The 55,595-nt window shown below is 67.7% G+C and carries 57 protein-coding genes and 1 riboswitch (2 of these 58 running past the window's edge); of the genes, 18 read left to right on the forward strand and 39 right to left on the reverse strand.

Annotated elements, in window-relative coordinates; translation table 11 throughout:
- The 5 genes from OJF58_RS05995 to OJF58_RS06015 all read right to left on the reverse strand — a co-directional run.
- A protein-coding gene (locus OJF58_RS05995; protein WP_300782588.1) for an ABC transporter ATP-binding protein crosses the window boundary here: on the reverse strand, positions 1-356 show its beginning. 379 nt of this gene lie to the left of the window's left edge; only the first 356 of its 735 coding nucleotides appear in the window; the start codon lies at positions 354-356; its stop codon lies off the left edge, out of view.
- 5 nt (positions 357-361) lie between these two features.
- Positions 362-1,429 (reverse strand): branched-chain amino acid ABC transporter permease, encoded by a 1,068-nt coding sequence (locus OJF58_RS06000; protein WP_300782591.1) that lies wholly within the window; start codon positions 1,427-1,429, stop codon positions 362-364.
- Entirely contained in the window at positions 1,423-2,613 is a 1,191-nt protein-coding gene (locus OJF58_RS06005; protein WP_300785191.1) for a substrate-binding protein, read from the reverse strand. The genes OJF58_RS06000 and OJF58_RS06005 overlap by 7 nt, the downstream gene beginning before the upstream one ends.
- 63 nt (positions 2,614-2,676) lie before the next feature.
- Positions 2,677-3,534: a branched-chain amino acid ABC transporter permease gene (locus OJF58_RS06010; RefSeq protein WP_300782593.1), complete on the reverse strand. Its 858-nt coding sequence runs from the start codon at positions 3,532-3,534 to the stop codon at positions 2,677-2,679.
- Between the two features lie 146 nt (positions 3,535-3,680).
- Positions 3,681-4,829 (reverse strand): substrate-binding domain-containing protein, encoded by a 1,149-nt coding sequence (locus OJF58_RS06015; protein ID WP_300782595.1) that lies wholly within the window; start codon positions 4,827-4,829, stop codon positions 3,681-3,683.
- A 207-nt stretch (positions 4,830-5,036) separates the two neighbouring features.
- On the opposite strand from OJF58_RS06015, the gene OJF58_RS06020 reads away from it, so the two are divergent.
- From OJF58_RS06020 to OJF58_RS06030, 3 genes are all read left to right on the forward strand, one after another.
- Positions 5,037-5,480, forward strand: a complete 444-nt coding sequence (locus OJF58_RS06020; RefSeq protein ID WP_300782598.1) for a MarR family transcriptional regulator — start codon at positions 5,037-5,039, stop codon at positions 5,478-5,480.
- 302 nt (positions 5,481-5,782) lie between these two features.
- On the forward strand, positions 5,783-6,742 hold the full coding sequence (locus tag OJF58_RS06025) for a D-2-hydroxyacid dehydrogenase (RefSeq protein ID WP_300782600.1): 960 nt from the start codon (positions 5,783-5,785) through the stop codon (positions 6,740-6,742).
- A gap of 2 nt (positions 6,743-6,744) precedes the next feature.
- A complete protein-coding gene (locus tag OJF58_RS06030; RefSeq protein WP_300782602.1) occupies positions 6,745-7,653 on the forward strand; it encodes a polysaccharide deacetylase family protein in 909 nt (302 codons plus the stop codon).
- Between the two features lie 16 nt (positions 7,654-7,669).
- On the opposite strand, the gene OJF58_RS06035 is transcribed toward OJF58_RS06030, so the two are convergent.
- The 4 genes from OJF58_RS06035 to OJF58_RS06050 form a co-directional block, all read right to left on the reverse strand.
- A complete protein-coding gene (locus OJF58_RS06035) occupies positions 7,670-7,897 on the reverse strand; it encodes a DUF6496 domain-containing protein (RefSeq protein ID WP_300782603.1) in 228 nt (75 codons plus the stop codon).
- Positions 7,898-8,072: 175 nt separating this feature from the next.
- A complete protein-coding gene (locus OJF58_RS06040) occupies positions 8,073-10,172 on the reverse strand; it encodes a hydantoinase/oxoprolinase family protein (RefSeq protein WP_300782606.1) in 2,100 nt (699 codons plus the stop codon).
- A gap of 10 nt (positions 10,173-10,182) precedes the next feature.
- Positions 10,183-11,016 (reverse strand): phytanoyl-CoA dioxygenase family protein, encoded by an 834-nt coding sequence (locus OJF58_RS06045; RefSeq protein WP_300782608.1) that lies wholly within the window; start codon positions 11,014-11,016, stop codon positions 10,183-10,185.
- A gap of 108 nt (positions 11,017-11,124) precedes the next feature.
- Positions 11,125-11,562: a PPC domain-containing DNA-binding protein gene (locus tag OJF58_RS06050; protein ID WP_300782611.1), complete on the reverse strand. Its 438-nt coding sequence runs from the start codon at positions 11,560-11,562 to the stop codon at positions 11,125-11,127.
- Positions 11,563-11,675: 113 nt separating this feature from the next.
- Between OJF58_RS06050 and OJF58_RS06055 the strand changes: the two genes are divergently transcribed.
- Complete coding sequence (locus OJF58_RS06055; protein WP_300782614.1) at positions 11,676-12,248, forward strand: hypothetical protein; 573 nt, start codon at positions 11,676-11,678, stop codon at positions 12,246-12,248.
- 100 nt (positions 12,249-12,348) lie between these two features.
- On the opposite strand, the gene OJF58_RS06060 is transcribed toward OJF58_RS06055, so the two are convergent.
- On the reverse strand, positions 12,349-12,711 hold the full coding sequence (locus tag OJF58_RS06060; protein WP_300782616.1) for a hypothetical protein: 363 nt from the start codon (positions 12,709-12,711) through the stop codon (positions 12,349-12,351).
- Positions 12,712-12,917: 206 nt separating this feature from the next.
- On the opposite strand from OJF58_RS06060, the gene OJF58_RS06065 reads away from it, so the two are divergent.
- Positions 12,918-13,259: a hypothetical protein gene (locus tag OJF58_RS06065; protein ID WP_300782619.1), complete on the forward strand. Its 342-nt coding sequence runs from the start codon at positions 12,918-12,920 to the stop codon at positions 13,257-13,259.
- Positions 13,260-13,292: 33 nt separating this feature from the next.
- Here OJF58_RS06065 and OJF58_RS06070 read toward each other — a convergent pair whose 3' ends face one another.
- Positions 13,293-14,147 (reverse strand): polysaccharide deacetylase, encoded by an 855-nt coding sequence (locus OJF58_RS06070; RefSeq protein ID WP_300782622.1) that lies wholly within the window; start codon positions 14,145-14,147, stop codon positions 13,293-13,295.
- 69 nt (positions 14,148-14,216) lie between these two features.
- Between OJF58_RS06070 and OJF58_RS06075 the strand changes: the two genes are divergently transcribed.
- Positions 14,217-14,945, forward strand: coding sequence for a glutathione S-transferase family protein (locus OJF58_RS06075; protein WP_300782625.1), 729 nt, complete (start codon positions 14,217-14,219; stop codon positions 14,943-14,945).
- Here the strand turns inward: OJF58_RS06075 and OJF58_RS06080 are convergent.
- Positions 14,932-15,798, reverse strand: coding sequence for an isocitrate lyase/PEP mutase family protein (locus tag OJF58_RS06080; protein ID WP_300782627.1), 867 nt, complete (start codon positions 15,796-15,798; stop codon positions 14,932-14,934). The genes OJF58_RS06075 and OJF58_RS06080 overlap by 14 nt on opposite strands.
- 126 nt (positions 15,799-15,924) lie before the next feature.
- Between OJF58_RS06080 and OJF58_RS06085 the strand changes: the two genes are divergently transcribed.
- The 5 genes from OJF58_RS06085 to OJF58_RS06105 all read left to right on the forward strand — a co-directional run bounded on the left by OJF58_RS06085 (position 15,925) and on the right by OJF58_RS06105 (position 22,002).
- On the forward strand, positions 15,925-17,172 hold the full coding sequence (locus OJF58_RS06085) for an acyl-CoA dehydrogenase family protein (protein WP_300782630.1): 1,248 nt from the start codon (positions 15,925-15,927) through the stop codon (positions 17,170-17,172).
- A gap of 64 nt (positions 17,173-17,236) precedes the next feature.
- A complete protein-coding gene (locus OJF58_RS06090; protein ID WP_300782632.1) occupies positions 17,237-18,493 on the forward strand; it encodes an amino acid ABC transporter substrate-binding protein in 1,257 nt (418 codons plus the stop codon).
- A gap of 135 nt (positions 18,494-18,628) precedes the next feature.
- Positions 18,629-19,279 carry a TetR/AcrR family transcriptional regulator gene (locus OJF58_RS06095; protein WP_300782635.1) on the forward strand — a complete coding sequence of 217 codons (651 nt, stop codon included), beginning with the start codon at positions 18,629-18,631 and terminating at the stop codon, positions 19,277-19,279.
- Positions 19,280-19,291: 12 nt separating this feature from the next.
- Positions 19,292-20,401: an HlyD family secretion protein gene (locus OJF58_RS06100; protein ID WP_300782638.1), complete on the forward strand. Its 1,110-nt coding sequence runs from the start codon at positions 19,292-19,294 to the stop codon at positions 20,399-20,401.
- 5 nt (positions 20,402-20,406) lie between these two features.
- Positions 20,407-22,002, forward strand: coding sequence for a DHA2 family efflux MFS transporter permease subunit (locus OJF58_RS06105; protein ID WP_300782640.1), 1,596 nt, complete (start codon positions 20,407-20,409; stop codon positions 22,000-22,002).
- Between the two features lie 13 nt (positions 22,003-22,015).
- Here OJF58_RS06105 and OJF58_RS06110 read toward each other — a convergent pair whose 3' ends face one another.
- The 4 genes from OJF58_RS06110 to OJF58_RS06125 are packed head-to-tail and all read right to left on the reverse strand — an operon-like array spanning position 22,016 to position 25,301.
- On the reverse strand, positions 22,016-22,747 hold the full coding sequence (locus OJF58_RS06110) for an ABC transporter ATP-binding protein (RefSeq protein WP_300782642.1): 732 nt from the start codon (positions 22,745-22,747) through the stop codon (positions 22,016-22,018).
- A complete protein-coding gene (locus OJF58_RS06115) occupies positions 22,737-23,471 on the reverse strand; it encodes an ABC transporter ATP-binding protein (RefSeq protein ID WP_300782645.1) in 735 nt (244 codons plus the stop codon). Before OJF58_RS06115 ends, OJF58_RS06110 begins: the two co-directional genes overlap by 11 nt.
- The gene (locus tag OJF58_RS06120) at positions 23,468-24,394 is read right to left on the reverse strand and encodes a branched-chain amino acid ABC transporter permease (protein ID WP_300782646.1); all 927 of its coding nucleotides are present in this window, start codon (positions 24,392-24,394) and stop codon (positions 23,468-23,470) included. Before OJF58_RS06120 ends, OJF58_RS06115 begins: the two co-directional genes overlap by 4 nt.
- 31 nt (positions 24,395-24,425) lie before the next feature.
- Entirely contained in the window at positions 24,426-25,301 is an 876-nt protein-coding gene (locus OJF58_RS06125) for a branched-chain amino acid ABC transporter permease (protein ID WP_300782648.1), read from the reverse strand.
- Positions 25,302-25,494: 193 nt separating this feature from the next.
- Between OJF58_RS06125 and OJF58_RS06130 the strand changes: the two genes are divergently transcribed.
- From OJF58_RS06130 to OJF58_RS06140, 3 genes are all read left to right on the forward strand, one after another.
- Positions 25,495-26,484, forward strand: a complete 990-nt coding sequence (locus tag OJF58_RS06130; protein ID WP_300782650.1) for an LLM class flavin-dependent oxidoreductase — start codon at positions 25,495-25,497, stop codon at positions 26,482-26,484.
- Positions 26,485-26,515: 31 nt separating this feature from the next.
- The gene (locus OJF58_RS06135; RefSeq protein WP_300782652.1) at positions 26,516-28,156 is read left to right on the forward strand and encodes a GMC family oxidoreductase N-terminal domain-containing protein; all 1,641 of its coding nucleotides are present in this window, start codon (positions 26,516-26,518) and stop codon (positions 28,154-28,156) included.
- Positions 28,157-28,306: 150 nt separating this feature from the next.
- The gene (locus OJF58_RS06140; RefSeq protein WP_300782655.1) at positions 28,307-28,819 is read left to right on the forward strand and encodes a hypothetical protein; all 513 of its coding nucleotides are present in this window, start codon (positions 28,307-28,309) and stop codon (positions 28,817-28,819) included.
- 31 nt (positions 28,820-28,850) lie between these two features.
- Here OJF58_RS06140 and bluB read toward each other — a convergent pair whose 3' ends face one another.
- From bluB to cbiE, 6 genes are read right to left on the reverse strand one after another with little or no spacing between them, the layout of a single operon-like run.
- A complete protein-coding gene (gene bluB, locus OJF58_RS06145; RefSeq protein ID WP_300782656.1) occupies positions 28,851-29,513 on the reverse strand; it encodes a 5,6-dimethylbenzimidazole synthase in 663 nt (220 codons plus the stop codon).
- A complete protein-coding gene (locus OJF58_RS06150; RefSeq protein ID WP_300782658.1) occupies positions 29,510-30,805 on the reverse strand; it encodes a cobyrinate a,c-diamide synthase in 1,296 nt (431 codons plus the stop codon). The genes bluB and OJF58_RS06150 overlap by 4 nt, the downstream gene beginning before the upstream one ends.
- Positions 30,802-31,563 carry a uroporphyrinogen-III C-methyltransferase gene (gene cobA / locus OJF58_RS06155; RefSeq protein WP_300782660.1) on the reverse strand — a complete coding sequence of 254 codons (762 nt, stop codon included), beginning with the start codon at positions 31,561-31,563 and terminating at the stop codon, positions 30,802-30,804. The genes OJF58_RS06150 and cobA overlap by 4 nt, the downstream gene beginning before the upstream one ends.
- A gap of 20 nt (positions 31,564-31,583) precedes the next feature.
- A complete protein-coding gene (gene cobM / locus OJF58_RS06160; RefSeq protein WP_300782661.1) occupies positions 31,584-32,345 on the reverse strand; it encodes a precorrin-4 C(11)-methyltransferase in 762 nt (253 codons plus the stop codon).
- The gene (locus OJF58_RS06165; protein WP_300782664.1) at positions 32,342-32,725 is read right to left on the reverse strand and encodes a cobalamin biosynthesis protein; all 384 of its coding nucleotides are present in this window, start codon (positions 32,723-32,725) and stop codon (positions 32,342-32,344) included. The genes cobM and OJF58_RS06165 overlap by 4 nt, the downstream gene beginning before the upstream one ends.
- Complete coding sequence (cbiE, locus tag OJF58_RS06170; RefSeq protein ID WP_300782667.1) at positions 32,722-33,963, reverse strand: precorrin-6y C5,15-methyltransferase (decarboxylating) subunit CbiE; 1,242 nt, start codon at positions 33,961-33,963, stop codon at positions 32,722-32,724. The genes OJF58_RS06165 and cbiE overlap by 4 nt, the downstream gene beginning before the upstream one ends.
- Between cbiE and OJF58_RS06175 the strand changes: the two genes are divergently transcribed.
- Positions 33,962-34,744, forward strand: coding sequence for a cobalt-precorrin-6A reductase (locus OJF58_RS06175; protein ID WP_300782670.1), 783 nt, complete (start codon positions 33,962-33,964; stop codon positions 34,742-34,744). The two genes, cbiE and OJF58_RS06175, sit on opposite strands and share 2 nt — an antisense overlap.
- On the opposite strand, the gene cobJ is transcribed toward OJF58_RS06175, so the two are convergent.
- The 8 genes from cobJ to OJF58_RS06215 all read right to left on the reverse strand — a co-directional run bounded on the left by cobJ (position 34,708) and on the right by OJF58_RS06215 (position 43,254).
- Positions 34,708-35,457, reverse strand: coding sequence for a precorrin-3B C(17)-methyltransferase (cobJ, locus tag OJF58_RS06180; protein ID WP_300782673.1), 750 nt, complete (start codon positions 35,455-35,457; stop codon positions 34,708-34,710). The genes OJF58_RS06175 and cobJ overlap by 37 nt on opposite strands.
- Positions 35,454-36,212, reverse strand: a complete 759-nt coding sequence (locus OJF58_RS06185; protein ID WP_300782675.1) for a precorrin-2 C(20)-methyltransferase — start codon at positions 36,210-36,212, stop codon at positions 35,454-35,456. The genes cobJ and OJF58_RS06185 overlap by 4 nt, the downstream gene beginning before the upstream one ends.
- A complete protein-coding gene (locus OJF58_RS06190) occupies positions 36,209-36,838 on the reverse strand; it encodes a precorrin-8X methylmutase (RefSeq protein WP_300782676.1) in 630 nt (209 codons plus the stop codon). Before OJF58_RS06190 ends, OJF58_RS06185 begins: the two co-directional genes overlap by 4 nt.
- Entirely contained in the window at positions 36,831-37,937 is a 1,107-nt protein-coding gene (locus tag OJF58_RS06195; RefSeq protein WP_300782678.1) for a precorrin-3B synthase, read from the reverse strand. Before OJF58_RS06195 ends, OJF58_RS06190 begins: the two co-directional genes overlap by 8 nt.
- Positions 37,934-41,233 (reverse strand): cobaltochelatase subunit CobN, encoded by a 3,300-nt coding sequence (gene cobN / locus OJF58_RS06200; protein ID WP_300782681.1) that lies wholly within the window; start codon positions 41,231-41,233, stop codon positions 37,934-37,936. The genes OJF58_RS06195 and cobN overlap by 4 nt, the downstream gene beginning before the upstream one ends.
- 13 nt (positions 41,234-41,246) lie before the next feature.
- Entirely contained in the window at positions 41,247-42,281 is a 1,035-nt protein-coding gene (gene cobW / locus OJF58_RS06205; protein WP_300782683.1) for a cobalamin biosynthesis protein CobW, read from the reverse strand.
- 111 nt (positions 42,282-42,392) lie between these two features.
- Positions 42,393-43,064: a CbtA family protein gene (locus OJF58_RS06210; protein ID WP_300782686.1), complete on the reverse strand. Its 672-nt coding sequence runs from the start codon at positions 43,062-43,064 to the stop codon at positions 42,393-42,395.
- Positions 43,065-43,074: 10 nt separating this feature from the next.
- Entirely contained in the window at positions 43,075-43,254 is a 180-nt protein-coding gene (locus tag OJF58_RS06215; RefSeq protein WP_300782689.1) for a CbtB domain-containing protein, read from the reverse strand.
- A 30-nt stretch (positions 43,255-43,284) separates the two neighbouring features.
- Positions 43,285-43,478: riboswitch (cobalamin riboswitch) on the reverse strand.
- Between the two features lie 46 nt (positions 43,479-43,524).
- Between OJF58_RS06215 and cobO the strand changes: the two genes are divergently transcribed.
- Together cobO and OJF58_RS06225 are read left to right on the forward strand one after the other, a co-directional pair.
- Positions 43,525-44,136, forward strand: a complete 612-nt coding sequence (cobO, locus tag OJF58_RS06220; RefSeq protein WP_300782691.1) for a cob(I)yrinic acid a,c-diamide adenosyltransferase — start codon at positions 43,525-43,527, stop codon at positions 44,134-44,136.
- Positions 44,136-45,608 (forward strand): cobyric acid synthase, encoded by a 1,473-nt coding sequence (locus OJF58_RS06225; RefSeq protein WP_300782693.1) that lies wholly within the window; start codon positions 44,136-44,138, stop codon positions 45,606-45,608. Before cobO ends, OJF58_RS06225 begins: the two co-directional genes overlap by 1 nt.
- Here OJF58_RS06225 and cbiB read toward each other — a convergent pair.
- Positions 45,592-46,569 carry an adenosylcobinamide-phosphate synthase CbiB gene (gene cbiB / locus OJF58_RS06230; RefSeq protein ID WP_300782695.1) on the reverse strand — a complete coding sequence of 326 codons (978 nt, stop codon included), beginning with the start codon at positions 46,567-46,569 and terminating at the stop codon, positions 45,592-45,594. The genes OJF58_RS06225 and cbiB overlap by 17 nt on opposite strands.
- 30 nt (positions 46,570-46,599) lie before the next feature.
- Here cbiB and cobD point away from each other — a divergent pair, with 30 nt between their 5' ends.
- The gene (cobD, locus tag OJF58_RS06235; protein WP_366526820.1) at positions 46,600-47,577 is read left to right on the forward strand and encodes a threonine-phosphate decarboxylase CobD; all 978 of its coding nucleotides are present in this window, start codon (positions 46,600-46,602) and stop codon (positions 47,575-47,577) included.
- 46 nt (positions 47,578-47,623) lie between these two features.
- On the opposite strand, the gene OJF58_RS06240 is transcribed toward cobD, so the two are convergent.
- The 8 genes from OJF58_RS06240 to OJF58_RS06275 all read right to left on the reverse strand — a co-directional run.
- Positions 47,624-48,406, reverse strand: a complete 783-nt coding sequence (locus OJF58_RS06240) for a hypothetical protein (RefSeq protein WP_300782698.1) — start codon at positions 48,404-48,406, stop codon at positions 47,624-47,626.
- A 7-nt stretch (positions 48,407-48,413) separates the two neighbouring features.
- Complete coding sequence (locus OJF58_RS06245) at positions 48,414-49,475, reverse strand: ABC transporter ATP-binding protein (protein WP_300782700.1); 1,062 nt, start codon at positions 49,473-49,475, stop codon at positions 48,414-48,416.
- Complete coding sequence (locus tag OJF58_RS06250) at positions 49,472-51,193, reverse strand: iron ABC transporter permease (protein ID WP_300782702.1); 1,722 nt, start codon at positions 51,191-51,193, stop codon at positions 49,472-49,474. Before OJF58_RS06250 ends, OJF58_RS06245 begins: the two co-directional genes overlap by 4 nt.
- 7 nt (positions 51,194-51,200) lie before the next feature.
- Entirely contained in the window at positions 51,201-52,274 is a 1,074-nt protein-coding gene (locus tag OJF58_RS06255) for an extracellular solute-binding protein (protein ID WP_300782705.1), read from the reverse strand.
- 98 nt (positions 52,275-52,372) lie between these two features.
- The gene (locus tag OJF58_RS06260) at positions 52,373-53,119 is read right to left on the reverse strand and encodes a glycerophosphodiester phosphodiesterase family protein (protein WP_300782708.1); all 747 of its coding nucleotides are present in this window, start codon (positions 53,117-53,119) and stop codon (positions 52,373-52,375) included.
- Positions 53,106-54,008, reverse strand: a complete 903-nt coding sequence (locus OJF58_RS06265; RefSeq protein WP_300782710.1) for an ABC transporter permease subunit — start codon at positions 54,006-54,008, stop codon at positions 53,106-53,108. The genes OJF58_RS06260 and OJF58_RS06265 overlap by 14 nt, the downstream gene beginning before the upstream one ends.
- Position 54,009: 1 nt before the next feature.
- Positions 54,010-54,990, reverse strand: a complete 981-nt coding sequence (locus tag OJF58_RS06270; RefSeq protein ID WP_300782713.1) for an ABC transporter permease subunit — start codon at positions 54,988-54,990, stop codon at positions 54,010-54,012.
- On the reverse strand, positions 54,974-55,595 hold the final stretch of the coding sequence (locus OJF58_RS06275; protein WP_300782716.1) for an extracellular solute-binding protein. 707 nt of this gene lie beyond the right edge of the window; only the last 622 of its 1,329 coding nucleotides appear in the window; its start codon lies off the right edge, out of view; it ends in the stop codon at positions 54,974-54,976. The genes OJF58_RS06270 and OJF58_RS06275 overlap by 17 nt, the downstream gene beginning before the upstream one ends.

Below are 55,595 nucleotides of genomic sequence, written 5' to 3' on the forward strand. Positions count from 1 at the left end.
CGCCGCGACGAGGACCGCAGGAGCCGCGGCAGGCTCTCGCCCGATTGGGTCGCGAGCAGGACATTGTCGTAGACCGACAGCTCCGGCAGCACCGCCGTGATCTGGAACTTGAGGCTGAGGCCGGCCCGGGAGCGCTCATAGGGCGTGGCCCGCGTGATGTCGCGGCCGTCGAAGACGATGGCGCCGGAATCGGCGAAATGCGCGCCCGCGATCGCCTTCAGAAGCGTGCTCTTGCCCGAGCCGTTGGGCCCGATCAGGCCGTGGAAGCGGCCGGCTTCGATATCGATGTCGACGCCCTCCAGCGCCCGGAGCGACCGGAAGCTCTTGCAGACGCCGCGGATCTCCAGGAGCGCCATGGCTCTCAACCCGCCCGCCGGCGCCGGCCGTAGGCGCCGATGCGCTCGCGGTCGGACACGAACAGGCCGACGATGCCCCTCGGCTGGAACATCACCACGAGCAGCAGCACCAGGCCGAGCACGACCGGCCATATGTGCCGGATGGCCGCGATGTCGGACAGCGCGTAGGACAGGCCCTCGACCACCGCCGTGCCGAGGATCGGACCGATCAGCGTGCCCGAGCCGCCCAGCAGGCAGTAGACGACGGCGGTGGTCGAGAGGCCCGGCCCCATGTTGCCCGGGCCGATGAAGCCCTGATGGTAGCTGTAGAGCGCGCCGCCCAGACCGGCGACCATGCCGGCGAAGGAGAACAGGAGGGCCTTGAAGAGCTGCACGCGGTAACCGAGGAAGGCCAGCCGCTCCTCGTTCTGGCGCATGCCGGCCAGCACCAGGCCGAGCTGCGACTGCTTGAAGAAGCGCGCGCCGAGATAGACGAGGAGCAGGAGCCCGAGCGCGAGGAAATAGAAGGCGTCGCCCTCCACGAACTCGTAGGCGCCGAGCTTCAGGAGCTTCACCGAGGAGAGGCCATTGCCGGCGCCGACATATTGCCAGCCCGAGACCAGGCGCTCGGCGGCATAGGAGCCGGTGAGCGTGCCGAAGGCGACGAAGATGATGCTGGGCGTCTTGCGGCCGAGCAGCAGGAAGGCCGCGAACAGCCCCGACAGGGCAAGACCGACCAGCATCGCCAGCGGCAGGGTCGCCCACAGCTCGCTGAAGTCGAGGTCGCGCCCGACCAGCGCGATCACATAGCCCGAGACGCCGAAGAACAGCGCCTGGCCGAAGCTCATGATGCCGGCGAGACCCCAGCAGAGATCGAAGCTGATGGCGAGCATCGACAGGATCAGGATGTTGGTCGCCAGAGTCACGAGGTCCGTGCGATCGCCCAGGGCGAGCGGCAAGATCAGCGCGACCGCGAGCGCGCCGATCTCGAGGTACGGCAGCACACGACGGAACGGCCGCGCCCTGGCCGCCGCTCGCCGTTCCTTCGAGGCTTGCGGGGCAACGGTCAAATCGGAGCCCGCCTCGGTCAGCATTCCTTGGGATCGACCATCTTGGCGCTGCTGATGATCTCGTAGCGCGGCTTGCCGGCGTCGACCTTGCACTGCGCGATGTACATGTTCATCTTGCAGTGCATATGGCCTGGCACCACCTCGGCGCCGCCACCGGGACCCTCGTCGATCTTGGCCTTGTCGTAGGCCGCCGACACCGCCTCGCGCTTCAGATCGCCGTTGGTTGCCTTGACCGCGACCTCGTACAGCTTGATTCCGCGATACATGCCGGTCGCCGCCGATCCCGCGGTGAACAGATACTTCGTGTTGGGGAAGCGTTTGGAATACTCCGCCTGGAGCTCCTTGCTGAACGGATCGTCGACCGCCTGGAAATAGTCGAGGCAGCTATAGAGGCCGTCCATCTCCTCGGCCGGCAGATAGTTCAGGAGGTTCTCGTCGAAGTAGACGCAAGCCAGCGCCCCGCCCCGCTTCTGGAAACCCGACTCGTAGAGCTGCTTCATGAACGGCTGCAGGCCCGGCGGGATGACGGTGTTGAACACGCAGTCGACCTTGCCGTCGCGGATCTTGCCGATCGTCGCCGAATATTCGGCCTGATCGAGCGGGTAGTACTCCTCGAACACGACCTCGGCGCCGTTCTCCTCGATCAGCTTGCGTGCGTACTTGTTGAGGAGCTGCGGCCACACATAGTTGGCCGAGGGCATGGCGAAGCGCTTCTTGCCGAGCGTCTTGATCAGATAGGGGATCAGCTTGTCGCACTGCTGCGCCGGTGTCGGTCCGGTGCAGTAGAGGTACTTGGTGCACTCCTTGCCCTCGTAGAGCTGCGGATAGATGTACAGCGTGCGGCCGCGATTCACGATCGGATCCTTGATCGCCTGGCGCATCGCCGAGGTGATGCCGCCCAGCACGACGTTGACCTTGCGTTCCTGGATGAGCTTGCGCACGTTGCCGACGGCGATCTTCGGATCCGACGCGGTGTCCTCGAGATAGAGCTCGATCTGGCGGCCGAGGATGCCGCCGCCCTTGTTGATCCGCTCGACCGTGAATTGCGCGACCTGCCAGTCGGCATTGCCCGACGGCGCGATCGCGCCGGTGATGTCGGTGGCGATGCCCATCCTGATGGCGTCGGCTGCTCGCGCTCCCTTCGGCGCCAGCAACCAGCCGCCGCCGGCGGCGATCCACCCGGCGGCGCCGAGCGCACTTGCCCCCATGAGACGGCGGCGACCGAGGCCCTGCGGCGATGCCTCCTCGCGAGTCGATTTGTCTGTCATGGCTCAGAGCCTCCCTTGAGTGATGAATCCCTGCGGCCGGAACTTCACGATCGCGAGCGCGATCACGAACACCAGCGGATCGGCCAGCACCGGGATCACGATCCACGGCAGTCCCGCCGCCATGCCGCCGACCGCGGCGGCGCCCAGCACCGGTCCCTCGAAGGTGCCCACGCCGCCCAGCATGACCGACAGGAAGGCCTGCACCAGGAAACGGGTGCCGATGTCGGCGGAGAGCTGGTAGAGCGGCACGATCAGCGCGCCGGCAAGGCCGGCAAGCGCGGCGCCGAAGGCGAAGGTCATGGCATAGAGCTTGCTGGTCGAAATCCCGCAGGCCCGGGCGAGGTTGGGATTCTCGAGCGCCCCGCGGACCTGCAGGCCGAGCGATGTGCGCGCCAGGAAGAGCCATGTGGCGGCGATGATGCAGATCGTCGTGAGCACGATCACGCAGCGCCACACCGAAAAATTGAAGCCGAGCAGCGTGAACACGCCGCTCAACGGTTCGTCGATCGACTGGTACTGGCCGCCCAGCAGGGCGCGCACCGTCTCGCGGATGATGAGGCCGATCGCGTAGGTCCCCAGCATGGCGATGATGGGTGCCGCGTAGAAGCGCCGGATCACCAGCCGTTCGAGCACCAGGCCGACCACGGCCAGCACGACCGGCGCGGCGAGGATGCCGGCCCAGCCGGACCATCCGCTGCTCTGGAAGAGGTAGACCGTATAGGCGCCGAGAAGGACGAACTCGCCGTGGGCGAAATTGAAGATGCCCATCATGCTGGCGATGATGCCGAGCCCGAGCACGATCAGCACCATGACCGAGATGAAGGCTAGCAGGTCGAACGCGAGCTTGACTTCGTCGCCCATGACCACCACGCCGGACCGCGAGTTGCTGCCGCCATCGTGGCGGCAGCTCGGAACCGTTCCGAAGCTAAGTACTTAAAACAGAAATATTTTTGTCTTCAACCAAATTCCTGCCGCAGCGTCGGGCCGGTCGGGCACGGCCACGACGGTCAGAATTTCTCCACCAGCCGGAAGTCGAAACCGTCGGCTTCGGCGAAGTAGATCGGCATCTCGACGCGCTGCCGGCGCATGCCGAGCGCGCCACGGCCGGCGCTGTAGACCGAGCCTTCGGCAGCCGCGGAAAGGCTGCGAAGGTCGAGGACGCCGGCGCGCCGAGCGACCGCTTCGAGAAAGTAGAGGCCCTCGTAGTTGGATTGGGTGGTGGACCCGGGCACCGGCGCGAAGTCGCCGAACGCGCTGTGATATGCTGCACGGAAGGCCTCGCCCTGAGCCGTCGGCACGCTTGCGAAATAGCCCGAAGCGGCGAACAGATTGGCGGTGTTGTCGGCGCCGATCCCGAGCAGCACGGTCTCGTCCACGCAGTTCGCCAGCCGCAGGATCCTTGCGCTCAGGCCGCACTCGCCGAAGGCGCGGTTGAAGACGATGCCATCGAGGCCGATCAGGGAGATGAAGACGACGTCGGGCTGGATGGTCCGAATGCGGTCGAGGTAGCGGCTGTGGTCGTGCTCGCCCACGCTCACGAAATCCTCGCCGACGATGCACCCACCCGTGTCGGCGATGTAGCGCTTGACGGCGCGGTGGGAGAGCCACGGCCAGACATAGTCACTGCCGATCAGGTACCAGCGCCGCGCCCGCTTGTGCTCGGCGAGCCAGGCGATCGCCGGCCGCGCCTGTCGGGGCGGCGTCTCCCCGATCGCAAGCACACCGGGCGTGCGCTCGCCGCCCTCGTAGATCGGCGTATAGACATAGGGAAGATGGCCCTTGAAGGTCCGCCGCAACGACACCCGCGCCGCGCTCATGTGGCAGCCGACGACCACGTCCGCATCGTCGCAGGCGACCAGATCCTCGGCCGCCCTCGTCAGCTCGTCCGGTGGCCGGCCGGCATCGTGAATCACCAACTCGATCTCGCGGCCGAGGATGCCGCCGCGCTTGTTGATCTCGCCGGCGGCGAGGATGGCGCTGTTGACCGAGGGCGGCCCCCAGATACCGGCCGATCCGGTCAGGCTCGTGAAGTGCGCGATGCGCAGCTTTTGCCGGTCCCGGCGGCGAAACTCGCCCGGCAGGCCGGCCCCCACCGCGTGCAGCGGGCCGGGCGCCCGCGCCGACCCCAGGAGGGAAACCGGGCCTTCCCCTAGCATCGGGCCCTGCCACCGGCTGTGTCCACAGGAACGCCTCCCATAGCGACCTCCGCCCGCTCATCCTGCATCCGCTGCCGGACGGACGGAACCACCCTTGCCGCGACACATCTTCCGGGCGGAGAAAGTTGAATTTTCAACCGTTGAAGTACATATAGGCCGCAATATGCGTCATTGCGCGTGCCCCCTCCAGAGTCTCGGGATCTGATCGTGTCCGATTCGCCTTCCGCCGATGCCCCCATCACCGACCACCTCGCCTATCTGCTCGCCCAGGCGAACCGCGAGATCAACCGCCAGCTCGAAGCACGACTGCGTGCCGAAGGCGTGCCCGTCGAGCAATGGCGCATCCTGAAAGTGCTGTCGGACGGCAACGGGCGATCGATGGGCGATCTTGCCGAGGCGGCCCTGCTGAACCATCCCACGCTCACCAAGACGATCGACCGCATGGTGGCCGATTCGCTGGTGTACAGGATCTCCGATCCCGGCGACCGGCGGAAGGTGCTGATCTACTGTTCCGACCGTGGCAAGGCCCTGACCCGGCGACTTGCCCGTCTGGCGGTTGGCCAGGAGGCGTTCATCGCCGAGAATTACGGCGGCAAGGCCATGGCGCAGCTCAAGCGGCTGCTCGAGACCCTGATCGACCGCGCCGGCTGACCGGGCCCCGGAGCGGTCGGGGCTCAACATGGTCACTGGCCGGGGGCGCGGGCTCCACCCATCTTGGGGCGGCTGCCGACTTTTCCCGTGCGCCCTAAAGTCCGGCAGCCGCGCCGGCGATGCTTCTGCTAGTGTCGCCGGCGCATCCTAACTCCTCCCTGGCACAAGCGGCAGAGCATGCCTGCGCATATCTCGCGGCCAAAGCCGACAGGCGATTGCGTCGCCGACGCGGCCTCGCCCTTTTGTGATAGCGTGCCGCCGCCGACGGCTTTCGACCGCCACGCAGACGAGGAGGCGCGATCTTGGCTACCCGCACCGAGGTCCTTCTGTGGACCGATTCTCCCGCCGCCTATGTCGATGCCGTCGCCGCCGCCGGCCTCGCCGACCAGGTGAAGATCGAGACCCTGCCGCGCAAGGAGAAGCCCTCCGCCGACCAATTGGCCCGGACAGAGGCGTTGATCGCCGCCGGGGTGCCGCCTGGCTTGCTGTCGGCAATGCCGAAGTTGCGCTGGGCGCAGTCGATGACGGCAGGCGTCGAGGGCTGGCTCGCCCTGCCCGATCTGCCGGCCGGCCTCACGCTCACCTGCGCCCGCGGCACGCATCGCGAGTCGATGCCGGAGAATATCCTGGGCGCACTGTTCCATGTCGCCAAGCCCTACGCCGCCGCGGTCGAGAACCAGAAGCGCGGCCAATGGGTTCATACCGTGGCGCAACCGCTCACCGGCAAGACCTTGGGCATCCTGGGGCTCGGCGCGATCGGCCAGGAAGTCGCCCGCCTTGCCGACGCGCTCGGCATGCGGGTGATCGGCACGAAGCGCCGGCCGACAACCGTGCCGCACGTCGCCGAAGTGCTGCCGGCAGAGCGGACGCCGGACGTGCTGGCGCAGTCGGATTTCCTGTTGCTGCTGCTGCCCGCCACAACGGAAACCGACAACTTCGTCAACGCCGAGCGGCTGAACCGGATGAAGCCGACCGCGTGGCTGCTGAATTTCGGCCGCGGCCATCTCGTCAAAGACGACGATCTGATCGCTGCCGTGAAGGCCAAGAGGATCGCGGGCGCCGTGCTCGACGTCTTCCGCCAGGAGCCCTTGCCGGCCGATCATCCCTTCTGGAAGACGGAGGGAATCATCGTGCTGCCGCATATCGGCGGACCGCACCCGCAGCGGGATCGCTTCGTCGCCCGGCTGTTCGTCGACAATCTCGGACGTTTCGTGCGCGGCGAGCCGCTGCTGGAAGTCGTCGATCGCCATGCGGGATACTGACGATGCTGCGCCTTCCCTATCACAACCGATACGCCTATTCGCCGATCGTCGACCGGCCCGACTATTCGTGGCCGGGCGGCAAGCGGCTCGCCGTCTATCTCGGGCTGAACATCGAGCACTTCGCCTTCGGCGCCGGCGAGGGCCATCTGCTGACGGTCGCCGGCACGCCGCCCGATCCGCGCACCTTCGCCTGGCGCGACTATGGCAACCGCGTCGGCGTGTGGCGCTGCCTGGAGCTGTTCGACGAATTGAACCTGCCGGCCGCGCATCTCATCAACACCTCGGTGTTCGACTATGCGCCCAGGGTCGTCGACGCGCTCAAGGCACGCGGCGACGAGTTCATCGGCCATGGGCGGACCAATGCCGAGCGCCACGGCCATTTGTGGGAGGCCGACGAACGCCGATTCCTGGAGGAAGTACGCGATGCCATCGAGAAGGCTTCGGGCAAGCGGCCGCGCGGCTGGATGGCGCCGTGGATGGCTTCGACCCATCACACACCGGATCTCCTGAAGGAGACCGGCTTCGACTTCCTGATGGACTGGCCGGCCGACGACCAGCCACTCTGGATGCGGACGCGCTCGGGCCCGTTGATGAGCGTGCCCTATCCGCTCGAGATCAACGACAGCCCGCAGATCCTCGTGCGGCATCATTCGCCGGAGGAGTTCCGCGACTTCGTCATCGGCCAGTTCGAGGAGTTGCTGCGCCAGTCGGCGCGCCAGCCTCTGGTTTGCGGGATCGCGCTGCACACGATGATCGTGGGCCAGCCCTACCGGCTGCGTTGCCTGCGCGAGGCGCTGCAGCACATCGTGAACCATCCGCAGAAGGATCAGGTCTGGTTCACCCGGCCCTCCGACATCTACGACCACTGCGCCTCGCTGCCGAAGGGAACCATGGTTCCGCCGCCTTCGTGAGAGCGAGACAAGCCGTTTAGGACTTCTTCTTGCGGCTGGCGGTCTTCCTCTTCCGGCTCGCCGTCTTGCGCTTGGGGACCTTCTTTCCCTTCTTCCGCGCCTCGGAAAGACCGATGGCAATGGCCTGCTTGCGGCTCTTCACCTTGCCGCCTTTGCCGCCCCTGCCGCGCTTCAGGGTTCCCTTCTTGCGCCGGGTCATCGCGCGTTTCACGTCCTTGCCCGCGCTGCGTGAATATCGAGCCATGTTCAGTCCCCTTTAGCGCCAGAAGATCGCCAGCAGGATGATGACCGGCAACGGAATGCCGAGCAGCCAAAGCAGAATTCCACGACCAAAGCCCATGGCAGCCTCCGGGTTGTCACCGCCATAACGCGAGGACCGGGCGGACGTTGCACGCGGCGCGCACGTCCAATGCGCTGGGTCAGCGCCGCAACGCGCCCATCGCTACCAGGACGACCGTAGCGTCGAGTGCCGAGCCTTCGAGCTCGGTACGCACGATTGCACATGCCTGGTCGAACGATGCGCAACCTGCAAGATCGATGAGATGGCTGCCGGTCAGCAAGACGATCTCCGGCGGCCGTTCGGCCGCTTTCCAAAGCCGCTCCATCGCATCCACGACCAGCTCGACGGTCGATGTCTGCACGCGGGCATCGCTGCGTTGCAGGCGGACCGCGCCTTCGAGATCGACGACACGCACGGGATGTCGATCTGCGAGCGCCGCCTGAATCACCCGCATGCGATCGGTCGATGCAGTGACACAGGTGGCCTCCGGCGGCATGCCCAGCGAGGCCGCCGCGATCGCCCGCGCCTGGTCCTCCGTGACCGCCGAACGCGCAGCCGAGTCCATCTCGACGGCGCCGACCGCCGTGGCGCGCACGTGCCGGGTATGAGGATCGATTTCGATGGTCACCTCGACAGTCTGGGGAGCGGCTCCCATCCGCACCACGGCATCGAAAGCCTCCCGGCGGATGGCCCTCAGGTCGTCCGGCCCGGGATCGGGAATCAGCCGCTCCACCATCTCGCGCACCAGCGCGAGCGCCACGCCGATCGAGGAGATCACCTCGGCATCCCTGGAGATGAGGTATGGCAGGCCCATGCGCTCCGCCAGGAAGGGAACGAGCGCGCCGGCCCCGCCGCCTTCGCCGACGAGCACCGCCTGATCGCGATCGAGGTCGTATTCAGCGACGAGCTGCTCGACGATCGGCGCCGCCTTGTCGGCGGCGCGTCGCAGGATGTGGCGCGCCGTATCCTCGATCGAGGTGCCGAGCATGTCCGCAAGCGGCGCCATTGCGGCACGCGCCGCTTGCGGATCGCCGTACGCATGCATGCCGGGCTTTGCATAGCCCAGGATATTGGCGGCACAGGTCACGGTAAGCGCATGGAGATCGCCGCTGGCGGAGCGGATGGCGACATAGTCGGCAGGATCGTCGCCTTTCGGCCGAATGTGCGCGACGGCCGCGCCGGCAAAGCGATCGGCATCGGCGAAGGCGGCATAGCGCAAGCCGGCAATATGCGCGCTGCGCGGGCCGATCTCGCCGAGCTTCCCGTCCCTCGCCCGCACCATGCTGCCGCCGCCCATCCCGACCACGCGCACGTCGAGTGAGCTGAGATGAGTCTCGTGCCCGCCGATGCGGGCGTACCTGACGGTTGGCCTGCCGTTGCGAATGACGCCGATGTTGGTGCTGGTCCCGCCGACCTCGAAGTAGATCCCGTCCGAGATCCGAAGATGCATCAGGGCGCCGGCGACGCTGGCGGCGGGTCCGGACAGCATGGTCATAGCCGGCCGGCGGCGCATCTCGCGAATGTCCATGACGCCGCCGTCGCCGCGCATGATCATCAGCGGCGCCTCGATGCCGGCCTCGCGCACGCTCGCCTCTGTCATCGCCGCGGTGTCGAGCATCCTGGGCAGGATGCTCGCGTTGACGACGGCGGTGCGGGTGCGCGCCGCGAGCCCGTAGAGCTTCGACATCTCGTGCCCGCACGTCACCGGAAGCCCCTGCGCTGCCGCCGCGCGGCGCACCAGCTCCTCGCCCGCATTGTCGTCCACGGCGAAGGCGCTGGTGGCGACGACGACGCCGGCGCCTTCGCCGCGCAGCGCCGTCACGGCCGCCCGCGCCGTGCGCTCGTCGAGCTTCTCCGCGGCAATGAAGCGATGGCCCGGCTTCAGCACATGGCCGGGCGCGAGCTCGATCGCACCGATCCGGCTCTGCTCGCGCGCCAGCTCGGCGGCAGGGCCGCCGGCCATGCCGATCACCCCCACCGGCGCGACATCGCCCTCCAGCAGCGCATTGGTCGCCTGGGTCGTGCTGTGGGCGATGAAGACCACGTCCTTCGGATCGACCCCGGACCGGTCGAGCACGGCATGGAAAACGTCGACGACGCCCTTCGCCACGCCGCGCTTGTCGCCATGCGTGGTCGGCACGGCGCAGCGGCCGACGATCGCGAGCGTCGCATTGTCGATCAGGACTGCCTTGGTGAAGGTGCCGCCGACATCGATGCCGATTCGATACGCTTTCTTCAACGCACGGCTTCTATGGGCGGAAGTGCGCCTCGCCGGTGCCGCGGTAGAGGATCTGCACCTGCCGGCCGACGATGGCGGCATGGGCCGCCAGCGCTTCCGGCGCGCAGTCGACGCGGGGCCGCGGCTCGGTCTCGAAGTTGTTGTAGAGATCCCGCCCGCGGACCAGCGTGGCGCTGTCCTTCGCGCCCACCGCCTGCTTCACATAGGTCGGAATGTAGCGGATGGCAAAGCCGATGCGCCGGTCGTCCGACTGGTTCGGCGCCGATCCGTGGGCGAGCAGGACGTGGTGCAGCGACGCCTGGCCCGGCTCGAGCGGGACGGCCACGCCCTTCGACTCGTCGACCTCGACCGCGATCTCCTGGCCACGACTCAGGAGGTTGTCCTCGTCGAACGTGTCGCGATGCGCGAGCTGGCCGCGATGGGAGCCGGGCATGAATTTCATGCAGCCGTTGAGGAGATTGGCCGGCGTGAAGGCGACCCACACCGTCATCACGTCGGGCGAGCTCAGCCCCCAGTAGGTCGCGTCCTGGTGCCAGGAGACGAACCCGCGGTCGGACGGCTCCTTGATGAAGAAGCTCGTGCTCCAGCACAGCAGGTCGGGCCCCAGCACGTCCTCGACCACATCCAGGATGCGCGGATGGCGGATCAGGTCGTTCAGCCAGGTGAGATAGAGATGCGCCTTGTGCCGGCGGTCACCCTGGATCGGGCCTCCGGTGCGCGCTTCGTGCTCCTCGAGGCGATCCCGCAGGGCGCGGGTCTCGGACGCCGACAGCACGTCGACCGGGAAGTAGTAGCCGTCGCGCCTGTAGCTCGCGACCGCATCCTCCGACAGAAACTTGGGCATCGATGGTCCGTTCGTTGGCAGGTGGTCGCGATGGTCCGGCGAAGCAGCAGGGCGGTCAAGGCATTGCCGTCACCGCCAAATCACGATGCGATGCCTGCGCCGCCCATTCTACAAGTCGATGAGGGCGATGCCGAGCGCCGGCCTTTTCCGACGCCGCAGATGCGCGGGCGTCTCGACGATGGTCACTTCGAGCGTCGGCCGCACGATGCCCTCGAGGAAATGGCCGCCGCGGACCGAGCCATCCTGCAGGCCGAGCACGGCATGCATGTGCAGGCTCGCCTTGCCGTCGTCGCCGACAGCGATGTCGCCCAGAAGGCTCAAGCCCTCGCACTGCTCGTCGACGACGACCGGCCGATATTCCTTCTTCTGGACGTCGAACCAGCCGACCGTCGCTCGCTCGAAAGCGCCGAGCGCCGTCAGCGATGCGGCCTTCAACGAGGCGCGGGTCGCGAATTCGGCAATCTCGCCGAACGCTTCCGCGCCGCTGTCGAGCACGAGGACGAAGGTCCGTTCGCCGGCGTTTTGCCAGACCAGTTTCGACTTCATGACCCGCTCCCGGCAAAGTTGACCCGATTGGCAACGGCCGGCGGCGCGGTCCCGTTGCCAGGCAGAGGCCTTGAACAAAGTGCAAAGCGCCTGCATGTTCATGGTTGCCATCCATGAGCGCCCGCCAGCCCGCCGCGATCATCATCGCTATCGTTGCCTGCCTCGCCGGCTGCGCCACACCGGGCAGCATCGGGGGCACGGACTACGCGCCGGAGTACGACTACAGCGAGTTCTATGCCGTCGCCAACGGCAAGACTTTCCGCGTCGAGGTCTCGGGCAATCCGTTTCCGGCCCTGTCGCAGGAAGAGGTGGAGCGCCGTCTCCTGCCGGTCATGCAGGCTAACAAGCCGCAGCCCGATCTCACCTTCACCTACGCCAAGCCCGCGGAGGAGCCGCGCCCCGACTATCGGCTGATGATGGTCTTCAATCCCGCCAACGACCTGACTGCCGCGCGCGTCTGCGCCGGCCAGATCCGCCACAAGCCGCGGCCGACACGGCCCTTCGATCTTTTCGCCGTCTATTGCCGCAACGACCTCGCCCTGTCGCAGAGCACCGCCTGGACGCCGGCAACGGGCCCGGAAGATCCGCGCGTGGGCCAGCTCCTCGGCCATCTCTTCAACGTCCTGTTCAACCCGTTCGAGCGCCCGCAGCCGCCGCCTTTCCCCTTCATCATCCTTCGGAAATAGCATGCCAGCGGCATGACGATGGCGCGGCCGAACAGGCCGTAAGCGGACGAGCGAAGCCCGCCGGGCCAGGATGCCCGGCGGGCTCTTTGCGCCGACGCAGCTACCGGACCATCACCTGGCCGGACGGCTCCAGGACAACGGCGACCTCGATACCGTTCTTCACGGCGCGACCTCTCCAGGTCCCGTCGGTATGGTGGCTGAGGCCTTTCACGTTGGTGAAGCCCGCCGCCTCGATCTGGGCGCGGGCGCCGGCCATGCCGGCCGTCGCATTTGGCGAGTCCAGAGCGCCCGGACGGGCCGTGCCCGTGGTCGACGGCGGAAGGGCTCCGCTCCCCGTTCCTGGATAGGATGTACCCGGCGGGGCATTGGTCGCCCCTGGCTCCATCGGAGCATTCTGCGCATGGGCAGCGGCCGAAAGGCCGAGGATCGCGACCGCTGCGATCAGGGTCGATTTCATCGTCATCATTTTCTCCTCTCAGCGATGCATCTCCTTGGAATGACGGTCACGGGGCCCGAGTTGCGGGTCGGCCGAGACGGCTTGTCCCGAAAAATTGGACCGCAGAACGCAACCTTTCGAGGCGGCATCTCGGGGCGCCGTGACCGAAGCATCGATTGCAACCGCGCCGCCGCACGGCACGTTCGCTCTGCATGGTTGTCGGAGGAAAGCAGATGCCGACGAAGAAGCCGCCGCACGACAAGAACGCGTCGGCGGGCCGCTACAGCGGCAGCGATCAGCAGGATGTTCCGGACTATGGCCATGCCGGCCACAAGCAGGGCCGCGCCGGCAAGGCCCATCCGGAACAGGCGCGCAGGCCGTGGCAAGGCCGACCGCAGGACCGCGAGGGACAGTACGGCTATCGCCGCGACCAGGGTGCGCATGGCCGGAAGGTCGACGGCGAATCGGCGACGTCGGAAGCGAAATACGAAGGCCGGTCCGCCGGACCGCAACGGCAGGACGCCGACCGGTGGGCCGACGTGCGCCCGGTATGGAAGGGATGGAAAGGCCGATAAAGCGCGAGGATCGCCGCGACCCGCAGAGCCTCCTCAGTCGGCCGCCTTCGTCGCCTCCTGTCGTGCGAGCCACTCCTTCATGGCTTCCTCCATGGTCATGAAGACGGCGCCGCCCGCCGCCAGCTTCTTGATCAGTCGCTCCAGCATCATCATGCGGTGGCCGCGGCCGATCACATGCGGATGGAAGGTGTAGGTGAGTATGCCGAACTCCGGGTTGACCTCGGTCATGTAGGTGAAGTCGTCGACGAAATTCTCCAGTACGCCACCCGCGTTCATCAGGCCGGCCTGGATGGAGCCGTTGGGATTGCGCATGTACTCGAAGTGTGGATAGTCGTCGAGCGACCAGCTTATCGGCATCTCGACCAGGCGCGTCGCGCGCCCGCGCACGAACGGCTGCTTCAGCTCGACCACGTCGCCCTGGCGCGCGAAATAGCAGTCGTAGTCGTGGCCCATCAACGAGCTGTCGTATTGGATGCCGTGCTTCAACAGAAGCTCGATCGAGTGGGGTGAGAGATCCCAGGCGGGGGAGCGGTAGCCGCGCGCGAACCGGCCGCTGACGCGCCTGATCGACTCGTTGCCGCGCACGATCTCCTCTTCCTCCTCCTCGCGCGACAGCGCCACCGGCAGGCGGTGCGTCCAGCCGTGATGGGCAAGCTCGTGGCCCGCTTCGACATAGGGCATCACCGCATGAGGCGAGCTGTCGATCGTGTGTCCCGGCGTGAAAAAGGTCGCCTTGATGCCGTACTTCGCGAGGAGAGCGACCAGCCGCGGGATGACCACGATGTCGTATTCGCCACGCGATACCGCCGTCGGCGTCGTTTGTCCCCGGGCGATGAACCCCGACAGATGATCGTGGTCGAACGTCAGACAGACGATGTGACGGGCCATGGGACGCTCCCTCGAAGTTGTGCAACCATATCCAACCGACGACGGCCGGTCATCCGGGGAGGTTTGTCGATGTTGGTGCTTCATCATGCCTGGCGTTCGAGCGCATCGCGCCGCGTCCGCCTTTGCCTGGCGGAAAAAGGTCTCGCCTACGAGAGCCACGTCGTCGACATGGAGAAGCTGGAGCACCATTCGCCGGCCTATCTGAAGATCAATCCCAACGGCGTCGTGCCGGCGCTGATCCTGGATGACGGCCGCGCCCTCCACGAAAGCGGCACGATCTGCGAATATCTGGACGAGGTCCATCCGGATCCACCCTTGCGCCCGTCGGATCCTTATCAACGCGCCGTCATGCGCAACTGGATCCGCCATGTCGACGGGCTGATCGGCAACCTCATCGTCTTCAACTGGGTCCATTCGCTGGCCAAGGTGGCCGCTCAATGGTCCGACGAGGAGCTGGCCGAAAGGCTCAAAAAAGTGCCGAGCAAGGAACGCCAGGAAGCCTGGTATCGCGCCGCCCGCAAGCCCTACACCGAGGAGGAGCGCGCCGAGGCGCGGCGCAAGCTCGTGCTGCTGCTCGACAGGATGGAGGAGATGATCGGGCAAGGCCGCTGGCTGGTTGGCGACGCCTACTCGATCGCCGATATCGCCGTGGTCCCCTTCGTGAAGCGCATCGACGAGGAGATCGCGCCTGACGAGATGCAGGCCTCCCGCCACCCTCGCGTGGCGGCATGGTGGGCGGCGGTCCAGGCGCGGCCGGCATTCACCGACGCCCGGATCGGCCCGTTCACGCCGGCTTGAGCAGGAAGGGCTTGGCCTGGGCGTCGTAGTCGGGATAGCCCAGCGTCGTGCGCAGCTCGGCCGGCGGCAGCGCCAGCTTCGTTTCCGATTCTCCCGCCGCGATGGCCGCAAGGCCTGCCTTCATGCCGGCCACGGCCGGCGACAGCATCCCGGTCGGGAAGGTGCCGATCTTGAAGCCGAGCGCCGCCGCCTCCTTCTGCGACGGCGTCGCCCGCGGCGCGCCCGGCGACAGGACGACGAAGGACGGCCTGCCTTTCGCGGCCGCCACGGCGCGCTTGATCTCGCCCTCGTCGGCAGGCGAATCGAGGAACAGGATGTCGGCGCCCTCCTCGACATACATCTCGATGCGCGCCACCGCCTCGTCGATGCCTTGCGTCGGCCGGCAGTCGGTGCGCGCCAGCACGAGGATGCCGGACTCCTTCGCCGCCGCGACGGCGGCACGGATCTTCATGCGCGCCTCCTCGCGCGGCAGGCAAGGCTTGCCCGCCGCCGTGAGCGCGCGCGGCGTGATCTTGTCCTCGATCAGCACGGCGGCCGCCCCGGCGCGGCCATAGGCGCGCACCGTGCGCTGCACGTTCATCGCGTTGCCATAACCGTGATCGCCGTCGGCCAGCACCAGCAGGTCGGGTGCCGCGCCATGCACCATGTTGAACGAGTCGAACATCTCGCCGAACGAGATCAGGTCGAGATCGGGTCCGCCCAGCCGGCTCGCCGCCACGCAGGAACCGGAGAGGAAGGCCGTCTTGAACCCCGCACTCACCGCAAGCCTGGCGCTGAGCCCGTCCCAGACCGCCGGCATCGCGACGAAGCCCGGCTGGGCGAGAAGAGCACGCAATCGGTCGGCAGCCGTCATGTCGGTATCCTCGGAGATTTCCGCCGGACGATAGGCCGCCGTCGCGCAAAAGGCCAAGCACTTGACCGCTCCCGCGCCTCTCCGCATCGTCTGTCAAAATAGAAGCGATCGGGAGGGCGACACCCAATGACAGGCAGCGCGGCGAGGCTCGATTGGACGCCGTCGGCGAACCTTCCCCGGACGCACACGTCCTTTGCGGGCGTGAGCTATGAGGAGATGGTCGGTCGCGCGCGCGATCTCGCGCCCAAGATCGCGGCCCGCGCCGAGGCCTGCGAGAAGCTGCGCCGGATGCCCGACGAGACCGAGCGCGAGCTTCACGCCACCGGCCTGTTCCGCATCGCCCAGCCCGCCCGCGTCGGCGGCGCCGAGCTCGATGTCGGCATCTTCGTCGATGTCTGCGCCGCGGTCGCCCGCGTGTGCCCCTCGACGGCGTGGAACATCGGCAATCTCGCCAGCCATCACTGGATGCTGGGCTACTTCCCACCCGAGACGCAGGCCGAGCTGTGGGACGTGTCGACCGATGTCCTGATCGCGACGTCGCTGGTCTTTCCGGCCGGGCGCGGCCGCAAGGTGGAGGGCGGCTACGAGATCTCGGGCCGCTGGCCGCTGTCGTCGGGCGTCGACAACTCCGACTGGAATCTGCTCGCCTTCATGGTGCGCGAACGCGATGACGGACCGCCGGTCGACCAGCGTCTGGCCCTGATCCATCGCTCGCAGTACGAGATCGTCGACACCTGGCATGCGGCGGGGCTGTGCGGTACCGGCTCGAAGGATGTCGCGATCGAGAGCCTGTTCGTGCCCGAGCGCCGGACGATCACGGCCTGGGCGATGAACGGCAAGCCGCACCCCGGATCGTCGGTGAACGACACGCCGCTCTTCCGCTTGCCGCTGCTGGCGCTCGGTCCCTACGTCCTGTCGGGGGTCATGCTGGGCTGCGCCGAGGGCGCCTACGAGACGACGGTGGGAGCGGCGCGCAAGCGCAATGCGACGATGACCGGCCTTCCGGTCGCCGCCAGCCAGCCGATCCAGATCAAGGTCGCCGAAGCGGCAGCCCGCATCGACGCCGCGAAACTCCTGATGCAAGACGCTTGCCGCCATGCCATGGCCATGGCGCGGGCGGGACGCGAACCCGTCCACGAGGACAAGGTGCGCTATCGGCGCGACGCCTTCTTCTCGGTGCGGCTCTGCCTCGAGGCCGTCGACATCCTGATGGGCATCGCCGGCTCCGGAGGCCTCTACCTCAGCAGCAACATGCAGCGCCTGTTCCGCGATGCGCACGCGGCCAACGCCCACGTGATGTTCTCGCCCGACGTGCAGGGCAGCCTGTTCGGCCAGCACGCGCTCGGCCTTGCCGGGCCGCCACCGCTTCTCTGACCGCCGTTGTCACGCGTGCTTTCGGAAGGCTAGGATCGAGGCAACCATAAAGGGAGGGAACGACATGCTGATCGAGCGTCGCAGGTTTGGGAAGCTGGCTGCGGCCGGCGCGGTTGCGGGCGTCGCCGGCGCCGCCCGCGCCGACACCAAGCCGTTCACCATCGGCTTCGGCATGGCGCTGACGGGCAGCCTCGCCCCCAACGGCAAGTCCGCGCTGCTCGGCATGCAGATCTGGGAGGAGGATATCAACGCCCGCGGCGGCCTGCTCGGCCGGCCGGTGAAGCTCGTCTACTACGACGACGCATCCACCCCTTCCAATGTTCCCGGCCTCTACACCAAGCTTCTCGACGTCGACAAGGTCGACATCGTCACCAGCGGCTACGCCACCAACATGATCGCGCCGGCCATGCCGGTCGTGATGCAGCATCAGCGGACGTTCTTCGCGCTGCTGGGACTGGCGGTGAACTCGGAGTTCCACTATCCACGCTACTTCTCGATCACGCCGACCGGCGGTCCCAACCCGAAGCGGGCTTTCTCCGATGCCTTCTTCGCCGTCGCCATGGAGCAGAATCCCAAGCCGCGGACGCTCGCCATCACCGGCGCCGACGCCGAATTTCCGCGCAACGCGCTCGACGGCGTGCGGGCCACGGCCAAGGAACTCAAGCTCAAGATCGTCTACGACAAGACCTACCCGCCGAATACCGCCGACTACACGCCGGTGGTGCGCGCCGTCGCCGCCACCAATCCGGACATCTACTTCTCGGCCTCCTATCCGGCCGACACGGTGGGCATCATCCGGGCCGCCCACGAGGTCGGCTTCAAGCCCAAGATGTTCGGCGGCGGCATGGTCGGTCTGCAGGCGACCGCCATCAAGACGCAGCTCGGCCCGCTTCTGAACGGCATCATCACCTACGATTTCTGGCTGCCTTGGGCGGGCTTCGCGACCGACGAGGGACGCGCACTCATCAAGAAATATCAGACGAGATCGGCTGCCGCCGGCGTCGACCTTCTCGGCTACTACATGCCGCCGTTCGGCTACGCCATGCTGCAGGTCGTCGAACAGACGGTCAAAGCGACCGGCGGCACGGATGACGACAAGCTCGCCGAGTACGCCCGCAAGACCACTTTCAAGACGGTTGCGGGCGACATCAAATTCAACCCCGACGGCGAGTGGGCCGAATCGCAGGTCATGGCGGTGCAGTTCCAGGGCGTCTCCGGCAACGGTGTCGACCAGTTCCGCGAGCCCAAGACCGAAGTGATCCTGTGGCCGAAGAAGTACGCCACGGGCAAGATCGTCTATCCCTACGACCCGTCGAAATAGACGGCTGCCCCCACGCCTCGTGGGGCCGCCTTTGTCTTTGCCCTACGGGTAGCCGACTGCCCTGCGGCCAATTTGCCGCCGCAACGCCTCGCCTCCGGTCTTCGTTAATGACTGACCGGAAGGTAATTTACAGGGATGACGCGGCAACTTTCCCGACCCGTACCCCAACGACGGCGGCGCAAGGCGGCGCGGCCGGGCGAAATCGCGGCGGCGGCGCTCGCCTGCTTCGCCGAGCGCGGTTTTGCCGCCACGCGCCTCGAGGAGGTCGCCCGAAGAGCCGGCGTCACCAAGGGAACGCTCTATCTCTACTTTCCCAACAAGGAGGAGCTGTTCAAGGCGGTGGTGCGCCAGGCGATCGTGCCCAACCTTGTGAGCGGCGAAGCCCTGATCGCGCGGACGGACGCCGCGGCGCCAGCGGTCCTGGAGGAGCTTCTCGTCAACTGGTCGAAGGTGATGGCCACCTCCGCCAGCGCCATCCCCAAGATCGTGCTGGCCGAGGCGGGCAACTTCCCGGACATGGCGCGGTTCTATCTCGAGGAGGTCGTTCACCGCGGCCTCCGCCTGTTTGCCCGCGTGCTGCAGACCGGCATCGAACGCGGCGAATTCCGGCCGATGGATATCGAAAGCACGACCCGTTGCATCGTGGCGCCGCTGATCCTCGGCATGCTCTGGCGGCACTCGTTCGAGCAGCACGAAGAGCGTCCGCTGGACGTGGCCGCGCTGCGCAATGCGCTCCTGCAACTCCTGTCGCAGGGCCTCGCGCCCGGCGACCGTCGCGCCTTTTGAGGAAATCGGCAAATGCCCCCCTATGAGTCCGATTCGCCGGAGCGGCCGCCCGCTTCCGACGCCACCGCCCTCGCCGAGCCGCCGCTTCCAAGGCTGAAGCGATCTCGGCGCCGCCGGTTGCCCGTGCTGCTGCTGGCCGTCGCCATCGCTGCGGCCGTGGTGGGCGCCTTCGCATGGTGGCTCGAGGCGCGCCAATGGGAGTCGACGGACGATGCCTTCATCGATGTCCATATGGTGCATGTCGCACCGCAGGTCGCCGGCCGCGTGGCGCGCGTGCTGGTCGACGACAATCAGCGCGTGAAGCCGGGCGATGTCCTGGTCGAGATCGATCCCGCCGACTTCCAGGCGAGCCTCGACCAGGCGCTCGCCAGCCAGGCGAATGCCGCCGCGGATCTCGCCCGGGCCAAGGCGCAGCAGGAAGTCGACGGGGCCAATGCCGAACAGTCGCTCGCCCAGATCGGGGTTGCCGAGGCCAATGCGAAGGTCGCCGAGATCCAACTCAAGCGCGACCGCGCGCAAGCGGCGGCAAAGGCGATCTCCAGCCAGCAGCTCGACAACTCGATCGCCAATGCGCAGAGCTCGGCGGCCAGCCTGGTTGCGGCGCAGAAGAAGCATGCCTCCGACGAGGCGCTGCTTGCGGTCGCGGCCAGCCAGGTCGCCGCCGCCAAGGCAAGCCTGGAAGGGGCGACGGCCCAGGTGGCGCAGGCGCGCCTCAATCTCTCCTACACCAGGATCGTCGCCCCCGAGGCCGGTCGCATCGCGCACAAGAACGTGGCACCGGGCGACTATGTGCAGACTGGACAGAACCTCATGGCGCTGGTGCCGCTGAAGGTCTGGATCACCGCCAACTTCAAGGAGACGCAGCTCGACCTGATGCGCGTCGGGCAGCCGGTGGAGATCCAGGTGGACGCCTATCCCGATCAGGTCTTCAAAGGTCACGTGGACAGCTTCCAGCCGGGCAGCGGCGCCGCCTTCAGCCTGCTGCCGCCGGAGAACGCGACCGGCAACTACGTCAAGGTCGTGCAGCGCGTGCCGGTCAAGATCGTGTTCGATGATCCGCCCGACCTGCCGCGGCCGCTCGGTCCCGGCATGTCCGTCGTGCCCAGCGTCAAGGTGAGGTAGGCGCGATGGCGGACCAGACCGCCGCGGCGGCGCAAGATCCACCAAGGGCGCGCTCCTGGATCATCGCGCCTGTCGTCGGGCTGGCCGCCTTCATGGAAGTCCTCGACATTTCGATCGCCAACGTCGCCCTGCAGCACATTGCCGGCAACCTGTCGGCGAGCCAGGACCAGTCGACCTGGGTCCTGACTTCCTATCTCGCCGCCAACGCCATCGTCCTGCCGATGAGCGGCTGGCTCGCCTCCACCATCGGGCGCAGGCGCTACTTCCTGGGCTGCATCATCGGCTTCAGCATCACCTCGCTGTTTTGCGGTCTGGCCCCCAACCTCGAGCTCCTGATCCTGGCGCGGGCGCTGCAGGGCGCGACCGGCGGCGGGCTGCAACCCAATGCCCAGGCGATCCTGGCCGATGCCTTTCCACCGCACAAACGCGGACAGGCGTTCGCCGCCTTCGGGGTCGCCGTCATCGTGGCGCCCGTAATCGGGCCGACCGTGGGCGGCTGGATCACGGACAGCTTCTCCTGGCGCTGGGTATTCCTGTTGAACGTGCCGGTGGGCGTGATCGTGTCGCTGCTCGCCGCGCGGGTGGTCTTCGATCCGCCGGAACGGACGGCGGCCCGCAAGGCGCAGCTCGCCCGCGGGCTGCGCTTCGACTATGCCGGCTTCGCGCTCCTAGTCGTCGGCATGTGCTCGCTCCAGGTCGTGCTCGACAAGGGGCAGCAGAACGACTGGTGGGCGTCCTCCCTCATTCTCTATCTCAGCCTGGCCGCCGCCGTCAGCCTCGTCACCTTCGTCGTCTGGGAGCTCCGCCGTCCGGATCCGGTCGTCGACCTGCGCCTGCTCGCGACGCCTAACTTCGCCATCGGCAACCTCCTGATGTTCATGCTGGGCTTCATCCTGAACAGCAGCACGGTCCTGTTGCCCCAGTTCGTGCAGGCCCTGATGGGCTATACCGCCACCGACGCCGGCCTGGTTCTCTCGCCCGGCGGACTGGCCGCGATGCTGATGATGCCGGTCATCGGCAACCTTGTGGCGCGGGTGGACGCTCGCTGGCTGATCGCCTTCGGCCTCACGGTCTGCTCGTTCGGCCTGTTCCACATGACGCGCTTCTATCTCGACGTCGACTACGACACCTTCGCCTGGGCGCGCATCTACCAGTCGATCGGGCTGGCTTTCCTCTTCATCCCGATCAACACGGTCGCCTATATCGGCGTGCCGCCGCAGAAGAACAACGACGCCTCGGCGATCATCAACATGATGCGCAATCTCGGCGGCAGCTTCGGCATCTCGCTCGCCACCACCCTGCTCGCGCGGCGCCAGCAATACCACCAGAGCGTCCTGATCGAGCATGTCGGGCCCTACAGCAGCCAGTACAGCGAAACCATCCATCGGATGCAGCAGATGTTTCAGGTGCAATCGGGCAGCGCCGTCGATGCGCTCCACCGGGCGCAGGCCCTGCTCTATGCCACAGTACAGAAGCAGGCGGCGCTGCTGTCCTATATCGACACCTTCTGGATCCTGGCCGCGGGGTTCATGGCGCTGGTGCCGCTCATCTTCCTGCTGCGCAAGCCGAAGGTCGGCGCCGGTGCGCCGCCGGTCCATTGACACGGAGGTCGAGCTACGCCCCGAGGTAGAACTCGCGGATCAGCTCGTTGTTGTTCAGTGCCTCCGCCGACTCGCCTTCGAAGGCGATGCGGCCGTGGACGATCACGTAGCCGCGGTCGGCGATGCGCACGGCCTGGGTGAAATTCTGCTCGGCCATCAGCACGGTGAGATTGAAGCCTTCCTTCAGCTCCTTGATCTTGTCGATGGTGCGGCGCACCAGCAGCGGCGCCAGCCCCACCGACGGTTCGTCGATCAGCAGGATCCGCGGCGACGACATCAGCGCGCGCGCCAGCGCCAGCATCTGCTGCTCGCCGCCGCTCATGCTGCCGGCAAGCTGGCGCGCCCGCTCCTTCAGCCGGGGAAACGTCTCGAAGCAGAAGTCGAGGTTGCGCGCGATGGCCGAGCGCGCGGTCGGCCGGTAGGCGCCCAGCAGCAGGTTCTCGGTCACCGTCTGCTTGGGGAACAGGCGCCGCCCTTCGGGCACGAAGGCGATGCCGAGGTCGACGATCTCCTCGGTCGATCGGCCGACCAGTTCGTGCGCCGTCCCGTCGATCGTCGCCGTGATCCGCCCGGCCGACGGCCGCACGATGCCCATGATCGACTTCATGAGCGTCGACTTGCCATTGCCGTTGGTGCCGAGCAGCGCCACCGTCTCGCCGCCGCCGACGCTCAGCGACACGTCCTCCAGCACGCGGACGGCGCCGTAGCCTGCGTCGACATTGGCGAGGGCGAGGCTATTCGCCAAGGTAGGCCTTCACGACTTCGGCGTCGCGCACGACATCGGTCGGCGGACCGTCGGCGATCTTGCGTCCCGCGACCAGCACGGCGAGCCGCTGCGAGAACTGCATGACGGCCCGCATGATGTGCTCGATCATGATCACCGTCACGCCCTGGCCGTTCAGCCGCAGCAGCAGCGCGATGATGTCGTCGACCTCGGCATGCGACAGGCCGGCCATGACCTCGTCGGCGAACAGGAGCTTGGGCTCGGACGCCATGGCGCGCGCGAGCTCGAGCTTGCGCATCTCGATCTGGGTGAGATCGCGCGGCAGGCGATGCGCCTTGTCGGCAAGCCCCACCTCCGCCAGCAGCTCGCGGCATCGCATGTCGATCGCCGGGCCGGCAATGCCGCCGGTGCCGCGTGCGTTCGCGGCATAGAGGATGGGAATGCGCAGGTTCTCGGCGAGCGACAGGGTGGCAAACGGCCGCGGCAACTGGAAGCTGCGGGCAAGCCCGCCACGCGTGCGCTCATGCGCCGTCGTTCCCTCCATCGCCCGGCCGGCGAAGCGCACGCTGCCGAGGTCGTGCCGCAGCGTCCCGCAGATGCAGTTCACCAGCGTCGACTTGCCCGAGCCGTTGGGACCGATCAAGCCAACCCGCTCTCCCTCCTGCACGTCGAGGTCGATTCCCTGCAGGGCCGTGAAGCCGCCGAAGCGCTTGCCGAGGCCCGCAACCTGCAGGAGCGGCGTCATCGCCGTCTCCGGAACAGGCCGACGATGCCTTCGGGGGCGATGATCACGAACATCACCAGCAGCACGCCGGCCACCAGCACGTTCACCGCCGAGGAGATGGTCACCCTTATATATTCCTGCAGCCCACCCACCAGGATCGCGCCCACGACCGGTCCCATCCAGCTCGACGTCCCGCCGATCAGCGGCATTGCGATGGCATTGACGGCGTAGTTCAGGCTGAAGCCGGAGGCGGGGTCGAGATAGGTCACGTAAAAGGGCAGCGGCGCGCCGGCCATGCCCATGAAGCCGCCGGAGAGCGCGGTCGCGATCAGCTTGAGCCGAAGCGTCGGCACGCCCGAGGCTTCCGCCGCCGTCTCGTCGTCGCGGATCGCTGCGAAGCCGTAGCCCAGCGCCGAATGCTCGATGGCGCGCGCCGTCGCCAGCACAACCACGCACAGCGCGAGCATGAGCAGGAACAGATACTGGATGTAGTCGCCGCCGATCAGCGGCGCGACCCGCGGCCGCAACACGTAGGCGCCGCGCGCGCCGCCGACAAAGTCCCAGTTGGTCATCAGGGTCTGGACGACGACCGCGAGCGCGAGCGTTGCGATGGAGAAGAAGACGCCGCGCAGGCGCAGCGTCAGGTAGCCGGTTCCGAGGCCGACCAGCCCAGCCACGATCCCGCCCACCAGCATCATGACCGGCAGCGGCAGGTGCGGTACCAGCTTGTAGAGCACCACGCTCGAATAGGCGCCGAGCGCGAAGAAAGCCGTGATGCCGAAATTCACGTAGCCGGTGTAGCCGCCCAGTATGTTCCAGGCCGTGCCGAGCACGATGTACTGCACGACGACATAGGCAGCGAAGAACGCGTAGCTGACATTCAGCCAGCGCCCGCCGGCGAACAAGGCGGCGCCGATGCAGACGAGCGCCAGCACGAAGGGCACGCTGCCTACCCTGGGGGCAGCGACCGCAGCCCTATCGGCCAAGGATACCACTGGGCCGCACCGCGAGCGTCACGAGGAGCACGCCGAAGGACACCGCCGGGGCCCAGGACGGCCCGAAGAAGGTCGCGGTAAGGCTTTCGACCACGCCGAGCGTCACCGCCGCGATCACCATGCCGGAAAAGCTGCCGAGCCCGCCCAGCACGCAGATCGCGAATACGCGGCCGATATATTCGCGGCCGATCGAGGGCTCGACCGGCTGGATGATGATCAGGATCGCGCCGGCGATCGCCGCCGTCGCGAAGGAGAGGCCGAACGCGACGCGTTTGATGCGGGTGGGATTGGCCGCCATCAGACGCAGCGCGAGCTGATCCTGCGCCACCGCCTCGATCGCCCGTCCGAGGAAGGTGCGCGACAGGAAGAGCTGCAGGCCCACGACCATGACCATCGACACGAGGAACGGAACCAGCAGGCGCAACGGCAGCTCGATCCAGCCGATATGCAGGCTCGGCCCGATATAGCGTGCCTGCACCAGCCGGTAATCGACGCCGAAGATCAGCACCAGCGCCACCTCGGCGATGAACAGCAGACCGAAGAAGAACGAGAGCCCGCCCAGCGACTGATCCTGCCGCCGCTCGAAGGCGGCGTAGTAGACCTGATAGACGACGGCGCCGAGCGCGTAGAACGCCGGCAGGGCGATCACTGCCGCCAGGATCGGGTCCATGCCCAGCGCCGTGTTCGCGAGATAGGCGACATAGGAACCCAGCAGGATGAAGCCGGGATGCGCGATATTCACGATATCGAGCATGCCGAACGAGATCGCGACGCCGATCGAGACGGCGGCGTAGAAGCCTCCCAGCAACAACCCGGAAATCACGGCGTTCGCAAGCAGGTCGAGCGAAGCATCCATGGACCCGGTCACTCCGCCAGCAATGCAAACCGGCGGCGCGGCCGCTCCGACATCGTTCCCTCCCTCACGCGGCGATTTTCTCGCCTTCTTCCGCACACAGTCTGCGCCAGACAGGGGATCGTTGCCTAGTGCCGATTTGCAGGATCGGTTAGGGTCGCGGCCGACCAACGAAATAGCGGCGATGAGGCTCGGCATGCAGTTCGGACTGTTCGGCGGCGCCAGGACCAAGCGCAGCGTCGGCCTCGAAGACAGCCAGGGCTACGAGAGCTTCATCGAATACGTGGTCGAGGCGGACCGGCTGGGCTTCGCTCAGCTCTTCATGGTCGAGCATCACTTCACGGGACAGGGCCAGGTCTCCGCCTCGATGACCGTGCTGGCCTACCTCGCCGCCCGCACGCGCAAGATCCGCCTGGGCACCGCCGTCGTTGTCCTGCCCTGGCACAATCCGGTGCTGATCGCCGAGCAGGTGGCGACCCTCGATCTTCTGACCGGCGGCCGCGTCGATTTCGGCGTCGGCAAGGGCTATCGCAAGTCGGAGTTCGACGGCTTCTGCATTCCGATGGCGGAAGCGACCGAGCGCTTCGACGAGGCGATGGAGATCATCCGCAAGGCCTGGACGACGGAGGGACGGTTCAGCCATCACGGCAAGCGCTGGCGCTACGACGACATCCTGGTGGAGCCCGAGCCGCTGCAGCGTCCGCATCCGCCACTGTGGCTGGCGGCCGGCTCCCGCGACAGCATCCGCCGCGCCGCACGCGAGGGCTACAACCTGCTGCTCGACCAGCTCGCCCAGGTCGACCAGATCGTCCAGCGCATCGCGATCTTCCGCGAGGAATGCGAACGCGCGGGTCGGACATATGATCCCGCCATGGTGGCAACCGCGCGGCCCCTGCAGATGATCCATCACGAAGGCGAGCGGGCGCAGGCCTACGAGACCCGCAAGCGCGTGCTGGCTACGATCGGTGATCTGGCGCGCGACAAGCTTCCCGAGCGGATCGAGGACGACACCGCGCCGCTGCTCGGCATGCCCGAGGAGGTGATCGCCCGGCTGAGGCAGCTCGAGGCCGGCGGCGCCACCAACATCCTGCTCGTCGACCCCAACGCCTCGGTGACCAACCTGCGCGCCTTCGCGCGCGAGGTCATGCCCGCTTTCCGGTCGACGCGGTCGGCGAGCGCTGCTTGAATCGGACCGGCATCGGGGGAAACGCCAGCGAATGGAAAGCTTCGACTATGTAATCGTGGGCGCGGGGTCAGCCGGCAGCGTGCTCGCCAACCGGCTGAGCGAGGACGGAAAGGCGAGTGTCTGCGTGCTCGAGGCCGGTCCGCGCGACTGGCATCCCTTCATCCATATCCCGGCCGGCTTCATGTACACGCTGGTCGATCCGAAGGTGAATTGGCTCTACACCTCCGAGCCCAGCGAATGGACCGGCGGCCGGCGCATCGCCGCGCCGCGCGGCAAGACGCTCGGCGGCTCGAGCTCGATCAACGGCCACATCTACAATCGCGGCCAGCGGCTCGACTTCGACGGCTGGGCGCAGCGCGGCAACCACGGCTGGGGCTACGCCGACGTGCTGCCCTACTTCCGGCGCACCGAGCGGCGCATCGCGCACGAGATCGACGACACGTTCCGTGGCAGCGACGGCCACCTGCCGATCACCGATCTCGACTGGCGCGATCCCCTGTGCGAGGCCTTCATCGAGGGTGCGGTCGAGATGGGCATCCCGCGCAACCTCGATTACAACGGCACGCAACAGGCCGGCGTGAGCTACGTCCAGCGCATCATCCGCAACGGCCGCCGCATCAGCGCTGCCCGCGGCTACCTCCATCCCGCGATGAAGCGGCCCAACCTCACCGTGCGCACCCACGCCCATGCGACCGCCATCGTGCTGGAAGGCAAGAAAGCGGTCGGCGTGCGCTATCGCAAGGGCGGGCGAAACGGACCGCACGTCGAGGTCCGCGCCCGCCGCGAGGTGATCCTGAGCGGCGGTGCGGTCAATTCGCCGCAGCTCCTGCAGCTTTCCGGTATCGGACCGGCGCCGCTGCTGCAATCGCTCGGCATTCCCGTGCAGCATGACCTGGCCGGCGTGGGCGAGAATCTGCGCGATCACTATGCTCCGCGTTTCGTCGCCCGTGTGAAGAACGCCGAGAGCATCAACGAGAAGTCGCACGGGCTGAAGCTTGCCCGCGAGATCATGAAGTATGCGCTTACGCGCAAGGGTATCCTCGCCCTCAATCCGACGCTGATCTACGTCTTCTGGAAGTCCGACGAGCGCCTCGACAACTACGACCTGCAGCTCACCTTCACGCCGGCAAGCTACAAGGAAGGCGTGCAATCGAGGCTCGACGACTTTCCCGGCATGACGATCGCGTCATGGCAGCAGCGGCCGGACAGCACCGGCCATGTCCGCGCAAAGTCAGCCGATCCGTTCGATCATCCGGTCATCCAGCCCAACTACCTCGCCGTCGAGAGCGACCGGCGGGTGCTGCTCGCCGGCATGAAGCTGGCGCGCCGGCTGCTCGCCTCCCGGCCGCTCAGCAAGTATTACGATCGTGAGGAGTTTCCCGGACCCCAGGCGCAATCCGACGCCGACCTGCTGGCTGCCGCCAAGCAGCGAGGCACGACGACATTCCATCTGATGGGCACCTGCCGTATGGCGCCCCATACCGACCCGACCGCCGTGGTCGACGACCAGCTCCGGCTGCGCGGCATCGAGGGACTGCGCGTGGTCGATGCGTCGATCATGCCGACGATGCCGTCGGCGAATCTCAACGCTTCCGTCCTGATGATCGCCGAAAAAGCAGCAGATATGATTCGTGGACGTCCTGCGCTCGAACCGGCACTGCTCAAGGACTGAATCGAAAGACGCACACGGTGCGCAACGATGATGCAACAGAGCCCTTCGAACAAGGCAGGTGAAGCGTCAATTTCGCCGTTGGCATGATGGGTGCCGAGGCGAATATTAGCCGCGTGGGCGTTCTTTAATTTTTGATCCGGGCCTCGAGCCATGACTGCACCCGTCAGCCTCTCGAATTTTCTCACCGTCGCGGCCGCCATCGTCTGCCTCTGGACGATCGGCTCGCAATCGTCGGGGGGCGTCGTGAAGCTGTGGCGGCTTGCAGTGCCGCCATGCCTTGCCGCCGTCGTCGCGCTCGTGCTGCTGGCCGGCATCTTCAACGCCACCGTCGCGCACGACGTCGAGTGGGCGGTCGCCGCGGTCCTTGGCGGCGTCATCGGACGCACGCGTGGCTGGCTGATGACGGTGGCGTCGGACCAGAGGTGGGGCCTCGTCCGCGTGCCGCGCACGGTCGACGGGCTGATCGTCGGCTTCGGGCTGGTCGTGCTGGCGATGATCGACTTCGCCAGTGCCCTCCTGGAGGACGCGGTGGTCGATGCCCAACACGTCGCCGCCGGCGCTGCGTTCTGCGCCGGTTACCTCGGTCTTCGCGCCCTGGGCATGACCATGCGCGCCGTGCGCACGCCGCACGTCGAGCTCTACGACACCGAGTCGGCGCGTTAGCGTGTAGACTCCGCCACGGCGGCAATCACGATCAGCGCTCGAACACGAGATCGCCGGCGTACTGCCGAGCTTCCCAGTGGTGGCGCTCGAGCTCGGGATCGAGATGCTCCTCAGCCGGCCAGCCCATGTCGAGATAAGCCACCAGCGTCCATCCTTCCGGCACGTCGAGCGCCCGCGTCACCGTCTCAGGATCGAGGATCGACACCCAGCCCACGCCGAGCCCCTCGGCACGCGCGGCGAGCCACAGCGTCTGCACGGCAGCCACCACGGAATAGCGCAGCGTCTCGGGCATGGTCTGGCGACCAAGACCGGCGCCCTTGGCCGTCGACTCGTCGGCGAAGACGGCAAGATGGACGGGCGCCTCCTTCAGGCCGGCAAGCTTCAGACTGTCATAGGTCGCGCGCTGCGCGCCGTCGTAGCCTTCGAGAGCTCGGGCGTTGGCGGCCGCAAAGCTTTCCCACACGAACTGCCGGCGCTGCGCCGACCTCACCTTCACGAACCGCCAGGGCTGGCTGAAGCCGACCGACGGCGCATGGGTGGCGAGTTCGATCAGATCGTCGATCAACCTTTCCGGCACGGGATCGCGGCGGAAGCGGCGCACGTCGCGCCGCCAGAGCACGAGATCGCGCAACGTCGTGCGGAAGGTCGCATCGAACGGCAGGTGTCCCGGCGGCGCCGGCTTGATCGTGCTCATGGCGACCCCGTGCTGAGAAAGTGGAAGAAGGTACCGCTCACCGAGCCGCGGCGCGCGCCCGCCTCGGCCACCGGCATTCCATAGGCATCCCGGCAGTCGACCAGAGGCTCGTCGCCCGCCGCGATGGTGGAGGCATAGTGGAACTCGTGGCCCAGCACCTCGGTTCCCCGCCGGCCGAGCGCGCAGTCGCTTCGCAGCCGGGCCTGGCGGTAGCCGAGATGCAGGCGACGGTCGGCGAACGACGTCTCGAGCCGAAGCAGGCCCGCCATGGCATGCCGATCACCGGCGGCATCGACGATCCCCTGCCCCAGCACCATGTAGCCGCCGCATTCGCCATGGATCGGCACGGCGCGCGCGGCCAGATCGTGCAAGCCGTTCCGGAATCGCCGTGCCTCGGCAAGCGCACCGGCATGCAGCTCGGGATAGCCGCCGGGCAGCCAGACTGCATCGCTGTCGGCCGCCGGCGCCTCGTCGGCGAGCGGCGAGAAGGACCGGATCTCCGCCCCGGCCGAGCGCCATTGCTCGAGAAGGTGCGGATAGATGAAGGAGAAGGCGCGGTCGGAGGCCAGCGCAATGCGCTGGCCGGGCGGCGCGATGGGCATCGGGCTCGTGGCGGGCGGCAGCGCCTTGCGGGCGCTCCGCTCGATGGCCGAGATGTCGACCGAGGCCGAAACCGCGTCGGCCAGGGCGTCGAGGCGGTCCTCGAGATCGGCCGTCTCGGCCGCCTGCACGAGACCGAGATGCCGCGCGGGCAGAGCCAGCCCGGCGTCGTCACCCAGCATGCCGAACAGCGCAAGCCTCGTCCGCGCCAGGGCCGGCTCGATCAAGGCAAGATGGCGTGCGCCGGCGACGCGATTGAGGATGACGCCCGCGACCGCCACGTCCTTGCGATAGGCCGCGCAGCCGGCCGCGATCGCGGCCGCGGTCTCGGTCTGGCCCTTCACGTCGAGCACCAGCACGACCGGCCATCCCAGCAGGGCCGCGAGATCGGCCGTGGCGCCGCGGCCCGCGACGCCGTCGAACAGGCCCATCACGCCCTCGGCGATGGCGATGTCCGCGGGATGGCGCGCAACGAGGTCGGCCACCCGTGCCGGCGTCATCGCCCAGGTATCGAGGTTGAAGCTCGGTCGGCCTGCCGCGACGGCATGGAATGCAGGATCGATATAGTCGGGGCCGCACTTGAACGGCTGCACGGCGCGTCCGCGTCGGCCGAGCGCCCGCATCAGGCCCAGGGTCACGGTCGTCTTGCCCGAACCGGAGCGCACGCCCGCAACGACCAGGCCGGGCGTCATTGCCAGCCGGCGAGACGGGGCAGGAGCTGCCGTCGCAGGCCGACCACGCTGCCGATCACCAGGATGGCCGGCGAGCCGATGCCGTTCCTGCGGGCGTCGTCCAGCAGGGCGCCGAGTGTGCTCTCCACCACCCGCTCACTGTCGGTCGTCGCCGACTGAAGCAGCGCCGCCGGCGTCTCCTTCGCCAGGCCGCCCTGCTGAAGCGCCGCCACGATGTCCGGCAGTTGGCTCATCGGCATGTAGAGAATGATCGGCTGGCCGAGCCTTGCCAGCGCCGCCCAGTCGGTCGTCGAGCTGCCGTCAGCGCGATGGCCGGCAGCCAGCACGACGGCATGGTTGGTCTCGCGCGTCGTTGCCGGAATGCCGGCGAGCGCGGTCGCGGCCAAGCCTGCCGTGATACCCGGAATGACACGAAAGCGAATGCCCGCGGCCGTCAGGGCCAAGGCCTCGTCCCAGCCACGGCCGAACACGAAGGGATCGCCGCCCTTCAGCCGCAGCACACGGCGACCGAGCCTGGCGCGCTCGATCAGGATCTCGTTGATGTCGCGCTGGTTCGGCGAAGGCCGGCCACCGCGCTTGCCCGCGGAAATCAACTCGGCCTCGGCGCGCTTCAGGGCAAGCGCCCGTGGATCGACCAGCGCGTCGTGGACGATATCGTCCGCCGTGGCGAGCGCATGCAGGGCAAGCAAAGTCAGCAGCCTCGGATCGCCGGGACCGGCACCCGCCAGCCATACCTCGCCCGGCAAGAAGTCGGGCATGGGAGGAAAGCCCGGCAGGCTCATGCGCCCCTGCCGCGGAACCGTCGCTGATAGGCCGCGTCATAGAGCGCGCTGTCGCGGAAATCCTGCGCCGACAGGACCTTGCCGACCAGGATCAGCGCTGTGCGCTCCATCGGGCTTTTGGCGACTTCGGGCGCGATCGTGCCGAGCGTGCCGCTCACGATGCGCTCGTCCGGCCAGCTTGCACGGTAGACCACCGCCACCGGGCAATCGGTGCCGTAGAACGGCAGCAGGTCGGCCACGACCTTGTCGAGCACATGGATGGAAAGATGAATCGCGAGCGTCGCTCCGGTGGCGGCGAAGGCCCTGAGGTCCTCGCCGGCCGGCATGGCCGAGGCGCGCCCCGAGGTGCGGGTCAGCACGACTGTCTGCGCGAGCCCGGGCAGGGTGAGCTCGCGGCCCAGCGCAGCGGCGGCGGCGGCGAACGACGGCACGCCCGGCGTCACCGTATGGGGGATGCCCTCGGCCGCGAGCCGCCGAACCTGCTCGCCGAGCGCGCTCCACACCGAGAGATCGCCCGAATGCAGCCGCGCCACGTCCTGGCGTGCATCGTTGGCCCGCCGGCACTCGGCGACGATCTCGTCGAGCGACAGGGGTGCGGTATCGACGATGCGGGCGCCGGCTGGACAATGCTCGAGCAGCGCTTTCGGCACGAGCGAGCCGGCGTAGAGGCAGACCGGGCAGCGGCCGATCAGGTCGCGGCCGCGAACCGTGATGAGGTCGGGCGCGCCCGGCCCGGCGCCGATGAAATGGACCGTCATCGGCCGTCTCCGATGGCGATCGCGCAGGTCGCGCACGCCGTTGCCACGCGTGTGCCGAGAAGACGCGCGTTCCGGCCGGCGACCACCAGGGCCGATGCTTCGGCGATCGAGGGCACGCCCTTGGTCTCCAGCACCAGCTTCGAGGGCGTGAGCACCCGGCCCGCCACGCGGTCGAGTTCGTCGAGCGTGCAGGCGCGCAGGGGCACCGAGATTCGCCGGGCGGCTTCGACGAAGGCAGGATCCGCTGCCTTCGCCGACTCGGTCGCAAAGGCACTGAGTCGCGCAGCGGGCAGTTCGAACATATCGAGCGCCATGCGCACCACCTGCTCGATCTCGTCGGCCGAAACGCCGCTGCGACCGCCGACACCGGCCACGATCATGGCTTGCTCACGCGCCATTGGACGACCGGCGCGGCGGGGCGCCAGAGGAAAGCCTTGCCCCCGCCCGCCCCGCCTGCGCGTGCCACTTCGAGACGTACCAGCTCGCCGCCGTGGCGCCCGAAGAGCTCGATCAGCCGCGCCTCGGTCGCGAGCGAGACGGCATTGGCCACCAATCGTCCGCCGGGCCTCAGCGCTCCCCATGCCGCATCGAAAACGCGAACATCGGAGAGACCACCGCCGATGAACACCGCATCCGGACTCGACAAGTCGGCCAGTGCCTCCGGCGCGCGGCCCTGCACGATCCTGAGGTCCGGCGTGCCGAGCGTCGCCGCATTCCGGGCAGCGCGTGCCGCCCGCGCCGCGTCAGCCTCGATGCCGATTGCTCGCATGGACGGATGGCGCAGCAGCCATTCAATGGCAATCGAGCCGGCGCCAAGGCCGACATCCCACAGAAGCTCGCCCTGGCGCGGCGCCAGGGCCGACAGCGTGATTGCGCGCACCTCGCGCTTGGTGAGCTGACCATCGTGCTCGAACAGCGCGTCGTCGAGACCGGGAGACAACGGAATGGTCACCGCGTCGGGCGAAGCGGACACTTCGAGCGCGACGGTGTTGAGGGCCGCGATGTCGCCGAGATCGAACGATTCTGCTTTCGTGTCACGCACCCGCTCCTTCGGTCCGCCGAGATGCTCGAGAACGGTCAGCGTCGAGCCGCCCATGCCGCGCCTGGCGAGGAACTGCGCAAGCCTGGCCGGCGTGGTGCCGTCCCATGACAAGGCAAGGATCCGCGCGCCGGGCTGCAGGCAGCGCACGATCCCTTCCAGGGCACGGCCGTGCAGGCTGGCGAGCGAGACCTCCTGCTGCGACCATCCGAGCCGGCTCGCCGCCAGGCTGAAGGCCGACGGCTGCGGCAGGCAGACCATCTCGCCCGGCTGCAGAACGCGCATCAGCATGTCGCCGACGCCGTAGTGGAACGGATCGCCGCTCGCCAGGACCGCCACCGGCCTTCCACGATGGTTCTCGATCTCCGGCAACGCCATGCCGATGGGACTCGGCCAAGGGAGCCGACGGCCCTGGATCAGGCTGTCGGCCAGCGCGAGGTGGCGTTTGCCGCCCACCACCAGCTCGGCCCCGGAGACGAGCCGCTGCGCCACCGGCGACAGGCCCGCGACGCCATCCTCGCCGATGCCGATGATGGACAGCCATGGTCTCGGCGGGCAGGTTGCGCGCTCAGCGGCCATGGCCACAGCTCTTCGCATCCTGATCCTGGGCGGCACGACGGAAGCGTCCGCTCTCGCGCGCCTGCTGGCCGGCGATGCGCGGTTCGAGGCGACCCTGTCGCTGGCCGGCCGCACCTCGACGCCGAAGCCCCAGCCGATCGCCACACGCATCGGCGGCTTCGGCGGGGTCGACGGGCTCGTGCATTTTCTCCGCGGGCAGGCCATCGAGGCCGTGATCGACGCCACGCATCCCTATGCCGACCAGATGTCGGCCCATGCCGTTGCCGCCTGCTCGCGCGCTGGCGTGACCCTCGCATCGTTGGTGCGCACGCCCTGGACGCGGCACGCCGGCGACCGCTGGCAGGCCGTTTCGACGGCGACCGCGGCTGCCCTGGCTCTGGGATCCAGGCCGAGCCGGGTGTTCCTGGGCCTCGGCCGCCAGGAACTCGCGGCGTTCGCCGCCGCGCCGCAGCACCACTATCTCGCCCGCGTGATCGAGCCGCCCAGTCCGGCAGGCTTGCCGCCCGATCTGCGAATCCTGCAGGCACGCGGGCCGTTCGACCGGGATGCCGAGGAGCGCCTGCTGAAGAACGAACGGATCGAGATTCTCGTCTCCAAGAATGCCGGCGGCACGGCGACCTATGCCAAGATCGAGGCCGCCCGCGCCCTCGGCCTGCCCGTGATCATGATCGAGCGCCCGCACAAGCCCCGCGGCCATATCGTTGGAAGTGCCGCCGAGGCGGTCGCGTGGCTGGAGCGGCATTTTCATGACGCCGCTTCGCGCTCGCTGCGCGGCGTATAGATCCAGCGACCGACGCAGCGCGTCGTGCTGGCGCCCACGATAACCAGCGTGCGCATGTCGGCAACCGATGCATTGGCTTCCGCGAGATCCGAGGCGATGACCTTCGCTTCGCTCGTGCCTGCCGCGCGCACGAACAGCACCGGTGTCGTTGCCGCCTTCAAGGTGCGCAACAGCGCGAAGGCCTGCCCAAGCTGATGCGGCCGCGCCCGGGAGGCCGGATTGTAGAGAGCGATCACGAAATCGGCCTCGGCCGCCGCCTTCAGCCGTCGCTCGATGGTCGCCCACGATTTCAGGTTGTCGGACAGCGAGATTGCACAGAAATCGCCGCCGAGCGGGGCGCCGACCTCCGCCGCCGCCGCCAGCATCGCCGTCACCCCCGGCTCGACGCGGATGTCGAGCGACCGCCATGCCTGATCACCAGCCTCGACCGCCTCGAAGATCGCGGCCGCCATGGCGAACACGCCGGGGTCGCCACCCGACACGACCGCGACATCTCGGCCGGACGCGGCGAGCATCAAGGCATGACGCGCGCGTTCGAGCTCGACGCGATTGTCCGAGGCGTGCCGGCGCTGACCGTGCCGCGCCGGCACGCGGTCGAGATAAGCTGCGTAGCCGACGAGATCGGTCGCCCTGGCAAGCGCCGACCCGGCCGCCGGCGTCATCAGCTCCGGCTTGCCGGGCCCTGTGCCGACGATGACCAGCGAGCCCGTCACAGCCGCCGCCCCTCGCCGGGAATCAGCACCATCGCGAAATAGGCACCTTGGGCTTCGCGGCATTGGGCGAGCGGCACGACGCGCTCGTCATGCATGGTGCCGCGCTCGACATAGACCGCGCGCTGCAGGAGCCCGGCCGCCCCGACGGCACGCCGCACTTTGTCGAGATGACGGCCCACCTTCATGATAACCGCGGCATCGGTGCTGCGCAGCCGATCTACGAGCTGCGCCTCGTCAAGCGTCCCCGGCAGGACCGCAAGCGTATCGTTGCCCCAGGTGATCGGCAGGTTGGCGCGGGTCCAGCAGCCCGACATGCCCGTGACGCCCGGCACCACCTCGATCGGGAACTCGGGCGAGAGGCGACGCCACATGTGCATGAACGAGCCATAGAAGAAGGGATCGCCTTCGGCCAGCAGCCCGACCGACTTGCCCTCGCTCAACAGCGCCGCGAGCGCGGCGGCCGTCTCGCAATAGAAGCGGCCGATCTTTTCCCGGTACTCCGGATGCTCGGCCGGGATTTCATCGGTCACTGGATATTCGCATCGCAGTTCCGGCCGGCCGGCCGCGAGCAGGGGCGAGGCGATCCGACGCGCATTGCCCTCCAGGCCACGCTTGGCGAAGAACGCCACGACATCGACCGAGCGCACCAGGCCCGCGGCCCGCAGCGTGAGGTAGCGGACATCGCCCGGCCCGACGCCGATGCCGTAGAGCGTGCCGCCCCGGGCCGTGCCGGCAAGGCTCTCGAGGCTCGTCATTCGACGTCGCTCGCGAGCGCGTTGAGCGCGGCGGCGGCCATGGCGCTGCCGCCCTTGCGACCCCTCACGATCAGGAAGGGCACACGGCGGTCCGCCGCCAGCATCTCCTTCGATTCCCGGGCGCCGACGAATCCCACCGGCAGGCCGATCACGGCGGCGGGCGGCGGCACGCCTTCGTCGAGCATCTCGAGCAGGCGGAAGAGCGCCGTCGGTGCGTTGCCGATCGTGACCACGGCGCCACCCAGCCTGTCGCGCCACAGCTCCATCGCCGCCGCGCTGCGCGTGTTGCCGATCTTGCGCGCAAGCTCGGGAACGGCAGGATCGTCGAGCGTGCAGACCACATCGTTGGCCGCCGGCAGGCGGGCCCGGGTGACGCCGTTGGCGACCATCTTCGAATCGCAGAGGATCGGCGCGCCGCCCATCAGCGCCCAGCGTGCGTTGTCGGCAAAGGTCGGCGACATGACGATCTCGCGTGCGATCTCGACCATGCCGCAGGCATGGATGAGGCGCACGGCGACGCGCTCCTCGGCCGGCGCGAAGCGCGCCAGATCCGCTTCGGCGCGGATGATGGCGAAGGACCGCCGATAAATCTCGGCGCCGTCGCGAATATAGGGTCGCTCAGCCACGCAGCACCGTCGCCAGCTCGCCGGGCTCGACGGTGCGCTGCGCCCTGTCGCGGGCCGTTCCATTGCGCACAATCCCGTAGCGACCGTCGCCGCCCACCAGCACCAGGTCGGCCGGCGCCGAGCGCGCGCATCCCTTGGCGCACCCGGAGACGTGAAGAGTGCCGGCAAATCCCCACGCCGCGAGCCGCCGTGCGTCACGGCGCGCATCGACGCTCGCCGCGCGGCAGGCTGGACTTCCGGGGCAGGCATCGATGCGCAGCAGGGGATCCTCGCCATCCTCGATCAGGCCAAGCGCACTTGCGCCCTCGATCTCGGCATCGAGATAGACGGCGCGCCACGGCGACAGGCGCAGTTCCGAGGCGCCGGCCTTGGCGGCAAGGGCGACGAGCCCCTGCAGCTGGCCGGCTTCGAGCCGGCCGAAGGGCGCGGCGATTCCAAAGGCATCGCCGATCCGGCCCAACCTCTGCCGACCAGGAACCGGAACGGAATCCATCCCGGCAAGCGATGGCATCGGCCGGCCGTCGAGACAGGTCCGAGACGCCGCAAGCAGGCACGAGACGATCTGGTCGCGACTGGCAAGGCCCAGCCATCGGCCGGCGACACGCAGGGCCACGCCCTCCGGCAGAAGGCAGAGGGCGACATCCGCCCGTTCGCCGATGATGGACAGCGGTCCGGGTGCGTCGACCAGCCAGCCGAACTTGGCCGGCAGTCCGGCGGCGAGCCGGCGGTCGGCCGAAAGGGCCTCGGTCAACGCGGCTGCGATGGCGCGCCCTTCGGCACCGGCCAATGGTCCGACCATGATGTTGCGCGCCGCCTCGATCTCGGCGTCGGGGTCGAGCAGGCCGAGCTGGCCGAGGGCACGATGAAGCTCCGGCAGCGACTGCGCCGCGACACCGCGAAGCTGCAGATTGGCGCGCCGCGTGAGGTCGATATGCCCGTTGCCCAGGCGCTCCGCGATCGCCGCGAGGCCGCCGGCCTGGGCGAGCGTCAGCGCGCTGGCCCAGGGTTTCACCCGCACGAGGAGCCCGTCGCCGCTTTCCATCGGCCGCAGCGCCCCCGGGCACCATCCTTTGATCTCGATGGTCGCGGCCAGGCTCACGATCTGCTCCCCGGCACGCGCTTGAGCTCTTCCTCGACGGAATTGCGGCGCGTCACCCACAAGCCACGTGCGAGGGCGTCCTTCAGGCGGAGCGCGATGGCGGCCGTGGCCGCCGGATTCCTGTCGAGCATGGCCGTCAGGACATTCTCGTCGGCGATCAGGGCTACATGCGTTGCGTCGAACAGATGCGCCGGCACCGCCCGCGCGGTCGCCGCGAAGGCATAGAGCGCATCGACGCCCTGCGCGATCTCGGCGACGCCGCGATGGCCATGCGCCAGCATGCCGGCGATCCAGCGCGGATTGGTGAGCCGGCCACGCACCACGCGGGCGATCTCCTCGGCAAGCCGTCGCGCCTTCGGTGCTTCCGGACGACTCGTATCGAGGTGGTAGAGCTCCGGCGCATTGTCGAGCAGCGCCGCCGCCGCCGCGAAACCTCCGGCGAAGTCGGCGACGCCGTCGCCATCGAGGAGGTCGCGCTCGCGATCGTCCTGCGGATGAACGAGAAGGTCAGCGGCGGCCACGCGACCACGAAAATCGTCGCCTGCCTCGCGCATCGACCGGGGCCCGCCATAGGCATGGGTAACGGCCGAAAGGTAGGCCGTCCCCAGCTCCTCGCGTGTCTGCCAGTTGCCGTCGAGCGCGAGGTCGCCTGCGCGTGCGCCATAGTCGCCGGGCGCCGCGCCGAACACGCGGGCGAGATCGGCTCCGTTGCGCCGCGCCTCGGCCAGCGGATTGTCCGCTGCCTCCTCGTCCAGCGCGGCGACGCGCTGGACCGCCATGTCGAACAGCGCGATCTGCGTCTCGAAGATGTCGCGGAACAGCCCCGAGATGCGCAGCGTGACGTCGATGCGCGGGCGGTCGAGGGCGGCCAGCGGCATCACCTCGATGCCGATCACACGGCTCGAGTTCCTGTCCCAAGTCGGACGCACGCCGAGATAGGCCAGCGCCTGGGCGAGATCGTCACCGCCGGTGCGCAGCGAGGCCGAGGCCCAGAGATCGATCATCAGTGCGCGCGGATAGTCGCCATGATCCTGCAGGTAGCGACGCACGACCTCGTCGGCCGCACGCATGCCGATGGCGGCGGCCGTCCGTGTCGGGATCGCGCGCGGATCGATCGAGGTGAGGTTGCGGCCGGTCGGCAGGACGTCGGCGCGGCCGCGGGTCGGCGCGCCCGCCGGCCCCGGCGCCACGCGGCGGCCATCGAGCGCCGCCAGCAGGCCGCGTCGCTCCGTTGCGGCACAGTCCTGCAACATTGCTTCGGGCACCTTGATCGCTTGCGACAATGCGGCGGCCGCTTCCGCATCGGGCGCCCGTCCGAAGATGTGCAGGCCGTCGCGGATGCTGAGCTCCTTGATGTCGCAAAGCTGCGCGTCGAGCTTGGCGATGGCGGCCCGCGCCGGCTCGCCGCGCACCAGGCCACAATCGGCCGCGAGGCCGTTACTCCAGGCGCGCTCCACGATCTCCTCCTCGAGATGGCGCAGGCGCCGGCGATCGAGGCCGTCGGCCGCCGCATATTCCTCGATGATGCCTTCCATCTCGGCCAGTGCGCCGTGCAGGCCGGCCGTGCCGAGTGGCGGTGTGAGATGGCCGATGGTGACGGCCGCCAGGCGGCGCTTGGCCTGCACCGCCTCGCCGGGATTGTTGACGATGAAGGGATAGATCACCGGCATCGGCCCCAGCACGGCTTCCGGCCAGCATTCCCCCGAAAGCGCCAGCGCCTTGCCCGGCAGCCATTCGAGCGTGCCGTGCGTGCCGAGATGCACAAGGGCATCGATGTTCCCGATCTCGCGCAGCCAGGCGTAGAGCGCAATATAGGCGTGGCTCGGCGGGCAGCCGGTGTCGTGATATCCCGACTTGCGATCGCCCGCGCTGCCGCGATCCGGCTGCAGCAGAACCAGCACCTCGCCGCAGCGCAGGACAGGCAGCCGGAAGTCCTCTGCCGGCTCGCCCCAGGCCTCGCGCAGTGCCGTCCGCAGACTTTCCGGCAAGGTCGCGAGCCACCTCGTGTAGAAGCCGAGCGAGATCTCGATGTGCTGCGATGGAGCGCGCAGAAACGCGGCGACGCCGCCAGCCGGAAGGCACGTTCCGTATCCTTCCTGCTCCAGGAGTCGCAAGATCTCGTCGGCACTGGCCGCGGTATCGAGGCCGACCGCGTAGCCGGTTCGTCCGCCGCGCGCCGGATAGTCCGACAATACGAGCGCGACCCTGCGCTCGCCACGCGGCATGCGTTGCAGCCTTGTCCAGGCAGCCGCGAGCCGGGCGACATAGTCGATGCGGTCCGGTTCGGGCGCGTGCCGGATCGCGGCGAATTCGAGACGCGGATCGATGGGTGCCTCGGCCTTGAAGGAGACCGCACGCGTCAAAAGCCGGCCGTCGAGCTCGGGCAGCACCACGTTCATCGCAAGATCGGCCGGCGAGAGTCCACGTCCCGATTCGCGCCACGCCGCCCTGGCGCTGCCCGACAGCACGACCTGCAGCACCGGCACGTCGGCGGCGTCGAGCACGGTCGTGTCGTCCTCGCGCAATGCCGAGAAGGCCGTCGTGTTGAGGATGACCGCCGGTCGCCGCGTCTCGATCAGCCGCGCCAGCTCGGCTTCGATGGCTCGGTCCTTGAGGCTGCCGACAGCGATCGCAAGCGGCGCAAGACCCTGGCGATCGAGCGCCTCCATCAACGCCGTGACCGGCGCCATGTCGCCCGCCAGCAGATTCGCCCGATAGAAGACGATCAGCGCTGCCGGGCGATCGTCCTCCCTGTTGCCGAGAACGGTGATCGGCCCGACCGGCACCGGCGGCGACCAGTCCATGTCGCGGCCCAGCATCGATCCGACGCAGCGCAGAGCCTGCCGCAGATTGTCGGGACCGCCCTCGCGGAAAAAGCGATCGAGCACCGCAAGCCTGTCGGCAGGCAAGGTCGACATCGACGCGAGCCGCGGATCGGCCCGATCGTCACCGGGCAGCGCCGCGAGCAAGATACCGTTTTCGCGCGCGGCGTCGGCGACATGCTCCAGCCCGTAGCGCCAGTAGTCGAGCCCACCCAGGCAGCGCACAATCACCGCGCGCGCTCTGGCCACGACCTTCTCGACATAGAGATCGACCGACATGGGATGACACAGCCGCTTGAGATTCGCCAGCCGAAGGGTCGGGAGCGACTCCGGCTCCTGCTGCCACGCTGCGGCCAAGGCGGAGAGATCGCTGTCGGAAAAGGACAGCACGACGACTTCGGCCGGCGACTGGCCGAGATCGATTGCGACGTCGGCTTCGTCGAGGGTCGCAAGCTGTGTCGCGAGGACGTGCATGCCTTGTTTCCCGTCAGCCTGCGACCAGCGCCTCGATCGCCGCCCTGTCGAGACCCCGCTCGCCGATCACGACGAGGCGTCCCTGCCGTGCTTCCCCGGCAGCCCAGCGGCGGTCGAACTGATGCTGGAACCGGGCGCCCACACCCTGCACCAGAAGCCGCATCGGCTTGCCGTCGATGTCGACGAACCCCTTCACCCGCAGGATGTCGTGCGCCATCGCCACCTTCCTCAGGCGCTCGATCAGGACCTGTGGTCCGTCGAACGAGGGCAGGTCGATGATGAAGGTGTCGAAGTCGTCATGGTCGTGCTCGCCCTCGGCGTCATGATGCGACGGGCGGCGGGCGAGATCGGCTTCAGCACCGGCTCCAAGACCCAGCAGCACGGCGACCGGCACCCGGCCGTTCTCGGCCTCGACGACCTTCACCGCCCGCGGCAGCGTCTTGCCGATTTCGCCGACGACGGCCTGACGCTGTTCGACGGACATCAGGTCGGCCTTGTTCAGAATCACGAGGTCGGCGCAGAGAAGCTGGTCCTCGAACACTTCCTCGAGCGGATTGTCGTGATCGAGCGATCGGTCGTTGGCGCGTTGCCGGGCGATGGCGTCGGGGTCGTCGGCGAAGCGGCCCGCCGCGACGGCCGCCCCGTCCACCACCGTCACGACGCCGTCGACGGTGACGCGCGAGGCGATCTCCGGCCAGTTGAAGGCCTTGACCAGCGGCTTGGGAAGAGCGAGACCCGACGTCTCGATCACGATGTGATCGGGCGGCGAGGGACGGTCGAGCAGGCCTTTCAGGGCCGGCACGAAGTCGTCGGCGACGGTGCAGCAGAGGCAGCCGTTCGCGAGCTCGACGATCGCATCCTCCGGGCAGCTCTCGACGCCGCAGCTCTTCAGGATCTCGCCATCGATGCCGACGTCGCCGAACTCGTTGACGATCACCGCCAGCCGCCGGCCGTGGGCATTCTCCAGAACATGGCGCACGAGCGTGGTCTTCCCGGCCCCGAGAAAGCCCGTGACGATGGTGCACGGCACCTTGGCGAACGAGGTCATTGTTCTACGGACTCCGGATGAGGAACAGGCGAAACACGGGCAACGGGACCGCAGACGAACACCGTGACGCCAGGCACGCTCATGGAGCCGGCTTCGCGTCGAGGCATGGCGTCAAGGCGCCGGCCGGCGCGCGAGCCTCGGCCACAGCAGGCCGACCGTGACTCCGATGAGCAACCAGAGGGACGCCTGGACCGCCAGCGACAGCGCCGCGAACCGGGCTGCGATTTCGGGCGGCACGCTGCTCTCGAGGTCGTGCGGCCGCGGCGCGCCGATGAGGTGAGGCGTCAGCAGCACGGCCAGCGCCACGACACGCAGGAAAGCCCTGTCCGTCTTGAGGAACATCCAGATGGCGACCGCCGTGGCGCAGGCCGTCCCGACCCACCAGACCTGCCGGGCGACGAGATCTCCGGCGGCACTTCCGGGCAATTCCGGCGCCAGACCGGCGGCAGGGGCAAGCCCGAAGGCGACGAAGCCGGCGGCGGCCCACGCCAGGGCACGGCGTTCGTCGATCTGCTCGCCGACCGCAGCCATCGCCGCGACCAGCAGGAGGGCGAAGCCGACGGCGGTCACGACGGTCGCGAGCGATGTGTAAAAAAGACGCGGAAGCCCGTCGGCAGGCTTCCAGCCTTCGTCATGCCCCCCGTGCGCATGAGCGCCGTGCCCCGTCTCGAAGACTTCCGCGGCGACGATCAGCGGTGTCGTCGTCACCTGCTGAAGGGCGGCGACCAGCAGCCCCGCCACGAGGCCGGCGAGAAGGCCCACCGACAAAATCCTTGCAAGCACTCCGGCAGCCTCAATGGCAGGGGAAGCTCAAGCTGTGCCGCGCGTCGTGTGCCGCGTTGTGGAGCAGTTGGGGCTGGGCGAAGCCGGCAAGGAACACCAACACCGTGCCCAGCACAGCAGCGACCAGGGCCGCCCTGAGGGTTTCCTGTCGTTCGGTCGATCCGGCTACCGGTATGGACGTGCTTGCCATGTCATCCTCCTCGACCGCCCCTCCGGCGATCCGAATGCAGAAAGCGACGGCAGGTATCCTGGCTCTCGGATCTTCGCCGCAGGCCACCTTCCCGGTTTCCCAGTGGTATGCAGGCCTTTGGCTAGCCGATGACAGTTGCGGGGGCAGCCGCGGATTGGGGCGTCGACGCCCTTCACCACGTTCCCTTTTGATCCCCGTGGGGAACCGTCGCCCCGCTTGATAAGGGCCGGCCGGCTTGCTGACAAGGGCTTTGCCGTCCATTTTGGCCGCATGACGACGGCAAACGACGAAGAGACGCGGCACAAGGCCAAAATGGCTCACCGCAAGGCGGTCCAGGATGCCGAGGTGGCCGGCAAGACGATCGAAAAGGGCCTGTTGATCGTGCATACCGGCAAGGGCAAGGGCAAGTCGACGGCGGCATTCGGCCTGATGCTGCGCGCGCTTGGCCGCGGCTTCCGCTGCGGCGTGGTGCAGTTCGGCAAGGGGATGTGGCAGTCGGGCGAGCGCACCGCGATCGAGCGGTTCGGCGATCAGGTGGAATGGCATACTCTGGGCGAGGGCTTCACCTGGGAGACACAGGACCGCGCCCGCGACATCGACGCGGCAAAACGGGCATGGGCCGCGGCGCGGAAGCTGATGGCCGATCCGTCGATCCGGCTGATCGTGCTCGACGAGCTCAATATCACGCTGCGATACGACCATCTCGACGTGAAGGAGGTCGTGGCGGCGCTGCAGGCCCGGCGCACCGATCAGCACATCGTCGTCACGGGCCGCAATGCCAAGCCTGAGCTGGTCGAGGCCGCCGATCTCGTGACCGAGATGGCGCCGGTGAAGCATCATTTCGCCGCTGGCGTGAAGGCGCAGGAGGGCATCGAGTTCTGATGGCGGCGCGCGCCCTCATGATCCAGGGCACGGGCTCGGATGTGGGCAAGTCGCTGATTGTGACCGGCCTCGCGCGCGCTTTCACGCGGCGCGGGCTTCGCGTCCGGCCCTTCAAGCCGCAGAACATGTCGAACAACGCCGCGGTGACGGCCGATGGCGGCGAGATCGGCCGCGCCCAGGCACTGCAGGCCCGCGCCGCGCGGGTAGCGGCAACGGTCCATATGAACCCGGTCCTGCTGAAACCCCAAAGCGAGACCGGAGCGCAGGTCGTGGTGCAGGGCAAGGTCGCGGGTGCCACCAAAGCGCGCGACTATCAGGCGATGAAGCCAAGGCTTCTGTGCGCCGTCCTCGACAGCTTCGGCAGACTCGCCCTCGAGGCCGATCTCGTGCTGGTGGAAGGCGCCGGCTCGTCGTCGGAAGTGAACCTGCGCACCGGCGACATCGCCAACATGGGTTTCGCGCGCGCGGCGGACGTACCCGTCGTGTTGGTGGGCGACATCGACCGCGGCGGCGTGATCGCCAGCCTGGTCGGCACGAAGGCCGTGATCGATCCCGCCGATGCGGCGACGGTCGTGGGCTTCATCGTCAACCGCTTCCGCGGCGATCCCTCGCTGTTCGGCGACGGCCTCGAGGTCATCGCCGCGAAGACGGGCTGGCCGGCGCTGGGCCTCGTGCCCCATTTCGACGCCGCGCACCGCCTGCCGGCCGAGGATGCGCTGGGCCTGCCGACGGCGCCTCGCGGCCAGGGCCTGAAGATCGCAGTCCTTGCCTATCCGCGCATCGCCAATTTCGACGACTTCGATCCGCTCCGACTGGAGCCGTCGGTGAACCTCGTCTTCGTGCGGCCGGGCGAGGCGCTTCCGGGCGACGCCGCACTCGTCATCCTGCCGGGCTCCAAGGCGACGATCGCCGATCTCGCAGCGCTCCGGAACAGCGGCTGGGACATCGATATCGAAGCGCATGTCCGACGCGGCGGTCATGTGCTGGGGATTTGCGGCGGCTATCAGATGCTGGGCCGCAGCGTCGCCGATCCGCACGGCATCGAAGGTCCGCCCGACACGGCGGCGGGACTGGGCCTCTTGCCGGTCGACACCGTGCTGGAAGGCGGCAAGGTGCTGGTCGAGGTCGCCGGCGAGACGGCTGCCGGCAGCGTGCCGTTCAAGGGGTACGAAATGCATGTCGGCCGCACCACCGGTGCCGTCCGGCCATTGCTGCGACTCGACAACGGGCACGATCAGGGAGCCGTGAGCGCCGATGGCCGCATCGCCGGCTGCTACATCCACGGCCTGCTGACCGACGACCGCCAGCGCCGCTACTGGCTGCAGCGCCTGGGCGGCATGGCGTCGCCCTTCGACTACGAAGCCGACCTCGAGGCGACGCTCGATCTGCTGGCCGAACATGTCGAGGCGCACATCGATTGCGACCGCCTGCTGGCGCTCGCGCGCATCCCGCACCTCACATCGTCAGGATAAGCGCGAGCAGCACGAGCAGCAGCACCGCCATCTGGAGGCCGCACGCCGTTCGATAGAGCGAAAGCGCGCTGCGGATATCGCGCGCCGTGGCGATGGTCCTGCCGCGTCCCAGCCAGGGACCGTCGACCCGCTCGCCGTCGTAGCTGCGCGGCCCCATCAGCCGCACGCCGAGAGCGCCCGCCATGGCCGCTTCCGGCCAACCGGCATTGGGCGAATCGTGCCGCCCCGCGTCTTGCCACGCCGCCATGCACGCCTGCCGCGCCGAGAGGCCCGGCCGCAGCAGCGCCGCCAGGGCCAGCCAGAGCGCGGCGAGCCGCGAGGCCGGCAGGTTCACGAGATCGTCGGCGCGCGCCGCGGCCCAGCCGAAATGAAGATGGCGTGGCGTCTTGTGGCCGATCATGCTGTCGGCGGTGTTGATCGCCTTGTAGGCCAGCGCACCTGGCAGGCCAGCGACGGCCATCCACAAAAGCGGCGCGACCACGCCGTCGGAAAAGCTCTCGGCCAGGCTTTCGATGGCGGCACGGCTTATGCCCGCCTCGTCGAGATCTTTGGTATCGCGCCCGACGATCATCGCCACCGCCGCGCGGGCCGCCGCCAGTCCCTTGCCCTCGAGCGCTTCGGCCACCGCCGCGACGTGCGAATCGAGGCTGCGCTGCGCCAGCAACGTGCTCGCCAGCACGGCCAGGACGACGAACGCCACGATCGCCGGCAACACGAGATGGAGGAGTGCGGAAATCAGAAGCCCCGTCAGCAGGCTGCCCGCCACCAGCAGCAGAAGCAGCGCCACGCCCTGCAGGCGTTGCTGGAGATCGGAGTCGCCGGCCGAATTCCACGTCCGGTCGCCCCATGTTATGACCCGCGCGATCCAGGTCACCGGGTGGCGGATTGCGCGGAACAGGCGGTCGGGATAGCCGACAGCCGCCTCGATCGCGGCGGCAAGAAGGGCGAGGCCGACGAACATGATCCTGTGCCTATCATGGCGGTTGCCAACGTGAAACAAGACGCAAAAGTCGTGCACGGGGGCGACCTCGACCTGGCCCGCCGCCGCTTTCCGCAGGCGCCCGAGCCGTGGCTCGACCTCTCGACCGGCATCAATCCCACCGCCTATCCCGTCGAAGCCGTCGCCGCCGAGGCATGGTCGCGCCTGCCGGGCCGGGCCGACGAGCAGGCGCTCCGCATTGCGGCGGCGCGGCGCTTCGAGGTCCACAATCCTGCGACCATCGTCGCGGCGCCGGGCACGCAGGCGTTGATCCAGCTTCTGCCGCGACTCGTGCCGCAGGCCCGGGTCGCGATCGTCGGGCCTACCTACGAGGAGCATGAGGTTTGCTGGCGGCGACACGGCCACGACGTGACGGTCGTGAGCGACCTCGCCTGCGCCAACGGCCATGACGTCGCGATCGTCGTCAATCCCGACAATCCCACCGGCCGGCTGCTGCCTGTGGCCGAGCTCGCGACGCGGCACGCGATGCTCGTCGTTGACGAAGCCTTCGTCGACTTCCTGCCCGCCGCTGCCAGCCTTGCGCGCGACCTGCCGTCGAACGCGGTCGTGCTGCGCTCCTTCGGCAAGACCTATGGACTCGCGGGCCTGCGGCTGGGCTTTGCCATCGCCCGACCCGACCTCGCCGACCGGCTGCGCACGGAATTCGGACCCTGGCCCGTCTCTGGCCCGGCGCTCGCGATCGGCCGCGCCGCGCTCGCCGACGATGCCTGGTTCCGCGCGACGACGGCAAGGTTGAAGGAGGACAGCTCGCGGCTCGATGCCATGCTTGCGAAGGCGGGATTTACGTTACTCGGCGGCACGCCGCTTTTCCGCCTGGCGCGGCATCCGCACGCAGCCGGTATCGTCGAGCGATTAGGACAGCAGGGCATTCATGTCCGGGCCTTCGCTCACGAGCCGCACTGGCTGCGCTTCGGCCTGCCGGGAAGCGATATGGCGTTTCGCCGACTCGCCGCCGCCCTTGGCATTTGAGTCGGGTACCGCGCTGCGACCGGTGCCAGCACCAACGCGCAAATTTTTATATGAGCTTATACTGCCTCTGAAAAAAAGCCGAGTGCAGTCCGCCATTGGGCGGTCTCGCGGCGATATGTTGTGTGATTTGCGCGTTGTCCGAACTGTTTCCAGCGACCATCAGCATGACAAGATTTGCCGGGATGGTCTTAATTGTCTCCCGTTCCAACAGTTCATCGAGAATGGCTTCTGGCTCACCCTCGGGAACAGCAACCCAATACCTCAAAGCTTTGAGCATGCTTCGCGTTTGGGAGTCATGTGCCCTGTAATCGCCGGCAACATAGTGCGTACCCAGAGTTTCGATCCGGGCTATGCAGATTGGTTCTCCGGCGGCATCCGGATCCTCTGCACTATGGTCGGTATGCAGACCATGCGGTTCGGGCACTGTAAATTTGCCATACGCATAGTGCTCTTTGCGATACCGCGCAGAAGGGATCAGGACGCCCATCATCTCATCGACATCGTCATTGAAGAGGCGCACGTAGGCCGCCATCGTGTCGGGAGTACCGGCGACAAACTTTTCTACGAACCAGGCGTCGTTGACATAGACGGTGTTGACACCGTTGAACTGCTTCGCGTGTTCGTAGATCGCTTTCCTTGCTTCCTCACGGAAGCGGGCAATAGGCATGGGCAAGTGAGTATGCACTTCGCGGTCATTGAAATCTTCGTGCATGCGCTCAACGAGGGACCAATGGTCAGAAGAGAACTGCACTGGCTCCAAAATCTTTAGCCTGGGCTGCAGCGCCACCCATGCCTGATGAAGAGATGCCATGACCTTTCTGTCGGACATTTCTGCGTCATCCTGAGCGCAGCAGCACGGTATGCTCGGGCGAAAAGGAGAGCGTCACGGGGGCGCCCTCGTCCAGGAGATTGGTCGGCGGGCGGCGGACGATCAGACGGCCGCAGGCGCATTCGACGATGTACTGCACGAAGTCGCCATGGAACATGCGCTGGCGCACGGTTCCCGCGAGCTGATTGTCCCCGGGCCGGGCGACGAGATCGATATAGGCGGTGCGTACGGCCACCTCGCCCGAGTCGCCGCGGGCCGTGGTGGCGCCGTTGACGCGCAGCGTGGCTCCCCCTTCGGCTTCGAAGACGTCCGATCCCGTCAGCCGGCCCTTCAGGATGTTGGCCGAGCCCACGAAGTCGGCGACGAAACGGCTCATCGGCCGATTGTAGATGTCCTCGGGAGTGCCGATCTGCTCGATCGAGCCGACATTCATCACGATCACCCGGTCGGAGATGGCGAGCGCCTCCTCCTGGTCGTGCGTGACATAGACCGAGGTGATGTCGAGCCGGCGCTGCAGATCGCGCAGCTCCACACGCATCTCGGCGCGCAGCTTGGCGTCGAGGTTGGAAAGCGGTTCGTCGAACAGCACCACGTTGGGCGAGAAGGCGATTGCGCGGGCGAGCGCCACGCGCTGCTGCTGGCCGCCGGACAGCTTCGAGGCGGCGCGGTCGGCGAGATGCCGCATCTGCACGAGGCCCAGCGCACGGTCGACGTTGGCCGCAATGTCGGCCTTGCTCTGCTTGCGCACCTTGAGGCCGTAGGCGACGTTGTCGAACACACTCATGTGCGGCCATACGGCGTAGGACTGGAACACCATGGATACGCCGCGCTGCTCGGCCGGCACGTTCTTGCGCGCCGTCGCGTCGAACATCGGCTGGCCATCGATGCGAATGCTGCCGCTGGCAGGTTGCTCGAGACCGGCGATCGCGCGCAACGTCGTGGTCTTGCCGCAGCCCGAGGGGCCGAGCAGCGTCAGATGCTCGCCGCGGCCCACGGTGAAGCTGACGCCGTTCACCGCCGTCATGTCGCCGTAGCGAATGACGAGGTCCTCGAGTTCGATCCGGATCACGCCAGTTCCTTCGTCATGCCGCGGGTGAGGCGGAAGAGGATGATGAGAGCCACGATCACGCTCGCCGTCTGAATGAGAGCCATCGCCGCCGTGAGCTCGGTGCCGCTCGAGGCGAAGGCCGACACGATCGACGGCGCGATCACCTTGGCGTTGGGGCCCATCAGGAACACCGAAACGCCGAGCTCGCGCACGCAGGCCATGAAGATCAGCAGCCACGCGGCGAGAATGCCGGGCCGCAGCAGCGGCAGCGTCACGCTGCGCATCTGATAGCCCCAGCTCGCGCCGCAGACGCGGGCGCATTCCTCGAGGCTCCTGTCGATCTGCAGCACGACGCCGGCGAGCGTACGCACGCCGAGCGGCAGCATGACCGTGAAGTAGCCAAGCGCCAGCAGCCACAGCGTGCCGTAGATCGGGATCGGGATGTTGAGCCAGGCCCAGAGCAGCGCTAGCCCGAACACCATGCGCGGCACGGCCTGCGGGAACATCACCAGATACTCAATGGCGCCGCGGCCCCTGAGCTGCGAGCGGTAGATCGTCCAGACGATCAGCGCCATCACCATCACGCCCACCGTCGCGACGCCGAGGCCGAGCGTCAGGCTGTTGAACAGCGCCGTGCGCACCGGGCCGAGGCCCAGCGCCATACGATAGTTGGCCAGCGTGAACTCGGCCTGACTCAGGATGACGGTCGCGAAGCGCTGCAGCGAGGTCAGGATCAGCGCCCCGATCGGCAGCACGACGGCAAGAAAGATATAGAGCAGGCACACGCCCAGCAGCAGCCAGGAGAGCCGCCCCATGTCCATGGTGCGCGGGCGGAACGCCTTGCCGGTGATGGTGGCGAAGCTGCCGCGCCTCACCATCCAGCGATAGAAGGTGAGCATCCCGAACATGACGACGAACAGCGCCAGCCCCATCGCCGCGGCCCGCCCGTAGTCGGGCGGATAGGAGAGCGTGGACTCCCAGATCGAGGTGGTGATGACGTAGATGCGGGCGGGAATGCCGATCACCAGCGCGGCCGCGAACGAGCCCAGCATCTCGGCGAAGACGAACAGCGTGGCGCCGAGCACGCCGGGCATGACCAGCGGCAAGGTCACGGTGAGCGCCGTGCGCAGCTTGCTCGCCCCCATCACACGCGCCGACTCCTCGAGCGCCGGGTCCATCGACTTCATCGAGGCGGAGATCATGACGAACGCCACCGTTCCCTCGAACAGGGCCATGATCCAAGCGATGCCGAACTTCGAATAGACGTCGACGATGTCGCCGCCGCCCCCGACATAGTGCCAGAGCTGGTTGAAGAAGCCGCTCGTGGGCGCGGCCAGCACGGCCCAGGCGAGCGCGCCGACCAGCGGCGTCATGTAGTAGGGCAGCTCCAGCAGCCGCTCGAGGCTGTCGCGGCCCGGCACGTTGGTGCGCGTCAGGATCCAGGCGAGGGTGAAGCCGATCAGGATCGCCATCACCGTCGCCATCACCGCGATGCTCACGGTATTGGTGAGGATGTAGAGGTCCTCGTCGAACATCTCGATATAGTTCGAGATGCCGTATTCCTCCGGCGGGAAGGCGAGTGCGTCGCCGACGTTCAGCGACTCCTCGACCAGGAACACCAGCGGCAGGAGGATGAGCAGGGCCACCGCCAGCACGACGGCGCCGGTGACGACGGGCTGCCAGTTGCGGGCGGGACGACCGGCCGCTTGGGCGACGCCTGAGTCGGTGATCGCCGTCAAAGGCGGCTCAGTGACGGGCGCCGACGATGCGATTCCACTGCTTCGCGAAGGACGGGCGATCCTTCTCGAACGCCGTCCAGTCGGCCGGCACCAGGAGCTTCATCTCCTTGAGCGGAACGCCGCCAGCCGGCGGGGGCACGTCGTCGCGCGGCGAGTGCAGCAGCAGCGCTTCCGACAGCGCCTTCTGCCCGACCGGCGAAAGGAACCAGTCCATGAAGAGCTGCGCGGCGTTGGGATGCGGCCCGTCGGCCACGATGCCGTAGGTCTCCGGGACGGTCGGCACGCCGGTTGCCGGGAAGACGAAGTCGAGCGGTGCTCCCTTGGCCTTGAACTCGAGATAACCCGAATACTGCGCGCCCATGATGACCTTGTCCTGGCCGTCGACCAGACGGCCGTACTGCTGGACGTAGGAGTCGAAGGCGCGCGGCTTCTGCTCGGCGAACTTCTTGAAGTAGTCGTCGCCCAGGATCGGCTTCAGCGTGTACCAGACGCCGTGCTGCAGACCCGAGTTCGAGACCTTGACGCTGATCCCGTCCTTCCACTTGGGATCAAGCAGGTCCTCCCACTTCTTGGGCGCTTCGGCCGTCGGCACGACCTTGGGATTGGTGGCGAGGCCCGCCATGATCACCGAGCCCCAGGTCCAGTAGCCTTCCGGCGTGCTCTTGTACTCCTTCTTGAAGGCGGCCATCTCGGGCGAGATGTACTGGGTGAATCCATTGCGCTTCTGGAAGTCGAGGATCATACCCATGTCGGAGAGCTGGATCACGTCGACGAGGTAGGACTTGGCCTGGCGCTCGGACAGGAGCTTGGCATAGAGCGCGCCGGCCTGCAGGCGCACATAGTTGGTCTTGATGTTGGGAAAGGCCTTGTTGAAGGAGGCCAGCAGCTTGGCTTGGCCGGCATCCGGATCGGTCGAGTAGAGAACGAAGGCGCCCTCGGCCTCGGCCTTGGCGACGTCGGCGCAGGTCTTGAAACCGTCCATCTGGCGCGGCTTGTCGCAGAGTTTGGCCTGCTGGGCCGACACCGTCCCCGTCCAGGCCAGCGCACAGGCCGCCAGGCTCGCGGCAGCAAGAAGCTTCATCGTCTCCTCCCCGAGTGCTTGTTTTCGGCAGCGGAGCCTAGAGGTCGCCGACAGTCGATTCAATCGCTTCAATCGCTGTGTCGCGACAGCGGCGGTCGTTATCTCTGTTGCAGAGCGATATCCGGCCGATCGGTCGTGATCTGCCGCAAAGGTCGCGCCAGCCAGCCGGCAAGCTCCGTCGCCTCGTTCGGCACCCAGACTCCGAGTCGATCCGGCCCCAGCCGCTGCAGGCAGCGATCGAAACGCTGCGCCAGCAACCCCTTCTCCACGGCAACCATGCAGCCCTCGATGGCCGTCAGACGGTCGAGGGCGAGATCCAGCCCGCCCAGCATCTCGGCCGAACGCCGATCGAGCGAGGCGAGAACGCGCTGCGCCGGTCGCAGCCGCCGCACATTTTCCAGCACCTGCGGCACGAAGCATGTCAGGATGGCTTCGTCGCGCATTCCTCGCCCGTCGAGCAGGGCGATCAGGCGCCGCTCGAGCCCCGCATAGGGCCGGCCGGCCGCGTCGGTCTTGATCTCGATCTGCAGCTCCATGCCCGAGCCGGCGAAGATGTCGAGCACCGACGCAAGCCGCGGCACGCCTTCGCCATTGCCACCGCGCAGCTTCGTCGCCGCGAGCTCGGCGGTCGTGCGATCGGCGACGGCGCCCGTGCCCTCGGTCGTGCGCTCGAGGGTCGGATCGTGGATCACGACCAGCTCGCCGTCGTGCGCCAGATGGACATCGAATTCCACCGCGTCGATCCCGAGCGCCCTGGTGCGCCTGAAGCCCTCGAGGCTGTTCTCCGGCCAGAGGTTGCGCGCGCCGCGATGGCCGACGATCAGCACGCGCTCACTTGCCGGCATCGACCAGCCCCTTCACCAGCCAGCGTTGCAGCGCGATCACGACAATCACCGGCGGCAGCATGACGAGCAATGCCGCGTTCATGGCGACGTTCCAGGCGGGCTCGGTATCGGACTGCGGGATCAGGTCCTTGAGGCCGATGACGGCGGTCGCCATGTTCTTGTCGGTCGTGAACAGCAGCGGCCACAGATACTGGTTCCAGCCGTAGAGGAAGAGAATGATGCCGAGCGCCACGATGTTCGACACCGACAGCGGCAGGAGCACGCTGCGGAAGAAGCGCAGCGGCGAGGCGCCGTCGATGCGCGCGGCCTCCGCCAACTCCTCGGGCACGGTGAGGAAGAACTGGCGGAACAGAAAGGTGGCGGTGGCGGAGGCGACCAAGGGCAGGATCAGCCCGCCGTAACTGTTCATCATGTTCCAGTCGAGCGTGACCTCGATCCCCAGCCAGCGACCAAGGTCGAGCGCGTCGATCAGCCACTGCAGCGGCAGCGCCACGTTGGCCACCGCCTCGTAGGTCGGCAGGATGCGCACCTCGACCGGCAGCATCAGCGACACGAAGATCAGCCAGAAGGCAAGCATGCGCCAGCGGAACCGGAAATAGGCGATGGCGAAGGCCGACAGGAGCGAGACGGCGATCTTGCCGACCGCGATGCCCGCCGCGACGATGAACGAATTCACGAACAGCCGGCCGAGATTGCCCTTCTCCCAGGCCGCCCACGCATTGGCGAAAAATTCCCGTCCGGGCAGCCAGGGCGGTGGCACGGCCAGCACGTCGCCGACCGTGTGCGAGCCGACGACGAAGGCGAAGTAGATCGGCAGGCAGACCAGCAGACCGCCCAGGATCAGGATGCCGTGGCAGGCGATATCGATGCCGCGCGTGCGCTCGACCATGTCACACGTCGTAGTTCACGTTCCGCTCGACGTAGCGGAACTGCAGCACGGTGAGCACGAGGGCGAAGATCATCATCAGCACGGACTGAGCGGCTGACGAGCCGAGATCGATGTGCACGAAGCCGTCGATATAGACCTTGTAGACCAGGATCATGGTGGCCCCGCCCGGTCCGCCATGGGTCACCGCATCGACGATCGCGAAGGTCTCGAAGAAGCCGTAGACGAAGTTCATCACCACCAGGAAAAAGATCGTGGGACCGATCATCGGCAGCGAGATGCGGGCGAAACGCAGCAGCGGCCCCGCGCCGTCGACGGCGGCCGCCTCCAGGAGCGACGGCGGCACGGAGAGCAGAGCTGCGATCAGGAAGATGTAGTCGTAGCAGATGTGCTTCCACGACGCGGCGAAAGTCACCAGCAGGAAGGCGTCGATGCCGTGCCGGTTGGGATCCCAGTCGATCCCCAGTCCATGGAGCACGAACGAGATCGGCCCGACAGCGGTGTTGAAGAGGAAGGCCCAGAGGATCCCGGCGATGACCGGTGCGATGGCATAGGGCAGCAGGATGACACTGCGATAGAAACCGCGCCCGCGCAGCACGCGGTCGGTGGCGAAGGCCAGGACCAGCGCCATGACGATGGTGAGGGCATTCTGCGCCAGCGTGAACCAGAAGGTGACGCCGATCGAGCTGCGGTACTCGGGGCTCTCGATCAGGCGCCGGAAGTTGTCGAGCCAGACGAACTGGACGCTGTTGCCGAACGGATCGGTGAGAACGAAGGATTGCGACAGCGCCCGCAACGCCGGAATGAAGAAGAAGAGCAGCAGCACCAGCAACTGCGGCAGCAGCAGGAGAAGCGGCAGGCGCGCCTCGCGGAAGTGGGCGCGCTTCAGCCCGCGCGTGCCACCCGCCGGCGCCACTCTCCTCCGCCGGGGCGCGGTGACGACCGGCCCCGGCAGCGCAGGTGACAGGCTAGTACTTGCCCGCATTCAGCTTCTCGAACTGCCGCAGCAGCTCGTTGCCGCGGCGTACGGCGTCGTCCAGCCCCTGCTGCGGCGTCTTCTTGTTCGCGAACACCGACTCCATCTCCTCGCGCAGCGCGAAGGTCGCCTGGGTGTAGTTGCCGAAGTGGAAGCCCTGCGAGTTGGGCGTCGGCGTGCCGCGCTCGAGCTGCAGGATGGCGATCTCACGCGTCGGATGATCCTTGTAGTAGCCCTCCGACTTGGCCATTTGATAGGCCGTCTTCGAGATCGGCACGTAGCCGGTCACCTTGTGCCACCAGACCTGCAGGTCGGGCTTGGCCAGGAACTCGAGGAAGGCGGCGACGCCGTCATATTCCTCGGGCTTGTGGCCTTTCATCACCCAGAGCGTCGCGCCGCCGATGCTGCTGTTGCGCGCCGTGAGATCCGCCTCTTGCGGCAGATAGGTGGCGCTCCACTTGATCTCGGCGTTGCGCTCGATGCCGCCATGCGCGGCGGTCGAGGCGAAATAGGTCGCGCACTTGCCGGAGGTGAAAAGCTGCTGCGGGCTCAGGCCCTGGCCCGCGATCTGGATGATGCCGTCATTGACCCACTTCTGCAGGCGGCCGACCTGC

This window comes from Enhydrobacter sp. (assembly GCF_030246845.1).
In the GTDB taxonomy this organism is placed as follows: domain Bacteria; phylum Pseudomonadota; class Alphaproteobacteria; order Reyranellales; family Reyranellaceae; genus Reyranella.

Excerpts from the sequence above, each read along its gene's own strand:
- OJF58_RS06000 (WP_300782591.1), bottom strand. The coding sequence starts at position 1,429 with ATGCTGACCGAGGCGGGCTCCGATTTGACCGTTGCCCCGCAAGCCTCG.
- OJF58_RS06005 (WP_300785191.1), bottom strand. The coding sequence starts at position 2,613 with ATGGGGGCAAGTGCGCTCGGCGCCGCCGGGTGGATCGCCGCCGGCGGC.
- OJF58_RS06010 (WP_300782593.1), bottom strand. The coding sequence starts at position 3,534 with ATGGGCGACGAAGTCAAGCTCGCGTTCGACCTGCTAGCCTTCATCTCG.
- OJF58_RS06015 (WP_300782595.1), bottom strand. The coding sequence starts at position 4,829 with ATGCTAGGGGAAGGCCCGGTTTCCCTCCTGGGGTCGGCGCGGGCGCCC.
- OJF58_RS06030 (WP_300782602.1), top strand. The coding sequence starts at position 6,745 with ATGCTGCGCCTTCCCTATCACAACCGATACGCCTATTCGCCGATCGTC.
- OJF58_RS06035 (WP_300782603.1), bottom strand. The coding sequence starts at position 7,897 with ATGGCTCGATATTCACGCAGCGCGGGCAAGGACGTGAAACGCGCGATG.
- OJF58_RS06045 (WP_300782608.1), bottom strand. The coding sequence starts at position 11,016 with ATGCCCAAGTTTCTGTCGGAGGATGCGGTCGCGAGCTACAGGCGCGAC.
- OJF58_RS06050 (WP_300782611.1), bottom strand. The coding sequence starts at position 11,562 with ATGAAGTCGAAACTGGTCTGGCAAAACGCCGGCGAACGGACCTTCGTC.
- OJF58_RS06055 (WP_300782614.1), top strand. The coding sequence starts at position 11,676 with ATGAGCGCCCGCCAGCCCGCCGCGATCATCATCGCTATCGTTGCCTGC.
- OJF58_RS06060 (WP_300782616.1), bottom strand. The coding sequence starts at position 12,711 with ATGACGATGAAATCGACCCTGATCGCAGCGGTCGCGATCCTCGGCCTT.
- OJF58_RS06065 (WP_300782619.1), top strand. The coding sequence starts at position 12,918 with ATGCCGACGAAGAAGCCGCCGCACGACAAGAACGCGTCGGCGGGCCGC.
- OJF58_RS06070 (WP_300782622.1), bottom strand. The coding sequence starts at position 14,147 with ATGGCCCGTCACATCGTCTGTCTGACGTTCGACCACGATCATCTGTCG.
- OJF58_RS06075 (WP_300782625.1), top strand. The coding sequence starts at position 14,217 with ATGTTGGTGCTTCATCATGCCTGGCGTTCGAGCGCATCGCGCCGCGTC.
- OJF58_RS06080 (WP_300782627.1), bottom strand. The coding sequence starts at position 15,798 with ATGACGGCTGCCGACCGATTGCGTGCTCTTCTCGCCCAGCCGGGCTTC.
- OJF58_RS06085 (WP_300782630.1), top strand. The coding sequence starts at position 15,925 with ATGACAGGCAGCGCGGCGAGGCTCGATTGGACGCCGTCGGCGAACCTT.
- OJF58_RS06090 (WP_300782632.1), top strand. The coding sequence starts at position 17,237 with ATGCTGATCGAGCGTCGCAGGTTTGGGAAGCTGGCTGCGGCCGGCGCG.
- OJF58_RS06095 (WP_300782635.1), top strand. The coding sequence starts at position 18,629 with ATGACGCGGCAACTTTCCCGACCCGTACCCCAACGACGGCGGCGCAAG.
- OJF58_RS06100 (WP_300782638.1), top strand. The coding sequence starts at position 19,292 with ATGCCCCCCTATGAGTCCGATTCGCCGGAGCGGCCGCCCGCTTCCGAC.
- OJF58_RS06105 (WP_300782640.1), top strand. The coding sequence starts at position 20,407 with ATGGCGGACCAGACCGCCGCGGCGGCGCAAGATCCACCAAGGGCGCGC.
- OJF58_RS06115 (WP_300782645.1), bottom strand. The coding sequence starts at position 23,471 with ATGACGCCGCTCCTGCAGGTTGCGGGCCTCGGCAAGCGCTTCGGCGGC.
- OJF58_RS06125 (WP_300782648.1), bottom strand. The coding sequence starts at position 25,301 with ATGGATGCTTCGCTCGACCTGCTTGCGAACGCCGTGATTTCCGGGTTG.
- OJF58_RS06130 (WP_300782650.1), top strand. The coding sequence starts at position 25,495 with ATGCAGTTCGGACTGTTCGGCGGCGCCAGGACCAAGCGCAGCGTCGGC.
- OJF58_RS06135 (WP_300782652.1), top strand. The coding sequence starts at position 26,516 with ATGGAAAGCTTCGACTATGTAATCGTGGGCGCGGGGTCAGCCGGCAGC.
- OJF58_RS06140 (WP_300782655.1), top strand. The coding sequence starts at position 28,307 with ATGACTGCACCCGTCAGCCTCTCGAATTTTCTCACCGTCGCGGCCGCC.
- bluB (WP_300782656.1), bottom strand. The coding sequence starts at position 29,513 with ATGAGCACGATCAAGCCGGCGCCGCCGGGACACCTGCCGTTCGATGCG.
- OJF58_RS06150 (WP_300782658.1), bottom strand. The coding sequence starts at position 30,805 with ATGACGCCCGGCCTGGTCGTTGCGGGCGTGCGCTCCGGTTCGGGCAAG.
- cobA (WP_300782660.1), bottom strand. The coding sequence starts at position 31,563 with ATGCCCGACTTCTTGCCGGGCGAGGTATGGCTGGCGGGTGCCGGTCCC.
- cobM (WP_300782661.1), bottom strand. The coding sequence starts at position 32,345 with ATGACGGTCCATTTCATCGGCGCCGGGCCGGGCGCGCCCGACCTCATC.
- OJF58_RS06165 (WP_300782664.1), bottom strand. The coding sequence starts at position 32,725 with ATGATCGTGGCCGGTGTCGGCGGTCGCAGCGGCGTTTCGGCCGACGAG.
- OJF58_RS06175 (WP_300782670.1), top strand. The coding sequence starts at position 33,962 with ATGGCCACAGCTCTTCGCATCCTGATCCTGGGCGGCACGACGGAAGCG.
- cbiE (WP_300782667.1), bottom strand. The coding sequence starts at position 33,963 with ATGGCCGCTGAGCGCGCAACCTGCCCGCCGAGACCATGGCTGTCCATC.
- OJF58_RS06185 (WP_300782675.1), bottom strand. The coding sequence starts at position 36,212 with ATGACGAGCCTCGAGAGCCTTGCCGGCACGGCCCGGGGCGGCACGCTC.
- cobN (WP_300782681.1), bottom strand. The coding sequence starts at position 41,233 with ATGCACGTCCTCGCGACACAGCTTGCGACCCTCGACGAAGCCGACGTC.
- cobW (WP_300782683.1), bottom strand. The coding sequence starts at position 42,281 with ATGACCTCGTTCGCCAAGGTGCCGTGCACCATCGTCACGGGCTTTCTC.
- OJF58_RS06215 (WP_300782689.1), bottom strand. The coding sequence starts at position 43,254 with ATGGCAAGCACGTCCATACCGGTAGCCGGATCGACCGAACGACAGGAA.
- cobO (WP_300782691.1), top strand. The coding sequence starts at position 43,525 with ATGACGACGGCAAACGACGAAGAGACGCGGCACAAGGCCAAAATGGCT.
- OJF58_RS06225 (WP_300782693.1), top strand. The coding sequence starts at position 44,136 with ATGGCGGCGCGCGCCCTCATGATCCAGGGCACGGGCTCGGATGTGGGC.
- cbiB (WP_300782695.1), bottom strand. The coding sequence starts at position 46,569 with ATGTTCGTCGGCCTCGCCCTTCTTGCCGCCGCGATCGAGGCGGCTGTC.
- OJF58_RS06240 (WP_300782698.1), bottom strand. The coding sequence starts at position 48,406 with ATGTCCGACAGAAAGGTCATGGCATCTCTTCATCAGGCATGGGTGGCG.
- OJF58_RS06255 (WP_300782705.1), bottom strand. The coding sequence starts at position 52,274 with ATGAAGCTTCTTGCTGCCGCGAGCCTGGCGGCCTGTGCGCTGGCCTGG.
- OJF58_RS06260 (WP_300782708.1), bottom strand. The coding sequence starts at position 53,119 with ATGCCGGCAAGTGAGCGCGTGCTGATCGTCGGCCATCGCGGCGCGCGC.
- OJF58_RS06265 (WP_300782710.1), bottom strand. The coding sequence starts at position 54,008 with ATGGTCGAGCGCACGCGCGGCATCGATATCGCCTGCCACGGCATCCTG.
- OJF58_RS06270 (WP_300782713.1), bottom strand. The coding sequence starts at position 54,990 with ATGCGGGCAAGTACTAGCCTGTCACCTGCGCTGCCGGGGCCGGTCGTC.